Below are 56,984 nucleotides of genomic sequence, written 5' to 3'. Positions count from 1 at the left end.
CTGACCCGGAGCACGTCGCCCGGGTCGCACCCGACCAGGCCGGCGATCTCCGCGGCGTACTTCTCCGGGTTGGCGCTCGGCAGGTCGATCTTGTTGAGCACCGGGATGATGTGGAGGTCGGCGCCCATCGCGAGGTAGAGGTTCGCGAGCGTCTGCGCCTCGATGCCCTGGGCGGCGTCGACCAGGAGCACGGCGGCCTCACACGCCTCGAGCGAGCGCGAGACCTCGTAGGTGAAGTCGACGTGGCCCGGTGTGTCGATCATGTTGAGGACGTAGGTGCCGGCGTCGGCGCCCTGCTCGTTGTCCGCCGGGACCGTCCAGGGCATCCGGACGGCCTGGCTCTTGATCGTGATGCCGCGCTCGCGCTCGATGTCCATCCGGTCGAGGTACTGAGCCCGGGCGCTGCGCTCGTCGACGACACCGGTCAGCTGCAGCATCCGGTCCGCCAGCGTCGACTTGCCGTGGTCGATGTGGGCGATGATGCAGAAGTTCCGGATGATCTCCGGAGGAGTCTGGCCGGGCAGGGGTGCGGTCATGGTCCGCCCATTGTTCCATCGCGGGCCGCGAAACCCTCACTCGCGGCTCTCGACGAACTCCTTCGTCTTGGCGATCGTGATGCCCCGGCCCTGCTCGAGAGTGGGCTTCGGCGGCACCGCGATCTCGTCGAGGTTGGTCAGCACGTCGAGCAGCACCGGTCCGTCGTGGGCGAACGCCTCCAGGACGGCGCCCTCGACGGTGTGCGGATCGGTGGCCCGGATCCCCGTCATCCCGACGGCCTCGGCGACCTTCGCGAGGTCGGGGTTGGCCAGGTCGGTGCCGTACGCCGGGAGCCCCGCCTGCTCCATCTCCCGAGGACGTAGAACCGCAGCACGTCCCCTGCCGTCACCACTCGAGGGCGTCCGCAAGGATGTGCCGGTGACTTCGCCGCGCGTGCCGACCACGATCCCGCACGGCCGGACCGCGCGTCGCCTCGAGTGGACGCACCTGCCGCCGCACGTGCGCGCGCTGGTCGAGGAGCGGTGCGGGTCGGCCGTGGTGTCCGCACGGTCGCAGGGCGCCGGCTTCACGCCCGGCTTCGCGTCCGTGCTGACCTGCGAGGACGGGTCCCGGCACTTCGTGAAGGCCGCGTCGCAGAAAGCGCAGCGGATGTTCGCCGAGGCCTACCGCGAGGAGGCCCGCAAGCTCGGCGCCCTGCCGGACGGCGCTCCGGCCCCGCGGCTGCTCTGGACCCACGACGCGGACGACTGGATGGTGCTCGGCATCGAGTACGTCGAGTCCCGGCAGCCCGGTCGGCCGTGGCGGCCCGAGGACCTGGCCCGCTGCGTGGCGATGACCGAGCAGCTGGCGGCCGCGCTGACCCCACCGCCCGACGGCCTCGTGGCCGACGACTTCGCGACCGAGTTCGACGCCTGGCCGGCGTACTGGGACGCCCTGCTGGCCGCTCCCCCGGACCTGCCGGGCTTCGCCGGACACGCCCCCGAGGCCGCCTCGCTGGCCGCGCGGTTCGGCGAGGTGACCGCCGGGTCGACGCTCGTGCACACCGACATCCGGGACGACAACCTGCTGCTCGCCGCCGACGGCCGGGTGCTGCTGTGCGACTGGAACTGGCCGGTGGTCGGCGCGGCGTGGCTGGACACCGTCCTCCTCCTGATCGGGCCGCGGGGCGACGGGCTGGACGTCGACGCCGTGCTCGCCGCCTCGCCGCTGCTGGCGGAGGTGCCCGCCGAAGCCGTCGACATCGTGATCGCGCTGGTCACGGCGTACTTCCTGGTCTCGGCCCGGCAGCCGGTGCCGCCCACCTCCCCGCAAATGCGCGACGCGCAGCGGTGGCACGGCGAGGTCTGCTGGGACTGGCTGCGCGAGCGGCGCCAGTGGGCCTGAGGCTCAATTTGGGCGGGCGCGCGCCGCGCTGCTAACCTCTTACGTCGCGTGTCCGGCTGTATGCACGCCGCACGCACCACCAGACCTCTCCCGGCACCACCTACCTACGACGAAGGCGCATGTAGTGGCGAACATCAAGTCCCAGATCAAGCGGAACAAGCAGAACGAGAAGCGGCACGAGCGCAACAAGGCCGTCAAGACCGCGCTGAAGTCCGCCGTGCGCAAGTTCCGCGAGGCCGCCGACTCCGGCGACAAGGACACCGCGGTCGCGCTCGGTCGCGATGCCGCGCAGAAGCTCGACAAGGCCGCCTCCAAGGGCGTCATCCACAAGAACCAGGCCGCGAACCGCAAGTCCGCGATCGCCAAGAAGGCCGCCTCTCTCTGAGTCGCTCCTTCCCCGACCCGTCAGCCTCGTGCTGGCGGGTCGATCTGCATTTCGGGCCGGGTCGCTACCGGGGCTCGCGCAGGTCGGTGACGGTGAGGACCAGACGCTCGAGGGTGTACGACGGGTCGCTGGCGGCGCCCTTGATGTCGGCATCGGCCTTGGCGATGGCACGGATCGCCCGCGCGATCCCACCCTCGGACCAGCCACGGGTCTGGTCGCGGACGATGCGCAGCTTCCAGGGGGGCACGCCGACCTCGCGGGCCAGGTCGGCCTCGCGCATGCCCCGCGGAGCGGTCAGGTAGCGGGCCAGGCCCCGGGCGCCCGAGGCGAACGCCGCGGTCACCAGGACCGGGGCGGTGCCCCCGTCCAGCGCCCAGCGCAGCTCCTCCAGCGCCACCGTCCGCCGCCCGAACAGCGCGGCGTCGGCCACCGCGAACGACTTGGCCTCGGCACGGCCGCCGAAGTACTGCTTCACCCGCTCCTCGGTGATCGGTTGCCCGTCGAAGTCGCTGGCGAGCTGGTCCGCGGCGGCGGCCAGCGCCCGCAGGTCCTGCCCGACCGCCTGGACCAGCGCGTCGGCGGCCTCGCGGTCGATGGTGGTGCCGTGGCCGCGCACCTCGGCCGCCACGAACCCGGGGTACTCCGAGACCCGGAGCTCCCCGGACTTCACCTCGGTGACCGGCGCCAGCTTGCGCAGCTTGGTCAGCACGCCCGAGCCCTTCGGCCCGCCCCCGTGGACGAGCACGAGCGCGACCTCCTCGGCCGGGTCGGCGGCGTACCCGAGGAGGCCGTCGACCGACTCCTCGGGCAGGTTCTCCAGCCCCCGGACGACCACGCACCGGATGCTGGAGAACAGCGAGGGCGCCGAGAGCTCGCCGAGGGTCGCGAGGGTGAGGTCGGACGCCGCCGTCTCGGAGAGCTCGGACTCCGGGTCGTGGTGGCGCACCGCCTGCCGGACGGCGCCGACGGTGCGTTCGTTGAGGAACTCCTCCTTGCCGGTCACGAGCGTGACCCGGCCGAGGACGTCTGCCGCGCGCGGTGAGCCTGCCATCGTGCCGAAACCCTAGCGGGTGACCACCGACAGTCCCTCGCCGTCCTCCACCACCGCGACGTCACCGTCCCGGTCGGTCCGGTAGACGTCGATCCCGGCAGCCGCGAGCGGCTCCAGCGTCTCCGGGGCCGGGTGGCCGTAGTCGTTGTCGGCACCCACCGACGTCACCGCGACGCGGGCGCCGAGCGAGAGCAGCCAGTCCTCGTCCTGGTACCTGCTGCCGTGGTGCGGCACCTTGAGCACGTCGACGGCCAGCCCGGGGTAGGCGCGCGCCAGCGCGGCCTGGCCCTCCGGCTCGATGTCGCCGGTCAGCAGCAGCCGGACGCCCCGGACCTCGACGAGCAGCACCACGCTGGCCTCGTTCGCGGTGCTGCCGTCGCCCGGCCCGATGGCCGGCGAGTCCGGCGGCGGCCACAGCGCCTCGAGCGTGACCGCGCCGACCTGCTGGGTGGTGCCGTACGGCGCAGGCACCGGATCGGCGACCGCGTCGACCTCGGCGACGCCCTCGGGCGGGTCCTGCAACCGGGTCGTCTCCACGGTCCCGACCTGCCGGCCCTCGTAGACGCCGGTGACGCCGTCGACGTGGTCGGCGTGGAAGTGCGTGAGCACCAGCAGCGGCACGGACTCGATCGCGAGCCGGTCCAGGCAGGCGTCCATCGCGTCGGGATCAGGCCCGGCGTCGACGACGACCGCGGTGTGCGGCCCGGCGTTCACGACCAGGCCGTCACCCTGGCCGACGTCGCACGCGACCAGCACCCAGCCGTCCGGCGGCCACCCCGGGGACGGGACCCGGACCAGCACCGCGAGCACCAGCAGCCCGCAGCACCCCAGCCCGGTCGACGGCCGGCGCAGCAGCACCGGGGCGACCAGGACGACCGCCACCACGAGCACCGTGAGGAGTGCCAGCGCGACGGCGCCGGTCCCCCACCCGACCGCAGCGGTGGGCAGAGCCGCACCGCGGGTCGCCACCACGACGATCCAGGCGACGCACCAGCCGGCGCCGATCCCGAGCAGGCGTCCGACCGGGTCGCACACCAGCCCGGCGAGCCCGCCCGCGAGACCGAGGACCGTGGCGGGGCCGACCGCCGGTGCGGCGGCCAGGTTCGCCGCGACCGCCACGAGGCTGACCTGCCCGGACAACGCCGCCACGACCGGCGTGCAGGCGAGCTGGGCGGCCGCGGGGATCGCGATCGCCTCGGCGGCCCACCGCGGCAGCCAGCGGGCCAGCGCGTCCCGCCACGCGGGCGCGAGCAGCAGGATGCCGCCGGTGGCGAGCACCGAGAGCGCGAACCCGGCCGACGTCGCCAGCCCGGGCTGGACGAGCAGCAACGCCAGCACGGCCACGCCCAGCGCGCGCGTCCCGCGCCGCCGACCCTCCGCACCCATCGCGAACAGCGCGACCGTGCCCATCACCGCGGCACGGAGGACGCTCGGCTCGGTGCGCGCGAGCAGCACGAACCCGACGATCCCGGCTGCGCCGACGGCGTAGAGCCACCGGCCGCGGACCCCGCACCAGCGGGCGATCAGCAGCAGGAAGCCGACCACGAGCGTGAGGTTCGTGCCCGAGACCGCCAACAGGTGGGTCAGCCCGGTGGTCCGGAAGTCGTCGGCGAGGTCGGTGCTGACTCCGGTGTCGTCGCCGTCCACCAGGGCAGGCACCAGCGCCCGCTGCGCGTCCGGCCGGTGCGCGACGGCGTCGCGGATGGAGGCCCGGACCGCCGCGGCGGCGTCCCACCACGCGTCCGGGTCGCCGGTCACCACCGGCGGCCCGCGCGCGCCCAGCACGCCGGCCAGGTCGTCACCGTCCGACGGCGACAGCCGTCCGGACGCCTCGACGGTGCTGCCGAGAGGCACCTCGGCCCAGTCGTCGTCCCCGAGCACCAGGACCGGCACGGAGAGCGCGAACGTCGTGCCGCGACCGGTCACGCTGCGGACGTCGACTCGGGTGATCACCACGTCGCCGTACCGACCGGCGGTCCGGTGCGGGTCGCTGGTCACCGTGCCGGTCAGCCGGACCGCGGCGCCGTCCGCGGCGAGCCGGGCCACCGGGCTTCCACCGATGCGGTCGGTGCGGATGACCGCGACGCCGGCGACCGCGGCGAACACCAGCGCCACCGCGCCGGCCGTGCGCCACCGGTGCGCGAGGACCAGGCCGAGGACGGCGACGACCGCCCACCAGCCCATCCACCGGGCGGCCAACGCACCTGCCCACGCGGCGCCGCCGAGCAGCAGCATCCGCAGGTCGGTGCGCACCTCAGACCGTCACGTACGGCGCGAGCTGGCCGAGCGTCGCGTCCCCGATCCCGTCGACCTCGAGCAGCTCGTCCACGGCCGTGAACCCGCCGTGCTCGTCACGGAACGCCAGGATCGCCTGGGCGGTGACCGGCCCCACCTCCGGCAGCGCCTCCAGCTCGGCCTGGGACGCGGTGTTGAGGTTGACCAGCGGACCACCGCTCGCCCCCGGCGACGCCGCCGCCGAGGCAGCCACGCCCGCGGGCGGCGGCACGCCCACCACGACCTGCTCGCCGTCGACGAGCACCCGCGCCAGGTTGAGCCCCGACAGGTCCACCCCCGGGCGGGCTCCGCCGGCCTCCTCGAGCGCGTCGACGACCCGTGCGCCGGCGTCGAGCACCACGATCCCCGGATGTCGGACCTTGCCCGTCACGTCGACCGTCACCGAGGCCGCGGTCGCCGACGCCCGGGCAGCCACCGGTGAGGCGTCGACGAGCGGCGGCTGCGACGTCAGCGCGACCGGCGCGGGCGCCTCCACCCGGCTCGGCTGGCCGCGCAGCACCCACCAGCAGGTGACCGCCAGCCCGATCGCCACCAGCACCGCGACGACCGCCAGCTGCGCCGGCCCGAGCGCCACCCGACCGCGCAGCGTCTCCGGCAGGAGTCCCTCGGGGAGCACCGTCTCGGTCAGCGACGCCGCGCGGCGGGACGCGTGCCGGCCCGGGAGCGGCACCGCCGGTGGCTCCGGCACCGCCGGCGGCTCGGGACGCCCGGGTCGCTGGGGTCGCTCGGGTCGCTCGCCGGCGAGCTCGGCGCTGAGCAGCGCGAGCCGGCGGGAGACGGCGTCCTGGTGGTCGGTGGATCGGGCCATGTGCGGCACGCTAGGCAGCGCGACCGGCCCGGACGGGACCGATCGTCCCGGGCTGGGGACGACCCGGTCGGAAGCCCGTCCTGTGGACGGATACCGGCTACCGGCGCGGCGCCACGCAGACGGCGATCATGCCGGGCCCGACGTGGGCGCCGAGCACCGCGCCGAGCTCGCCGCACCACACCTCGCGGCCACCGAGGTTCGGCTCGAGCCGCGCGGCCAGCTTCTCGGCGAGCGCACCCGCACGCTCGGCGCTCGCGAGGTGCGCGACGCAGACGTCGACCTGCCCCTCGCCCGCGGCCTGCACGGCCAGCTCCTCCAGCCGGGCCAGCGCCCGCACGGACGTGCGGACCCGCTCGAGCGAGGCGACGGTGCCGTCCTTGATCTGGAGCAGCGGCTTCACCGCGAGCGCACCACCGAACAGGGCGGCCGCGGCCCCGATCCGACCCCCGCGGCGCAGGTACTCGAGCGTGTCGACGTAGAAGAGCGAGGACGTCACCTCCGCCCGCTCCCGGGCGGCGTCGGCGGCCTCGTCGGCGGTGCCGCCCGCGGCGAGCACGTCGGCCGCGGCCAGCACGGCGAAGCCCGTGGCCACTCCGACCTGCCGGGTGTCCACGGGTACGACGCGGACCGACGCGTCGCGCGCCGCGAGCTGGGCCGACTCGAAGGTGCCGCTCATCTCGCCGGACAGGTGCACCGACACGATCTCCGTCGCGCCGTCGCGGGCGGCCTTCTCGTAGACCTCCAGCAGGGCCGCGGGACTCGGCCGCGAGGTGCTGACCGGCTTCCACTCGCGCAGCGCCGCGGCGACCATCTCGGGCGTGGCACCCCCCGCGCCCTCGTCGTACACCGTCGCCCCGATCACCACCTGGAGCGGGACCACCACGATCCCCCGCTCGGCCGCCAGCTCCGGAGGGAGGCTGGCGGTCGAGTCGGTGACGACCACGACCGGCATGTCGCCGAGGTTAGAGCACAGCGCTAGACGACGACGTTGACCAGCTTCGGGGCGCGGACGATCACCTTGCGCACCTCGCGGCCGTCGATCGCCTTCACCACGCCCGGGTCGGCCAGCGCCAGCGCCTCCAGGTCGGACTCGGTGATGTCCGGCGCGACCTCCAGCCGCGCGCGGACCTTGCCCTGGATCTGGACGACGGCCGTGACGGACTCCTCGACCAGCAGTGCCTCGTCGACCTCGGGCCAGCCGGCGCGGGCGACGGTCGGCTCGTGGCCCAGCCGCTCCCACATCTCCTCGGCCGTGTACGGCGCGACCACCGACAGCAGGATCGCCACCGCCTCGGTCGCCTCACGCACCGCCGGGTCCGCGGGCCCGCAGCCCGAGTCGATGGCCTTGCGGGTGGCGTTCACCAGCTCCATCAGCCGCGCGACCATCACGTTGAACCGGTACGACTCGACCAGCTCGGCCGCCTCGTGCACGGTGCGCGCGGTGACGCGCCGCAGTGCCAGGTCACCGCCCTCCGGCGAGACGCCCGCCTCGGAGATGACGTCACCGGACAGCCGCCAGGCGCGCTGCAGGAACCGCAGCGACCCGGCCGGCGACATGTCGGCCCAGTCGATGTCGTCCTCCGGAGGGCCTGCGAAGACCAGGGTCACGCGTACGGCGTCCACTCCGAACTCCGCAAGTTGGTCCCCCAGACTGACGCCGTTGCCCAGCGACTTGCTCATCTTCTTGCCACGATTGATGACGAAGCCCTGGTTCAGCTGGGCTGCGAACGGCTCGCCGACCTCCAGCATCCCCATGTCGCGCAGGACCTTGGTGAAGAACCGTGCGTACAGCAGGTGCAGCACCGCGTGCTCGACGCCGCCGACGTAGATGTCCGCGGGCATCCAGGCGTTGGCCTTGGCGACGTCGAACGGGCCGTCGGTGTAGTGCGGCGAGCAGTAGCGCAGGAAGTACCAGGACGAGTCGACGAAGGTGTCCATCGTGTCGCTGTCCCGCTTGGCCGGGCCGCCGCAGGTGGGGCACTCCACGTCGACCCAGTCGGACGCCGCGGCCAGCGGCGAGACGCCCTTCGGCTTCAGGTCGGCACCGCGCAGCTCCGGCAGCTCCAGGGGCAGCTGCTCGTACGGTACGGCGACCTCACCGTCCTTCTCGCAGTGGATGATCGGGATCGGGACGCCCCAGTAGCGCTGGCGGCTCAGCAGCCAGTCGCGCAGCCGGAAGTTGACCGCACCCTTGCCGGTCCCCTGCTGCTCCAGGAACTCGATCGTCGCCCGCTTCGCGTCGGCGACACCCAGTCCGTTGATGTCCAGCGGCGCGTCGACGCCGGGGGCGGGCGAGTTGATCGCCGGGCCCTCGCCGTGGAACGACTCGCCCTCGAAGCCGGCCGGCGGTTGCGTGGTGCGGACGATCTCCAGCCCCATCTCGGTCGCGAACTCCCAGTCGCGCTGGTCGCCGCCGGGCACGCCCATGACCGCACCGGTGCCGTAGTCGGCCAGCACGTAGTCCGTCGCCCACACGGGGATCTGGGTGCCGGTGACCGGGTTGGTCGCCGTGACGCCCAGGTCGACGCCGGTCTTGGGTCGCTCGGCGGACAGCCGCTCGATCTCGGTCTCCTTGCGGATCTCCTCGCGGTAGGCCTCGAAGGCGGCCCGCTGCCCGTCGGTGACCAGCTCATCGGCCAGCGGGGAGTCGACGGCCACGACCATGAACGTGGTGCCGAAGATCGTGTCCGGGCGGGTCGTGTAGACGGTGATCGGCTCGTCGCGGCCCTCGACCCGGAAGTCCACGTGGGCGCCCTCGGAGCGGCCGATCCAGTTCCGCTGGGCCGTGACGACGCGGGTCGGCCAGGTCGGCTCCAGGCGGTCCAGGTCGTCCAGCAGCTCCTGGGCGTACTCGGTGATCCGGAAGTACCACTGGGTCAGCTCGCGCTTGGTTACCTCGTGCCCGCAACGCTCGCACCGGCCGTCGACGACCTGCTCGTTGGCCAGCACCGTCTGGTCGTGCGGGCACCAGTTCACCGGGCTGTTCTTCCGGTACGCCAGGCCCCGCTCCCGGAACTTCAGGAACAGCCACTGCGTCCACCGGTAGTACTCCGGGTCGGAGGTGTGCAGCCGGCGCGACCAGTCGAAGGAGACGGCGTACCGCTTGAAGGACTCGTACTGCGTCTCGATGTTCGCGTAGGTGTACGTCGCCGGGTGCTCGTCGTTGCGGATCGCGGCGTTCTCGGCGGGCAGGCCGAAGGAGTCCCAGCCCATCGGGTTCAGGACCTCGTAGCCGCGCTGCCACCAGTAGCGCGCGATCACGTCGTGCAGGGCGGTGACCTCGGCGTGGCCCATGTGCAGGTCGCCGGAGGGGTACGGGAACATCGTGAGCGCGTACTTCTTCTCCCGCGGGGAGTCGTCGTCGGCGCGGAACGGCTCCAGCCGCTCCCACACCGGCAGCCACTTCTCCTGAACGGCCTCGATGTCGTACTGCTCCTGCTCGCTCATCTCGTCTCTCTCTGCTCTGCTCGCTCTGGCTCCGGGCACAAAAAAACCCCTCGGGCACGAGGGGCAGCCGCGTCGATGGTGATGCGTGTCGACGCGGCTAGGTAAGGAGCAGGATCCTTCGCATGGCGCCATGGTACCGCGCTCGGCCGGTCGTGCCAGACTCGACGCGATGAAGGCACTCGCTGTAGCCGCTCTCGGGCTCACCCTCGTCCTGCTCCCCTCCGTCGCCGCCGCCGAGCACATCCGCGGCACCGCGGACAACGAGACGCTCGTCGGTACGCCGAAGCGCGACTGGATCGAGGCGCGGGACGGCGCCGACGAGGTCCGTGGTCGCGGTGGCAACGACCTCCTGACCGGCGGGCCCGGCGACGACTGGGTCCGCGGCGGCCGGGGCAACGACGAGATCGAGGACAACCGGGGGCGGGACCTCCTCATCGGCGGACCCGGCCGCGACTCGATCGACGGCCGTCGGGGCATCGACGAGCTGGTGGGCGGCCCGGGGAACGACTACCTCGCCGACTACCTCGGGGGCGACACGATGCGCGCGGGCGCCGGGGACGACCGCTCCACCGTCGCCTCGCGCGGCCGGACCCGGCCCTACCCGCCCACCCACCTCGACCTCGGCCCGGGCGACGACGAGGTGCTGCTCGACCCCGACGGCCGGCGCGACGTCATCGACTGCGGCCCGGGCAACGACCTGGTCGAGTTCCTCGAGACCCTGGACCCGCACGACGAGCTGATCTCCTGCGAGACGGTGCGGGAGTACCAGGGGAAGTGACCGCGCGGCGGCCCTGCGACGATGTCGCCATGAGCGAGTCGCGAACCGTCACCGATCTCTTCCGGCTCGACGGCAAGGTCGCCGTCGTCACCGGAGCCTCCAGCGGGCTGGGCGTCGCCTTCGCCCGTGGCCTGGCCGAGGCCGGCGCCGACCTCGCGCTCGGCGCCCGGCGTACCGACCGCCTCGCCGACACCGCGCAGCTGGTCGAGGCCGCGGGTCGCCGCGCGCTCACGGTCGCGACCGACGTGGCCGACCCCGACTCGTGCACGAACCTGGTCGCGCTCGCGATGGAGGAGTTCGGCCGGGTGGACGTGCTGGTCAACAACGCCGGCATCGGTACGGCGGTGCCGGCGACCCGGGAGCCCCCCGAGCAGTTCCGCCAGGTGATCGACGTGAACCTCAACGGCTGCTACTGGATGGCGCAGGCGTGCGGCCGGGTGATGCAGCCCGGGTCGAGCATCATCAACATCAGCTCGGTCCTCGGCCTCACGACCGCCGGCCTCCCCCAGGCGGCGTACGCGGCGTCCAAGGCCGGCCTGATCGGGCTCACCCGCGACCTCGCCCAGCAGTGGACCGGTCGCAAGGGCATCCGCGTCAACGCGATCGCCCCGGGCTTCTTCGAGTCGGAGATGACCGACCAGTACCCGCCGGGCTACCTCGACTCCCAGCAGGCCCGGATCCCCGCCGGTCGCAAGGGCGACCCCGTCGAGCTGGCGGCCACGGTGGTGTTCCTGGCCTCGGACGCCGCGGGGTACGTCACCGGTCAGACGCTGGCCGTCGACGGGGGCATGACGATCACCTGAGGGGGCGGGTTTCTCCGGCTGACCGGAGAAACCCGCGCGACACGCCGGTGCCGTACGGCGTGTCGAGCGGGTTTCGGCGGACAACCTCCGCCTCATCGCAACCGGAAGGTGTCCTTCGCGGTCCGGCGGCGGACCGCGGGGCCTGGTGACGGCGACCGGGTAGCTGCCCTTCCTGCCCGGGGTGACGGTGAACGCACGGCGCGGACAACGGGAATGCGTGCGGGCGTACTCCCGGTATGGTCCGTCCATGCGTGTCCGGGTGGTCGTCATCGGTGCCGGGTTCGGCGGCCTGGGGGTCGCCCGTGCCCTGCGCGAGGCCGGCGTCGGCGACGTCACGATCCTCGAGCGCGCGGCCGACGTCGGCGGCGTCTGGCGCGACAACACCTACCCGGGCGCGGCCTGCGACGTCCCCTCTCCCCTCTACTCCTGGTCGTGGGCGACGAACCCGGCCTGGGGCCGCCGCTACTCCGGCCAGCCCGAGATCCTCGACTACATCCGCCGCACGGCGTCGGACGCCGGGCTGCTCGACCTCGTCCGCACGGGCACCGAGGTCACCGCGCTCGAGTACGCCGACGGCGCGTGGCGGGTCACCACCAACACCGGTGTCCTGGAGGCGGACCTGGTCGTCTCGGCGACCGGCCAGCTCTCGAACCCGGTGATCCCCGCGATCCCCGGCGCCGGCAGCTTCGCCGGACCGGCGTTCCACTCGGCGCGCTGGCGCCACGACGTGGACCTGACCGGCAGGCGGGTGGCCGTGGTCGGCACCGGCGCCAGCGCGGTCCAGTTCGTGCCCGGCATCGTGGACCGGGTCGCCGCGATGACCGTCTTCCAGCGCTCCGCGCCGTACGTCGTCGCGAAGCCGGACCGCGAGTACACACCGGGCCACCACCGGCTGTTCGAGCGCTGGCCGGCGGTGCCCGCCGGCGAGCGGCGGCTGACCTACTGGATCACCGAGCGCTTCAACGGCGCCCTCGAGGGCACCTCGCCGATCACCCGGCCGCTGATGGGTGCGATCCGCACCGCCTGGAGGCTCCAGCTGCGCCGCCGGGTCCGCGACCCCGAGCTGCGGCGCAAGCTGGTCCCGACCTACGAGCTCGGCTGCAAGCGGCTGCTGTTCTCCAACGACTGGTACCCCGCGCTGGACCGCGACCACGTCGACGTCGTCACCGAGCAGGTCACCGCCGTGGAGCCGGACGGCGTGCGCACCGGCGACGGGCAGCTGCACGAGGCCGACGTGCTGATCTGGGGTACCGGCTTCGCGGCGACCGAGTTCCTCGGCGGGATCGACGTGTGCGGCGTGGACGGCCTACCCCTGAAGGAGCTGTGGGCCGACGGCGCCCGCGCCCACCTCGGCCTGACGATGCCGGGCTTCCCGAACCTGTTCGTGGTCTACGGGCCGAACACCAACCTGGGCGGCAGCTCGATCATCGGCATGCTCGAGGCGCAGGCCGGCTGGATCACGCAGGTCGCGCGGCGGATCCAGGACGGCCGCGCGCACCGGGTCGCGGTCCGCCGCGACGTCTGGGAGCGGTACGACGAGGAGATGCAGGACCGGCTGGGCAGGGGCATCTGGTCGGGCTGCGACAGCTGGTACCGCGACGGCCGCCGGATCACCACCAACTGGCCCGGTCTCGTCGCGGAGTACCAGCGGCGTACGGCGACCGTCGACTGGTCGGAGCTGGAGGAGACTAGCTCCCGCTGATGTTCACCAACCAGCCGATGCCGTACTTGTCGGTGAACATGCCGAAGGAGTCGCCCCACGGCGCCTTCTCCAGCGGCACGGTGACGCTGCCGCCCGCGCTCAGCGCCTCGAACCAACCGCGCAGCGTGGCCTCGTCGTCGCCGCTCAGCGAGATCGAGCCGTTCGAGATGTCGCCGCCGGTGTCCATGTGGCTCGGGACGTCCGAGCCCATCAGCTGCACGCCGTCGGACACGGTCAGGGCGGAGTGCATGACCAGCCCGGCCTCGCTCTCGGGGACGCCCATGCCGCCCTGGTCGGCGAACGTCGTCACGTCGAGCTGGCCGCCGAGGGCCGACTGGTAGAAGGTCATCGCCTCCCGGGCCTGGGCACGGAAGTTGAGGTAGGGGTTGAGGACGGTGGACATGTGCGCGCTCCTTTGCGCTCGGGGGTCTGTCCTACCGACCAGCGTCCCAGCCGGAACTCATCGCCGTCAGTGCCGTCGCTGTGAACAGCACCGCCGACGCGATCGCCAGCCCACGCAGGTCGGTGACAGCACCGTAGACCGCGACACCGACAGCACCGCCGGCCTGGCGCGCGGTGTTGTTGACGCCCGAGGCGAGTCCCGACCGATCGGGCTCGACCGCCGCCAGGGCGGCCGCCACGACGGCGGGCGTGAGCACGCCGATGCCGACGCCCCACACCAGGAGCCCGGTCGTCAGGTGACCGGAGGCGAGGACGGCGAAGCCCGCCGCGCCGACCAGCAGCCCGGCGACCATCGGCGGCCGCGGGCCGGTGCGCGCCGTCACCCGGCCGGTCAGCGGGGCGAGCAGCGTGAGCGGGAGGAACAGCGGCAGCAGCGCCACGCCGGCGGAGAACGGCGAGCGACCCTGGTCCTGCTGGAGGTACAGCGTCACCACGAACAGCATCCCGAGCGTCGCGAGGTTCATCACGCCCGCAGCGCCGTTGGCGAGGACGAACGCCGGCCGCCGGAACAGGTCGAGCGGCAGCATCGGGTCGGCCACCCGGTGCTCCACCACGACCAGCGCCACGAGCGAGAAGACCGCCACGAGACCGACCGCCGCACGCCCGACGACCAGGGCGTACACCAGGCTGCCGAGGGTGGCGGCGGCCAGCACCGAGCCGGCCACGTCGACGGCGCGGTCCGCGCGCTCGGAGGCGGGCACGCCGCGGGCCAGCACCGCGCCCACCAGCAGCACGATCGGCACGTTGAGCAGGAACACCGCGCGCCAGGACACCCACTCGACCAGCGCGCCGCCGAGCAGCGGCCCGGCCGGCAGCGCCGCGCTCCCGACCGCCGCCCAGATCCCGATCGCCCGGGCCTGGGCTCCGCGCTCCGGGTAGGCGTCGCCGACCAGGGCGAGGGTGCCCGGCAGCAGCAGGGCGGCCCCGGCGCCCTGGACCACCCGGGCCGCGACCAGCGCCGCGGTCGACGGAGCGATGCCGCAGCCGACGGACGCCAGGCCGAACGCCGCGAGCCCGGCCAGCACCACGCCGCGGTGGCCGAGCACGTCGCCGAGGGTCCCGCCGACCAGCAGCAGCGAGGCCAGCGCGACGGCGTACCCGTCGACCACCCACTGGAGCCCCGCAGTCCCGGTGCCGAGGTCGTCGGCCAGCGAGGGCAGCGCGACGTTCACGACGGTGACGTCGAGCAGCACCAGGAAGTAGCCGGCGCAGACCGCAACCAGGACGACGCGGCTGCGGGTCACTGCTCGGCGAGAACCTCGTCGAGGTGCTCGAGGAGCTCGCGCGGGTAGGCGTAGACCGAGGCCGCTCCGGCGTCGAGCAGCTCCTGGCGCCCGGACCCACCGGCGAGCAGCCCGATGGTCGGGTCCCCGCGCCGGGTCGCCGCCGCGACGTCCCACACGGAGTCCCCGATCATCACCGCCCGCCCGCCGCCGACCTTCTCGAGCGCCTCGTCCAGGAGCTCCGGGTCGGGCTTGGAGGCGTCAGCGTCCTGGCTCGTCGTCCAGGCGTCGGCCCGCTCCTCGGCGTCCAGCAGCTCGAGGGCGTGCTCGGCGTGCTTGGGGATGCTCGAGCTGGCCAGGACCACCTTGAGGCCCGCCTCGCGCAGCCCGGTGAGGAGGTCGATCGCCCCGTCGAAGAGCCGGGTGTCGCCGATGATCGCGTCGTACTCCTGCTCCCAGCGGTCGCGGAGCTCGTCGCCGTGCTGCTCCTCCACGTCGTCACCGGTCACGGCGGCGACGAGGCGGTCGCCGCCCATGCCGATCGCACGGTGGATCGCGGCGACGGCGACGTGCCGGTCCAGCACGGCGTCGAACGCGCGCGACCAGGCGACCGCGTGGTGGTAGTTGGAGTCCAACAGGGTGCCGTCGATGTCCAGCACGGCGATGTCGAAGGCGGGCATGGGCTCGCGGTGCCCGGAGCGCGGAGCCGCTACACCTGCGTCCGTGCCCACCGGTAGTCGGCCTTGCCCGACGGCGACCGCTCGACGACCGGGACCCGGACCACCGCCTTCGGGACCTTGTACCGCGCCACGTGCCGCGCGGCCTCGGCGAGCAGCTCCTCGTCGGAGGCGACACTGCCCTCCTCGAGCTGGACGACGGCGATCACCTCGCTCCCCCAGCGCTGCGAGGGACGGCCGACGACGATGACGTCGCGGACGTCGGGGTGCGCGGCCAGCGCGCGCTCGACCTCCTCGACGAAGATCTTCTCGCCGCCGGAGTTGATGGTGACGCCGTCCCGGCCGAGCAGCACGATCTGCCCGTCCTCCGCGAGCAGCGCCCGATCGCCAGGGATCGAGAACCGGACGCCGCCGATGACCGGGAACGTGCGTGCGGTCTTGTCCTCGTCGCCGAGGTACCCGAGGGGCACCCGGCCGCGCTGGGCGAGCCAGCCCTCGCCCTCGCCCGGCTCCAGCGTCCGCTGGAACAGGTCGTCGACGACCGTCGTGGCGGCGACCGGTGCGAACGTCGCCGTACCCGCCTCCATGCCCTTGAGCGACAGCGAGCTCATCTGCAGACCCGTCTCCGAGGCGCCCGCGGCGTCCATCACGATGATGTGCGGCAGCGCCTCGAGGATCCGCGCGCGCACGCCGGGGGTGAGCGGCGCGCCACCGTTGTTGAACGCCGCGAGGCCGGACAGGTCGTAGCTGCCCCGCTCCACCTCCTCGACCAGCGGCAGCGCGACGGCGTCGCCGACGACCGGGATGCTGACGACCCGTTCGCGGACCGCCGTGCCGATCGCGTCGGCGGGGTCCAGCGAGTGCACGTTGTCGGGGAACACGATCGTGCCGCCGCCCGTGATGGTGTGGAACGTCGACCACTGCGCCGCGCCGTGCATCAGCGGCGGGATCATCAGCAGCCGCATGCCGCCCCCGGCGTTCGCGGCGTGCTCCGCGATCACGTCGTACGACGTGAACGGGTCGTTGGTGCCGAACGGCGTGCCGCCCATCGAGGTGACGTAGATGTCGTCGTTGCGCCACAGCACGCCCTTGGGCATGCCGGTGGTGCCGCCGGTGTACAGCACGAACAGGTCGTCGCCGCTCGGCTCCGGCATCCCGTCCACCGGCTCCGAGGTGAGGACGACGTCCTCGTAGGCGACGGCGCCCGGCAGCAGGTCGTTCCCAGAGCCGTCGGCAACCTGGATGAGGACGTCGAGGCCGGGCAGCCGGTCGCGGATGGCGGCGACGCTCGGGGCGAACTCCGCGTGGTAGACGAGCGCGCGGGTCCGGGCGTCGGTGAGCAGGTAGAGCAGCTCCTCCTCGACGTAGCGGTAGTTCACGTTGAACGGCGCCACCCGGGCTCGGTAGCCCGCCACCATCGCCTCGAGGTACTCGTTGCCGTTGCGGAGGTAGAGCCCGACGTGGTCCTGGCCGGACTCGTGACCCCGGAGCCCGGCCCGCGGGACGTGGCTGCCGAGCCCGCGCTCGACGAGGTGGTGCGCGAGGCCGTCGATGCGCTCGTTCATCGCGGCGTACGTCAACCGCCGGTCGCGCCAGACCAGCACCTCCTGCTCCGGCACCGCGCGGGCGACGGTGTCGAAGACCGTCGAGAGGTTGAATCCGTCCGGGCCGAGCTGGGGCATGGCACCACCTGAATAGAACGTGTTCTCGTTCCGGCGATGCTACCGCTCAGTGCTATCGCGCCCCTGAACGACGGAAGCCCGGCGCTCCGCGCCGGGCTTCGTGATGTGGAGCTGAGGGGACTCGAACCCCTGACCCTCTGCATTGACGTGCAGAGAGTGGAGGGTTCGGTGCTTCTCGTCCGACCTCGGCCTCGTGCTGTCTGACCTGGGACGATGCGCTGGGTCGTGAGCACCGTCGGTCTCATCGTACGTCGCAACCTGGGGCAATCTGGGGTGCTCTCGAGTCGATTCGTGACAGCAAACTGCGATGAATCTGCGACCGACTCGATCAACGTCACGGCTGCCTCCAACCTCAGCCTGGAAGGTCGTCCCCCGCGATCCTTCCGGGGCAGGGGGTTGAAGTGGCCACTTGAACCTGAGCGGAATGATCAAGTCTGAATCACCCAGCCGCAGGCGCGAGGGAGGATTTGAACCTCATCCCTCTGGACGCCGTCCGGGGCATCGCGACGACTACGGAGTCGGGCCGGAAGCTACCGATTCACGCGGCGTGGTGAGGGATCCGCCCTCGCTTCCAGTCTCAGGGCTCGCATCGCCCCCGCTGTTCACCGAACCGCGCCCCGGACGGCGCGCAAGGAGGCAGCGCAACTCGGCACGGACCGGACGGCGGTCGTGGCTGCCCTCCGGCGGCGCTGAGCCTCCTAGCGCAGAACGAACTCCTCGACCCAGGAGCACAGTGGCCGCACCGGGGTCGGATCTTCTGCAGGACGCGGCTGAAGCGAACTCACGACTGGTGGCAGCGACGCCGGAAAGACGGGGTCAATCCTGACGTTCCGAGAGTCGGACGGCATCGCAAGACACCAGTCTCCAGAGACGCGAATCAAAGCGAGAAGCCTTCCTTCAGCCGAGGCGATGCCGGTTTCCAGCTGTAGCGAACCGGCAAGAGCGGCCAAGGTGAGTTCAAACTCTGACTGGGAAGCCTTCCCCGAGCGCAGGACTGTGGCGGCCGGGCGTGGCTGCCCATCACCTGCAGGTTCGAGGAGTCGACGAAGGTTCGTCCGGAGATTCATCGCCGCTAAGTCCGGCTCGGCCTCATGCTCCGCGAGCGCAAGGGCGATGGGGCGAAGAGCTGGGTCCGGCGAGAGAAGCGGCAAGATTGTTTGGAGTTGCTTCTTACGTTCGCTCATCAGAACACGTCGCAGTCCCCGTGGGCCGGTGCCCACCGCGGTCAGGTCGGGGAGGGCGCCCAGAAGACCACGCGCCTCGTCGACCGGGTCCATCCTCTTCTCACGGGCATCGTCGGGCAGGTCAGCGGTCAGATTCTGATAGCTGAAGTCGCCGTCCCGCGTGTAGAGGAAGACATCCGCTGCGATCTCGTTGGCGGCGCGGGACGGTGGCACTGGAAGGTCCATGCGACCTTGAGCTGGCCGAGTTGTGGCGATGGCCCGCCGCGTCCCCGAGTTGCTCATTGCCGTGACGCGTGACGATCTCGATCTGCTTTCCAGCGAGAGTTCCAGGTTCACCAGTGGCGCGAGTTGGAGGTCAGCCCGACCCAGCATCTCGCTGAACCCCTCGTCAGAGATGTCGACGCTGCGCGGGCGTGCAGTGATTGGATCTGGCGAGGTAAACCCTGCCCTTCGCGCGCGAGCCCAGAGGTCCGCCATACGTGACTTGCGGTTCTCCGGCTCCAAGAGTCGTTCGAGCAACCACAACAACCGACCTGAGCCACGCTCCGGATGGGGCGACAGGTTCCACCACGCGAGTCGCCGTGCGAGCTCGCCGGCAACCGCTGGCGCCCACGTTGCCTGATCGACGTAGCCCAACGCCGCTACCCATGCGAGATATCGCGGCATGTCCTCGATGGCGCGCTTGAATTCGGCGAGCGAGATCCCTGGTGGTGGCTTGCTGTGCAAACGCCTCGGCTCGCGCAGAGCCAGGTGCGCGGCAGCCATGCAAACCCGCGACCCAAACGAGTCGCCCATTCGGGATGTGATGCGGGGCGTCCAGCCGAAGAGGATTTCGGCGACCACATCCTCGTAGACCTTCGGATTGACCGGCCACTCCCGAAGTGCGAGGACCTCGGTTGCGAGAATCTGGAGAACGAGCTCCTCCGCCTCATCGGCATTCGAGGGAACGGGCGCCTCGGCCAAGGCAGTCAGTAGGCCGCCCGCGGACTCGACGTCGATCATCAATCGACATGTGAGCGCCCCGATCTCAGTGACCGCTAGGCCGTCCTCGGACTCCGTGACGAAGCCACGCAACACGAGGTAGTCGAGAGCGTCGTCCACGTCGCTCTCCTCGCCCGATTGCGCGTAGGCAAAGGTCTCTTGAAACCAGGATGAGGCCCCATCGCGGTCCGCTATGGAACCGAGCAGAATCTCCGCGAGCAACGCATCTCCGAGGTGATCGAGGACTTGGCTGCGGGCGGTGTAGCCCCTTGCGAGCCTTAGGCGCCATTCGGCTTCCGCTCCGCGCGGCACCAGCATGAACGCGAATCCCTCGGGTTCCTGGCCCGCACGCCCGGCGCGGCCGAACATCTGTTGCGCCTGACTGACCTCAAGTGGCGACATCCCCAACTCGAGGTCTCTGATGACGACGGCGCGGGCGGGCGTATTCATGCCTGTGGAGAGACCCGATGTTGCAACCAACGTTTGGATCTTTCGCTCCTTGAAGGAGTCGAGCGCCCGGTGGGCACGCGGAGCGTCTCGGAAGTGCATGCCGACGCCGGCCGCGAACGTCGTCTCCGCGAGGTCTTCGTCCTCCACGTTTCGGAAGGGGACGCGAGCTGCCATCGCGGCTGTTCGCCGGACCCCGTTCTTACTCCCGCAGAACACCAGGACGCTGCCCATGCCGTTGGTGACGCTCCCGTCAAGGACCTTCGATGCGTCGGGAGTGGGTGCCCTGAGTTCACGGAGGAGCGGGTCGAGCACTGCGTCCTTTGCGGCCTCGTACTCCTCACGTTTGGAGCCGGGCGGCGGCGCGTCGTACGGAACAAGCTGAGTCGTCAGAATCGTCGGCCGCCAGGCAGACCTCACCAATTGCGCGTTGAACCAGTCCGCCAACTCTTCAGCGTTTGAGACTGTGGCCGAAAGAGCCACAATGCGTGTCCTGCCTTCAACTGCGCGTAGACGCGCGATCAGAGTTTCGAGAGTGGCACCTCGGGTGGGGTCGCCAACGAGATGGACCTCGTCGATGATCAGGCAGCCCACCGTTGCGATGAACTCGCGAAGCGACGAGCGGCGGTACAGGGCCTCGAACTTCTCGGTAGTCGCGACCCAGAGTTGGGCGTTGCGGACCGTGTCGCTCGACATGTTCGTCTCGCCGGTTAGTTCGACGGAGCGGATGCCGTGCCCGTTCCAACGTCTTGCCGTTTCGCTGACCTCGGCGGCGAGGGCTCCGGCTGGCAGTGGCCACACTGCCGGTTTCCGCTCAGTTACGATCGAGCGCAGCGCGGCGATCTCACCGATCAGGGTTTTTCCCGCACTGGTGGGTGCGACAACCATGACGTGCCCCGGCGTGGACAGCACCGCAGGTACGGCTTTCGACTGAAGCGGGTTCAACCGATCAAAACGGGTCAGGTACTTCTGCAGGTCCCGCGGGATGAGCTTCGCGCTCGGTGTCCACTCTTCATCGCCCACATTGGCCGCGGCGCGGTTCTCGATCAGCGCGAGAAATCCCGCCTCTGTCGCGCCCACGATGTCCGGTGCATCGAACACGAGGCCCGAGTTCTGGTTGCGCTCGATCTCCCTGTCGGTGAAGTTCATGGAATGGGTCACCGCGACATCGTCCGCAAGCACCTCCATCTCGTGGATGTAGCGCACCCCAACGATCGTGACGCCCGACTGGCGAAGTTGCCGGAGAACCGCGTCGTTAGACGACTCCGGTCGGCACAGCACGCGAACATCCAGCCCGCGCCGCTGCGCCACGATCGCAGCCTCCGCCAATTGTCGGCCCTTGGGCGATGCATCCCACCACGCGACCTTGATCCAGAGCCTGCGCGTCGAGGTCGCCATCACCTTGAGCAGCGTCTCGAAGAGGTCGTCGCCCACCCCGTAGTTCGACACCTTGACTGCGTCCACGGCGACACCTCCTCTGCAACTGCCCAAGACGGACGATCTCAGGGTATTGGCGGCTGGGAACGCTTTTCGCGGCATCGGCGATGTTGCCAGGGCACGGACCGCCGGCTCGTTCGCCCGCCTGGCCGTTTAGCAGACGCGAAGGCAGCGACGCCGACATTCCCGAGACGGGATTAGCCGATAGCCACCCAACGTGTCGGCGGTTCATGCCAGCCTGAGCGGCATGTTCGATGACTTCGGGGATCCTCTCGACCCGCTCGACCCCATGTATCCGGTCTTCTGGGCTGAGTGGGTCTGCCCTGATTGCGCAGAAGACGGTTCCCGAGGCGACCTCGCGGACGGCCGTTGCCCGAACTGCGGCGCGAAGGTTGAGCGGATGCCGTGAAATCCGGAGTTCGATACTGGCGGCTCGAGCGCGCCTGCGTGAGATGTCCATGAGTCACCGCATCCGTGAGTGGGAATGCCCAGAATGTGGTGGCGGCGGCCGGATCCCGATTGGCGAGCGTGTCGACACGATCGAGTGCCACGATTGCGGGCTCGGCGCAGTGTTCATTGTCGAGGAGAACTGGCTCGTTGAGGGTTACTCCGTGCGTACCAAGCCTGATGGACCTCTGGACGCCCCTGTGCTCCCCTAATCGGCAGCCCCGTGGCTCAGCGAGCATGCTCCTTTGGACTCGTGCAACTGAATCCGAGTGACGATAGGGGGCTCGTGCGGAGTTGCCTCCCGTGATGTCGGAATCCGCTGAACGTAGGGTCCCGCTGCCCCCGATTTCCCGCAATCTCGCGGACACGACGGCGAGACAGAATTACGCTCGTGACCGATGGTGAACGAGGACCGCATCGTCCGGGTGCTGAAGGAGCAGCCTGGCCTGACTGCCCGGGAGATCGCGCGGCAGCTCGGTGGCGTGCGCAAGCGGGACCTCAATCCGGTGCTGTACCGGATGAAGACCCGCTTCAAGAGTGATGGTGGCTACGTCCCACGCTGGTTCCTGGTCGATCAGCAGACCGAGCGCCGTCCCGACCGGACGGCCACGACTAAGAAGGTGCAGGCGGAGCTCGCCGACATTGAGGCGCGCCTGCAAGCGATGCTCGGCCAGGGCGCAATCGCTGAGCAGACCCCGAGCCGACCTGTCGAGAGTCTGGACTGGGGCGGCGAGTGGTGCATCTCGCTCCTACGTCCGTGGCAGCGACGCGCCCTCGCAGCATGGTTCAAGTCTGGCGGCCACGGAATCATCGAGGCGGTTACCGGCACGGGCAAGACGCTCCTCGGGATCGAGGCCGCGAGCCGGATGGCTCGGATCGGCGGACGAACCACCATTCTGGTTCCGACCATTGAGCTGCAACGTCAATGGCTGGAGAAGCTCGCCGAGTTCGCGCCACACATGAGTTGGGCCACGGTCGGCGGAAACATTCAGGGAGAGCCTGCCAGGGCTGACGTCGTCGTGGCCGTTGCGGCATCGGCAAGCAAGCGCGATCTTGTGCTGGACGAGAGGCCTCACCTCGTCGTTGGAGACGAGGTCCACCGGTACGGCTCGGAGCAGTGGTCCGCCGCGCTGCAGGAGGAATATGTCGGCAGGCTGGGACTGACCGCGACGCTCGAGCGCGGCGGAGACGACGGCGTCGACCAGCATCTACTGCCGTTCTTCCGCTCCAAGGTATTCACCTACACGTACGAGCAGGCTGTTCCAGATGGAGTCGTCGCGCCCTTCGCGCTGGTCTTTCTGGGTGTTGACCTCAACATGGATGAACAGGTCGCCTACGAGCGATTCAGCCGCCGAATCACCAGGGCCCGCGCGATCCTCGTCCCGCTCGGCGTCTTTCGTGGCACTCCCGGTCAGATTCAGTCCAACCTCGCCGAATGCCGTCGCAAAGGCGGCGAACTCCGCAGAGCCGTCGACGATTTCGACAAGGCGACGCGAGGCAGACGAAACCTGCTGGCCGAGGTTCAGTCCAAGCCGGAGGCACTCGCCGAGCTCGCGCCACTGGTGTCTGCGTCGCATGGCACCGTCGTCTTCAGCCAGAAGATCGCCGCAGCCGAGCGCGCGGCTGAAGTGCTGTCCAAACACGGCGTGATCGCCTCAGCCATCCACTCCGCCATGCCTCCCAAAGAACGCCAATTTCATCTGGACGCCTTGAAGTCCGAATCGATCGCAGCGCTATGCGCGCCGAAAATCCTCGACGAGGGAGTCGACGTACCCAACATCGACCTAGGCATTGTGCTCTCGGCAAGCAGCGGTCGCCGTCAGATGATCCAGCGACTCGGTCGAGTCATCCGCCTCAAGGAGGACAGCGGCCACGCACGATTCGTCGTCGTCTTCGCAGAAGGGACTGTCGAAGATCCCAACGAGGGCGCACAGGAGGGCTTTATCGACATGGTGCGGGATGTCGCATCACGCGAATCAGTCCTCGAGGCTGGGTGGTCGCTCGACGACGTCACGGACGCACTGGCACTCGATAGACGTCGCCCAGCACCGCACGCACGGCCAGCGTGAGTGAGATCAGTTTGTGGACCAAGCGACCCTCACTGATTTGAGGGTCCGTCACTCCCCTCACTCGATGCACCGAACCCTTCCAGAGCGTGCGCCAGCGCCGCCCAGCCTTCATAACGCTTGGAGCGCTCCCCGACCCTCTGCGCAAGACCACGGATTTCGCGTGCGATTTCCCCGTCCTCCTTGGTGGGCAGCAGGCCCACGAAGCGTTCGTCGAGCAGCCAGGTCGTGTCCTGACACGCGTGCATCGCGACACCATCGAGGAATACCTCGAGCTCGCGGGCCGACCCCGGAAGGATGCCGTCGCCCATCCGCAGCCATCTGACCTTGCCCTCCCACAGAGCCGCACGCGCCTCGTCCCCCGACACATCGAGGAGCGTGGCGAAGGGTTCACTGGATCCATCGCGGCCGCTAGTGCGGTAGTCGTCGACCTCGAGGAGCAGCCGTACGACGTTGTCGTCCTTGAGTGAAAGTCCCACCATCAGCATGTGCCTTGTGAGCGCAACAGCCTGCAACACGGACGCCGCTGGCTTGACCCGGGCGTCGTACCGGACAAAGTCGCTGCGCGTGAGAACAATAGAGGTCGGGTCATCCAGAGAGCCGTGCATCTTCAGCAGCCAGTGCTCGGATGGATCACCCACGGTCGCAGGCAGGGTGCGCAGCTCCAGGTTCGGGTCCGCAGCGCAAACGGCGCGTTCGAAGAGTGAGTCGTAGTTGGTCGTCAATGTCTCTCGCGTCCGAAGGCCGGCCAGAAGTGCGTGGGCCAGCGAAGGCCGCACCGTCCGACGCATGGCGGCCACTACCGCCGGTCCCAGCTGACCGCTTAGCAGCCGGGACAGCAGCTCGGCTTGATCCAGTGGAGACTCAGCGAGCTTTCTGACCTGCGAGAGGAGGCTGCGATCCTGGTTTGCCCCGAGCTGATCGATCAACTCCTCCCACGACGGCAGCCCAGCCGGGATGCTGGCGCCGGCGCCGATCATCAGAGCCAACTGCCCGCGAGCGGCGAGATCGCCCAGCCGGCGTTGCCCCCGCTCCGACGCCTCATCTGGTCGCAGGGACTTCCGCTTGTGCTGCACCGCGGCGTAGACCGATCGGTCTGGCGTGACCACCACGACGTCGATTTCATGCTCCTGCACGGCGTGTTCAAGGGTCTCGAGGAGGGCGACGACCACCTCGCCCTGCCGCCCCGCGAGACCACCGAGCCCGATGCCCAGGACCGGGACGGCCACCAGCGGCAGGAGCCGTCCCTTCATCGGCTCGAGACCGCTCTCGGCGATCTCCCGCATGACAGTCGCAAGCCTGGCGGCGAGACCACGCGGTCCAACGTCCTGCAAGGGAGAGTCGCCGACGTCGATGAACCACACCGGTATTCCATCCGCTGCCCGGCCATAGCCACCGGGTGACCACTCCGAGGGCTGCAGCCGCCGGGGATCGAGGCCTAGCAGTTCATCCCAGTGAGGCTCCACAACGAAGTACTCATCAGTCGGGATCACCGCTGCGTCGTGCACGAGGTCCTCGATACGGCCGTTGACGACGAAGACATGACCACTGCTCATGAGCTCATCTTGGGCCTCGCCGGATCGTGCCGGAAAGTGGTGGCCACTCAACACGCTCCCCGCGAGCAGGCCCGCGCCCGGTCGAGGGGACTGGTGGAGCTCACGCGTTCGAGTATTGGATGGTCACTCGACCTCCAGGCCGTTTTCCTGTCCCTGGCCGGGCACATGTGTCGGCCGTCCTCTCTACCGTGGACGTATGGACCACGAGCCAATGACCTTGGAGGACGCGCGAGCTCTCGCCCAGACCGCCCACCGCGGGCAGGAAGACAAGCTCGGAGTCGAGTACATCCAGCACGTCGAGGCGGTCGCGGCCGGGCTTCTCGACTTCGACCTCGACATCCAGATCGCTGGCATGCTCCATGACGTTCTCGAGGACTCCCACTTCACTTTGGACGACCTCCGAGCACGGGGTGTCCCCGAGCGGTCATTGGCGGCGATCGAGATGGTCTCCCGCAACCTCCACCCGGACCTGAGCTACGACGAAGCGATTCTCCAGATCAGCACCTCGCTGGACGCCACGCTGGTGAAGATCTCGGACAACGCACACAACTCCCGACCCGACCGAGTCGCCGCACTGGAACTGGTCGCTGGGAAGCCGACGAACCCGAGGTACGCGCGGGCACGCGAAGTTCTCTACGCGTCCGCGCCAGCCGACCAGGTCGCGAAGATTCTGAGCAGAGTCTCGCCACCGCTTCTTCGCGAGCTGCCGGCAGGCGATGTGGTGGTGGACAGCCTCCAAGAGTTGTTCGCGATCTTCGACGTCGCAGACCTCGACGGACTCGTGGAGTCCATCGGTGACAACCTCGACCCGGACGTGTACCCGGGCGATGACCCCGAGTCCGCTCCTGAGCTGATCGTCGGTCGCTACGGGTTCTCGCTCGAGTTCCCGACGACGCTGGCCGCCTTCTGGGACGACGTCGACCAGGCCGAGCAGTGGGAACGCGATCAAGTGGAGGCGACGGAGCCGTGACCGAGCCAGACGCGTTTGTCCGTTTCATGCGATCGGATCCGGGTGCAACTGACGGGCATCGCGTCGTCGGCTTTCGCTGGCACGGCGTGCGACTTGCCTCTGTCAGAGGCCGTTACGGATCGCAGCGGTGGCGCGAACGTCGTCCTCGTTGTAGGCGAGGATGCGCTTCTGTCCTGTAAGGCGGGCAACCTCATCGTTTGCGGCGCGCGCTTCCATCAACCAGAGTTGAGACTGAAGCCCGCCTGGGTCCTCGTCTCGCCAGTTGAAGCCGAACTCCGGTGCGACTTTCTTGATCCCGAGCCCGTAGAGGCCGAAGTAATGCTCTCGGATGATCGGAAGCAGATCGACAAAGTGCGCAAGCAGGTCCGCGACCGCAGGCTCGCCGAGGAGCCGCTTCAGGTAGGCCGGCTCGGGGTGGGCGTAGTGGTAGACCAATAGCGACTGTCCAGCTGCAGCGGCGGCGGCGATCTGTCCTCGCAGCCAGGTCGCGAAGCTCTCGGCAAGTGCGATCGCTCCGGCGTCATCGAGTTCCCTCCACGCGACGACCGGGTGGTAGACGGGGTCCTCACCTGCACGGTTGACCAGCGCGCCCCAAAGGTAAACGTGGTCGTCGGGGTCCCACTCGATGTCGAAGTCGATCTCGACGTCGGCTCGTGGGACGGAGATTGGTCCCGTCGTTTCACGTTGGAGATTCCGCCCGTCGCGGATCATGCGAGCGCGCCGAATTGCGGTCGTGAGTCGGCCGAGTGGGTCCTTGAGATGGGTGACTTCTGGGAGGTATGACGCCTGCAGGGCGGGGTCGCTCGGGTCGAGGCCCGCGAGATCCTCGATGCTCACGACCCCGGCGTCGGCCAACGCGGCCCATTCCCGAACGGAGAGTCGACCGGACTTGATCTGCCTGCTCGCCACAGATTCGCCAGCCACGTCCCCGCAGTACTCGAGCCACGGGCACGACTCGCACTCGTCGGTGAAGATCGGCCGGACTAGAGCCGGTTCGCCGGAGGCCGCCGCTCGGGCGACCCTGATCCGGAACCCCTGCTCGTGGTCGTAGCGTTCCAGAGCCGACCGCTTGGCGGTACCGCGGGAGCGGGAGTAGGTCTCGAACAGGGCAGTGTCGAGGTCGACCCAGGTCAGTAGCCGACCGCTGGTGGTCAGGTCGGGGACGATGTCGCTGCCGATGATGAAGCCCCTTGGAGGCCCTTGTGGCGCGCGTCCGATCGCCTCGAGCATTCGCCAGTAGTGGGCCAGTTGAAGGTAGTCGTCGAATCGTGAGGCTGTCTCAGCGCCGAAGCCGTTGGCCGTGAGGATGTCACTCGGGTCTTCGATGGTGGAGTAGCTCAACGTTCCCTTCGCTCGACGCGCGACAATCCGGTGACCTTTGACGTCTCCGGGCAGGTAGCCGCCCGACGTGCCGAGCAGAATGTCAGGGCGGCCGGTGCGCCCACCCTCGGTGTCGTCGGGAAGCCAACCGCCGAGGATCACGTCGACGTCGTCCTCCATCGCCTGGACCGTGGCGCCGATGGCGTTCGCCTTGCCGCGCACGTCGGACAGGTCGACGTACCGCGCATCAGCCAGGCTCGCCTCAAGTTCGTTGAAGATGGTGACCTCGAATGCGATGCCGGCGTCGAATCGCATCTGGAGGCTGGCCGGGACCTCCCACTCGACCTTCTCGATCGACGGGTCCCATTCGTTGTGAATCCTCCGAGCACAGCGCTTGGCGTCGTACCCGGTCAGAAGAATGGGCTGTTGCGACATGAGTACCTCGGTCGTTCAGCAGTTGACGTAGCGGATCGGGTTGGCGTCGCCCTTCTTGTAGAGATGGGCGACGCTGGTGTTGAGGTATGCCGCCATCTCGGCAGCAACCTGCCCACTGAAGCTCCAGCGGAGGCCATCCTTGTCCGCCTCTTCAGGTGTCCAAGGACGCCAGGCATCGATCTTGTACACCTGGCGGATCACGCCGTGGTTTATCGAGAACGCGTACTTGGCGAGGTGTCGCCGCTCGCCGATATTCCACCAGAAGCGGGTCGCGCGGTACAGCTCGTCGGCCGTCATGGTCGGAGTCCACAGACCCGGGATCTTGATGAGGAGCGACGGCTCGGTGATTTCGGGGGCCCGTGGGGCGTCGTAGAGGCTCGTCACGACGTCCGCGCTCGCGAGCCCGCGTGGCGAGTGGTGGTGGCCGAGCACAGCGTTGGCGAGCGAGAAATACTGGTTCTCATGTCCCGTGTCGACAAGCCGGTACGCATCGATGACGGCGGCTTCAACCTCGTACGCGAGCTTCTCAGAGGACAGGCCGTGGCGGAGGATAAATGCTTCGACGTCGTGACCTCCGGCATGGATGCTGCGAATCAAGTCGAGCTTCGCGCCGAGTTCCCCGTCGGTCGCGACGATCGCATCTTGGGCGTGCTGGAAGACGCGGTTGCCTTTGCCCTTCCCGATGTAGAAGACCCCGGCCGTCCAGCGGATTGCGCAGGGCGTAGACGTACCACCCGATCTTCTCTGCCACGTACGGGCTGAACATGGATTACCCCTTGTCTTTTGCCCACCACAGGAATGCAGCGGCGTGCTGTTGGTGCTTGAAACCGTCGCCTAGCAGCGCAAGCAGGAGGTCGTTGCTCCACAGGATCAGGCGGCCGATGGTCCAGTTGACCTTCTCTGGGTCCGGGAGTTCGAGCCCCCAGATCGAGCGGGCGATCTCGCGTTTGCCGGCCTCGCCGGTGTACTTGAGGATCGTGAGGTACCGGTCGGGGTAGGCAATGCAGAGCACCTTGGTCAGCAGCGACTCCTTGAAGCCCTTCATACCGAAGGACTTGGTGTCCTGGATCAGGGCGGTGAGGCGGTCCTCTAGGGCGACCGGTGACGTCCCCCGCAGGAGATAATCGATGACCTTGCCGACCCGATCGGCGCCTGCGTCAGCGCCCATCTCGTTCCAAGCGTCGTTGAACACGGACATGTTGCCGGGGTTGGCACCAATGTTGCTGTTGGCGAAGTCCTTCAAGTCCTGAGGATCCGCGGAAGGCAGGCCCTCGGCGCTGAAGACGTGCTGATACTTGGCCCAGTACGGTGCGACATTCGGCTCCGGCTCCGGCTCTCGCTTCAGGAACTCAGCCTTTAGCTCCCCGGCCCGAGCCAGTCTGTTCGGGTCGACGTCGTCTGGCTTGGGGAACCGCTTCTTGATGTCGTCGAGCGTCGGCAAGGCGACCTTCTGCCGCGCCGGCTCACCGCGCAGCCACTCATACCCGCACTCCGCGCAGCGCAGCCTCCGCTGGGTTCCCGTGAGCGTCTCGACAAGCACGACGTGGTCGTCGGTCTTGCAGGTGGGGCAGTCGAGATCAAGCGCCATGGGTGGTTCCTTCCGAGGTCACAAGGCCATTCAAGCCTGAAGGCCGGACACTTCGAGGCGTTTGAGGGCAGCCAGGGACCCGGCGTTCGGCCGAGCCGCAGGCAGTGCGGAACAGACCGCCTCACACGCCTCGGCCGCGTCGACACCGCGCAGCATGGCGTACGCGATCGCGACGGCCGGCGTACGACTCTGGGCAGCGACGCAGTGCAGGAGTACAACGTGACCCTGTTCGCGCAGCGTCGCGACCGTTCGAGCGGCATCCGCCAGAATGAAGTCGAGATTGGGATTGACGGCTGGGTCGGCGTGGTCGATGAGCCTGTAGACGACGTGCTCGAGGTCGGCCCGGATCTGCTCATGGCCGACGAGACAGAGGCTGACGACGGCCGTGACTTCCTCCGGCACATTGTCGAGCGCGGAGGCGTCGGCGAGCACCACGCCGTCGTCGTACGGGTGCGGCACCAAGGTCTTTGCGGATCCGTACATCGAGTAGTCGATGTGGCCGGAGAAAGGCCAGTCGTAGACGCCAGGCCCCTTGTTGGCCGTCAGGTGGGCGAGCTCGACCAGTCGTTCGCCGCGGATGCCGGGATACCCGTGCGAGAGGCGGCGCCACTCTGCCGGTATGGCCGACGCCCCGTAACGCGCCCCGAGCAGCGCGCCGGCGATCGCCGCGACGGTGTCAGTGTCGTCACCGATCCGGACGGCGGTGACGAGGCTGTCCACGAGGTGTCGACACGCCTGGCCTTCCGTTGGTTCGGGCGTGTGCGCGATCGCGGACCATGCCGCTTGGAGCGCCGCGACTGCCCAGCCATTGGGCCGAAAACGTCCGGGTTCGGAGCCCTCGGCTCCGTCGATGCGGTTGGTCCAGTAGGCCGCCGCCTCGTCGGTGAGGTAGGCGAGACCGGCACGGACCTCGAGTTCGGCGTGCAGGATCGCGTGGCGGATCGCCAGCGACCACAGCACGCAGGCCTCTTGCGCGTGGGGGTCGTAATGGGTCAGCGCACCGACCTTGCATGCCGCCTCTACGAGGGCGACCGGGTCGTCCAGATACGGCAGCGCGACTGGCGCCGTGCGCATGAGCGAGCCGTTGCCAGCGGTGTGACCGGTCTGGGCGTGCAGGTCGTGCGACGTAGCGGTCATCGTCGCGGCCGACGGATCGGCACCGACGGCGCCCAGGATGGTTCGCGTCTGGTTGCCGATGTCGGGCGGGCGGGAGTCGTACCACGCGCGGAAGTTAGCGGCAATCTGCGTGAGCGCTTCCTCGCTGCGTAGGTCGGCGCCCGTAGCGGCTACATCGAGGATGGCCCAGGACATCGTGGTGTCATCGGTCCATTCGCCGGGGGCGAAACCGCCGAGGCCCCCGCCGATCATGCGGGGACCGTCGGGTCCGACCTTGGCCAGGCCGAACTCGTACGGCGCCCCGAGGGCGTCGCCCATAGCTGTGCCGAGCACGGCCCCGCAAGCGCGGTCGAGTTGTGCGGGAGACAGCTTCATTCAGGCCACCTTCGCGCCGGTGCGGTAGGCCAGGTCGTCGCGGGTGGACGTCATGGCCTCGAGGAAGAGGTCGAGCATCGCGTCCAGGTGGCTGGGCACGAACGGGAAGCCAGGAAGGACGAGGGTCTGCCAGACCGCTCGGTCGCGCAGGGTCCACCGGACCCAGAGGTTGTCCCGGTTGAGCAGGCCAATCTCAACCGCGGTAGCCCGGCGTGAGTGCACGTCGTGCGCCACGCGGGCCATGATCTCGACGGCAGGCTGGTCCCCCCGGACCCGGACCCATACCGGCTGGCCCAGGTGGTGCAGCACGTAGTCGCCGTCGTCATCGATGGGGGGTTCACCCTCGTACTTCTCGCGGAGCAAGCTCTCCACGATGTGGAGCAGGTCGTCCCGGTCGACCGGCTTCAGAGCCAGACGGTTCAGCACCGATTCACGCCCCCGGATCGTCCCCGCCGTCGCGGGAGCAGTCGGTTCGTCAACTTGAACCTCTGCGGTCGCGCACAACCCGAGAAGGCCGGCGCTGTCCGCCGCGGGCCCCCACGCCTGATAGGTCAGCAACTGCGGGTGAACGACGCCGAAGTGGTAGCGAATTGCCCATACGACGTGGTTGGCGATCTCGTCAGCGCTCGTGACCGGCCGCTCGATGTACCAGTTCTGCTCGGTCGCGTCGTTGCCCGACCATCCCATCAGCGCGAAGAGGTCGGAACCATCCTCATCGAGCTGATACTGGGGCAGCAGATATGCGTTGCCCGAGACCTCCGCCCGGATCATCCGACCGTCGCCGAAGCCCGCGAACTGAGCGTACGGCGGACAGCCGGCGTCGCCCTCGGGATCCGGGTCGGTCAGCTCGATCAGCAGGTGGTCGCCCTCGTCCGGGTCGACCATCGTGGAGAGGTAGGCCGTCAGGTCCTCCTCCAGCTTCTCCCACAGCGCGTCGAGTTCCTCGATCGCGTCGCTGCCCTCTCGGGGCGTGCCGGCGGGCGTTCCGCCGTGATTCGTGTTCGTCATCTCGAACCCTCTTTAGCATCCCAGTGGCGCTAAATATTAGCACGCCATCCGCGCTAATGTGTCTCCTATGTCGAAGCCCACCGATCTGGATAGGTTCCCCCGACCCGGAGTCACGGTCGACCTCGCGATCCTCACCGTAACGGGAGCCACCGACACAAACCCCGAGCTCCATCTCCTGGTCCAGGACCGCACCGACCCTGTCGGCCGAGCCCTCCCGGGTGGCTTCATCCGTGAGCGCTGGACGGTTGCCCGTACCGTCGAGGACGTCTTGCGCCGCAAGGTGGGCGTCGAGCCCGCCGCAGCCGTCCACCTCCGGTTGCTGCGCGTCTTCGACGACCCCAACCGGGACGACCGCACCTGGGCAATATCGGTCGCCCACTCAGTCTCGATGCGCGAATCCGACCTTGCCAACGCGCAGGGCGACCTCGCGCGCGTCAAGCTCGACGGGCGCCTTGAGGACGAAGGGCCCCTGCTGTTCGACCACGACCAAATCGTCGCCGCCGCCGTGGAGGCCCTACGGGAGCGCTACGAGTTCCGCTACCGGTACGTCGACATCTACCCCGATCCCGACGCCTTCCTCCCCGAGCCGTTTACGCTGCACCAACTCCGCAGGGTCCATGAGGCCGTAGTCGGCGCCGAGCTGCACAAGGACAACTTCAACCGCCGGATGAAGCCATTCCTTGAGCCCCTCGTACGAGACGGCAAGGCAGTCCTCTCATCGAACTTGCGCGGCCGGCCGGCTGCGCTATATCGCTCCCTGGCTCGGGTATGAGCAGCGATACTCCACACGTGCCCACGTACCGCCACACACACGTCGACGGCATCGACGTCATCCACAAGCGCGACCCCAGAAAGAGCATCAGCAGCCACCTCGGGCTCACCCAGCACGGCGGGAAGCTTGCCGCGGTCATCGAGTCACCGAAAGCCAAGGAGCAGATCTCAGCACTCCTGGATCTGCTCGACCTCCACCTCAACGGCCGCGACTCCCCCGACGGAATCGCCCTGCTCCTCGACGCACCCGCCCCCGAAGCCGTAGCGGCTCTCGAAGCGCTCTGCGGAGCAATCGCCGACAAGATCCCGGTCGAATTGCTCCAGCCCAAGAACAACTCGTGGGTCCCGATCCTGCCCTCAGGCTTTGACGCCACCGACGCACAGGCTCACTACAAGCACTGGACCGGATACCTGCAGGCCGACTTCACAGTCCCCGCGCTGGTCTACGACCTCATCGCCGCGGTCGGTCTCCGCGAACTCCGCGCCTACCCCCAACTGACCGCCAAGGGCGAATGGTCGATCCGGCTGGAGGGCCTCGAAGTCGCACGCATCAAGGGGCTCGCCGGGAGGCTCGGCGTCGGGAAGCCCGGCAAACTTGGCGACGTCGGCCCGGAGCGTCAGGCTTGGCTCGACACTGTCCACACAACCACCGCCGTTCCGATCAGTGCCGGCAGTCTCGACCGCGCGGCCGATCTGATCCGCACCTTCGCCAGCCGCTGGGCTGCCATTGCCGGAGGGCGGCAGAACGAGCATGTCCTCGAGTCCCGGATCTTGCGCGGGAGCGTACCCGTCAAGGTTGCCGTCGGCACCCTGGAGTTGATCAAGCCCGACGTAGCAGTCAACTGGGGAAGCCAGTTCCCAACCATCTGGGGACCGAAGGGCCGAGCCCGCTACCTGGACGCACTCCTACGCGACCCAATCGATTCGCGCATCCCGTGGGCGATCGAGATGAAGGTCAACCGAAGCGAGGGCCAGTACTACCGGCACGCCGTCGTTCAAGCCGTGCTCTACCGCCACTTCATCCGGCGAGCGACACCGCTGCACTTCTGGTTCGACCAGTTCGGCCTGGACCCGACGCTGTGCCGGGCCGCGGTGGTTGTCCCAACGGTCCGCACACAGATGTGGCAGGACCGGCTGTCTGCGCTGTGCGCGCTCTTCGGCGTCGACCTGGTCGTCGTCGACGAAGCAGCCGCTACGCGCTGAAAGCGCATCGCTCGCAAATAGTGTCGGTGGGCCACGCAAGAATGCCTGCGTGAATGAATCGACAGCACAGCGAACGACGCTGTCTGGGGACGAGCCCCGGAAGACCAACCCGTACGCCAGCGTGCACACCAAGCTCGCGATGGCCTGGAAGCAGCGCACGACGACATTGCCAGATGACGCGCGGGCGCCCGGCGTCTATGAAAGGCACCGCCGCGCCTACCCGTTCTGCCTCCCAGTCGAGTTCGCGTCGCACAACCTCCTCCCCGACGTCCGCGACGGTGCGATCGACCTATTCAAGGAGCTCGACATCCCCTGGCACGACTCGGTGGCTGGCGGCCCCAGCAGCCATCTGCGGGACTCGCAGGTGCAGTGCGTGAACGCACTGTTCGCGATGGTCGCCGATGCCGAGCGAATCAAGCTTGCCTTCGGCGAGGCGGTCGACATCGCCGAGGTGCTGCCGATCGAAGAAGGACGGTTCCTGACCTTCGAATACATCGGGCCCACGGACTACTTCGGCGAGGGCGTTCGCGGTGGCAAGGACGTCGGACGGCGGCGGGGCGCCAACTGCACCAGCGTCGACGCCGCCTTCCTCTACAAGACGTCAGCTGGTGTCACCGAGCTGGCGCTGGTCGAGTGGAAGTTCACCGAGTCCTACCTCGACGCAAAGGATCGGAAGTCGACCTCCGACGCCGTCCGGATCGGTCGGTATGCGGCTGACCTCGCCGCGAGCGACAGCCCGATCGCCCTCGATGTGCTGCCGACCGAGTTGCTTCTCGACGAGCCCTTCTACCAACTCATGCGCCAGCAGCTACTGGCCAAGCGCCTGGAACACGACCGCGTCCTCGACACCGAGGTCGTGAGGGTGCTACACGTTCTCGCACCCGAGAACACGGGGTACCAGGACTCACTCGCCCGAGCCGAGCACCGCGCCCTCGGCAGCACTGTCGATGAAGTCTGGACGAAGCTCCTGCGGACTCCCGACAGGTTCCTCCACGTCGACCCCAAGGTATTCCTCGACCCGACCGTCACCAGCGACGAATACGTTGATCGCTACTCCCCCACTGAAGCCGTCGATGGCTCGAGGTGACCCCGTTGCTCGGCGACTTGCGTAGAGCCATGCAGCGCGCAGGGTGCGGTCGTTGCGTCGAGTGATGACGACGTCCCCGACCGACGCACGAGTCCCCGTCCGCCAAGTCGACCTCCTGTCGATCGCCGGCGCCATCGACAAGTATTCGCTCGGCCCGGGCGCGCTCGTTGAGAGCACCTACGGCGTGCGCTGACTCGGTTACAAGGATGCTGGCCAACCCAGCGGACGTGTCATTGCGCCAGGCGGCGTACGCGGCGTCGAGCATGTCGTCGGTGACGCCCTCTCGGATTCGGTCGTGTCGGACGTAGGTGGAGATGACCTCCACGTCGCCGCGCCGCATTGCAAGCGACGAGATCTCCCTGACCCTCCGTGAAGCCGCCGACCTGCCTGTGCCTTGGAGCGGATCCGATTTCGAATGGCGGATCGCTCTGGCCGACGTGCCCGATCGCCCAGAGGATTCGTTCCCGCCGTACCCGCTTCTGGTGAGCGTCGGCCAAGCCGCCGACGGGTCGTTCCTGTTCCTCAACCTGGAGGAGCTTCGCACCGTCACGGTCACAGGCGATGCTGACCGGAAGGCCGCCTTCGCACGCCACCTCGCCGCCGAACTGGCCGTCAACCCGTGGTCGATCGTCGCGACGGTCGATCTCCCCGGTCTCGGTTCCGACCTTGCATCGTTCAACCTCGGCCGTGTCCGCACGCACCCCGCAGGGGACACAGACTTCATCGCAGAACTCGCGCGCAACCTGGCCTCCATCACCGAGGCGTTTGACCCAGACGACTTCCGCGCCGCGATCATCGCGACCGCGAATCGTCCGACGGCCGACCTCGACCAACTCGCAGAGGTGATCGCAGGGATCCCGGGTCGTTCGTCGGCGGCGCTCATCGACCTCGCGGGCGAGCCTCGATCCTCCGCCACAGACCTGCAGCTGACCGCTGACGGTCGTCTCCAGGCAACGAGCCTCGGAGTCGACGTGGCCGCGGCAGGGCTGAGCGACGAGGAGGCAAGAGCATGTGCGCTGCTCCTCGACCTCACACTCGACGAGACCGTCGTTCCCGTCCCGCAACCGGATGACGGAACAGCGGTCTCTGACCTCGGCGGCGCGCTGGTGGAGCGGCTGACCGAACCACGGCCCGAGGGTCCAGCCGGAGCAGAGTCTCTGCTGCCACTCGATGCGCTCGTCTACGCCGACGCCGCCGCGACGCCGGTGGAGGACGTCGAGGTGCTCGCGCCTCGGGCCGCGCCGGAGGCCCGCGCAGCCGTCGAGGCCGCGGACCCGAAGCTCGACGAGGACCTCGCCCGCTGGGAGTCGCCGACCCTGTCGTCGGTCAAGCTGACTCTCCTCGGGCCGGTCGGTGCCCGGACCACCGGCGACACGAAGGCAACAGCACACCGTCGCCCGTTCTACGTCGAGCTTCCGGCGAATATCGCGCTCCACGCCAACGGGGTCTCCGGACCTGATGTCGCCGACGCCTTCGGGATTCGCCCGGAGCGTGTCCGGGTCGACATGAGCCAGCTGCGACGGTGGCTCGGCACCAACCCGCGGACCGGCGAGCCCTACCTTCCGAAGGCAGAGCCTGGCGGCGACCCCGACTCGCCCGCCCGCTACAAACTCGAGGGCGTCCTGTGCGACCTCGACCTGTTCCGTCGCCTCCGTGCTCGCGGACAAGGCCGCGGCGCCGACGGCATCGACGATCTGATCGCGGCACTCCGAGTGGTCAGCGGTGAGCCGTTCACGGACCTTCGCAAGGACCACTGGAACTGGCTTCTCGACGGTGACCGGTGGGACCACATCATGACTAGCGCCATCGTCGATGTCGGACACATCGTCACGACCCACGCGCTCGCCGCTGGCGACCGCGGCCTCGCTCTGTGGGCAGCTCAGGTCGCCTACACCGCGTCGCCCTACGACGAGATCGCCCAGCTCGACATGATCCAGGCGGAGAAAGCGACCGGCGATGACAGGAAGGCTGACCAGGACCTCAACGACAAGGTCTTCAACCGGCGCGACGACGACTTGCCGCCGACCGACCTCCCCGAGCGCACCGCCCAGGTCGTCGACGACAAGAACTGGGGAACTCACCGGCCGTGTCCTCGCCGGACTGGATGAGGCCAGGCCCGCCCTGAGGGCCGACGGAAGCGCAAAGCAATCTGGTCACGACCGGACTTGTGTTGACCTAGCATTCCGGGCGTGAACCTGTGGGAGTACCTGTCGACGGAGTCCGAGCGCGCGGAGCGCCAGCGAGAGCGGATGGCCGGCTCTCTAACGCGTCACTGGCTCACGCTTGCGGCGCTGGTCTTCGGGATCGTCGGTGCGGTTTTCTTTGGGCTGTCGTTCAAGACAAAGCGCACCGAGACGGAGACCTCGGGCCACCTGTGGTGGAAGGACGAGACCACGACCACAGCGGAGGTTCCGCTGGCGACGCGGCTCCTGCTCCTGTTCATAGGGCTCGCCTTGATCGCGATCGCGGCGGTGTGCGTCTACGTACGGATTAGGCAAGCAGCCCGGCGGGCCGCCCAGAAGAAGTACCTTGCGATCCTGACCGGCATCGAGGTGATGAAGGTTCACCAGATCGCGGCCATCACCAACTCGAGCCCGCCCCGGGTGTACCGGGACATCCAACGCATGATCGATGCTGGTGCGATCGACGATTTCTACATCGACTACACGGCCGAGCAAGTGGTCAGCAAGAAGTATGTCCCCAAGAACTCACACAAGACGGTCGTGACGTGTCGTGCCTGCGGAGCCAACAACGAGTTGATCGTGGGCATCACGCGACCGTGCGCCGCCTGTGGCGAGCCCCTAGTGCTGAATACGCCCTGATCCGTCGGACCTCTCGCCTAGGCTGCAAGCCAGGCGACGTCGCCCAGACCTGGGCTCACTACACATTCGAAGGCGGGACGCGATGGGACTGGTCAGCGCAGCAGTTGGGGCGGTCGGTGGAACCCTTGCAGACCAATGGCGCGACTTCTTCACCGCTCCCACCTTCGACGAGCAGACCATCGTCGCCCCCGGGGTTTTTCAGGAAGGCAACCGAGGTAGAGGCTCCAACAGGTCCGCTTCCGCCAATGTAATCTCCGATGGCTCCCGCGTTGTCGTGCCCGAGAACACCGCTGTGATCATCACTGATGGCGGCGAGATCGCAAGCGTGGCGACCGAGCCGGGCTACTTCGAGTTCTACAACGATGGCCAGCCGTCGATCTTCAGCGGATCCGGGCTGCGCGAGTCACTCATCCGGCAGTCCTGGCAGCGATTCAAGTTCGGAGGGCAGCCGAGCCAGCAGCAGCTCATCTACTACGTGAACCTGCGGGAGATCCGAAACCTCCGCTTCGGCACACCCGGGCTACTTCCATACAAGGACTTCTCGCTCGTTCCAGAAGGCTCCGGCCAGGCGCCAGTTCTGCGTCTCAGGGCACGAGGTCAGTACTCCGTACGGGTCGTTGACCCGATTCGGTTCTACCGCAACTTCCTCCCGGGGAACACCCAGTTCTATTCGCTGGCGGACGAGGCCGCGAGCGGACAACTTCGTCAGGAGTTCCTCACCGCGTTCCAAGCAGCACTGCAGGCCTTGTCTCGCACAATTGACATCGCATCGCTTGCCTCGCACGGACCTGATTTGGCCGCCGCCCTTACCAACGAGGGCGGCCCGGGCGGTTCCTGGCTCGAGCGGTTTGGCCTCGAAGTGGTCGCGACTGCGATCAGCGCTGTCGAGTACGACGAGGCTTCACGAGACCTCATGGACAAGTACAACAAGGGTCTGATGCTGGGGGGTGGCATCGGCAACGCCTACACGCAGACCACGATCGCCGACTCGGCCCTGGCAATGGCCGAGAGCGGGGAGGGCGGCACTGGGATGATGGGGCTTGCGATGGGTCTTGGTGCCGTCGGCGGGACTGTCTCCGGATTGAATCAGCCGACTCCTACCGCGCCGGCCCAATCGGACCCAGTCGCCGTGTTGGGACAGCTGAAGGCGATGCTCGACCAGGGCTTGATCACGCCTGAGCAATACGCGGAGAAGCAGCAAGAGGTGCTGGGTCGCATGTGACGCGGCGCGGCGAAGGCTCGCACCCGCCCAAGCCCGGCGTATGGGGTAGTCCCAATTGACGCTGCGACACCGTGCCCCGGCTCTCTCATGCGGGTAGAGCAGCGTGGACTGCATGAGGCTGTGAGCAGAGAACGCCCGACACACTGCCCGGTAGTCGACGAAGGTCGTCCTCGATCAGTTGCGCCATCCCGGCCAGCAATTGCGAGCGCCTCGTTGGGCGAGCAGGGCGCCACGACGCAGGACGTCTTCCACATCCTCACGCCGATGCGCGCAGCGCTCGATGTAGTACTCGGGCGAGCGACGCTCAATGAGGCGCCAAGTTGTCTTCCAGATCGCGTCTTCGTACATGTGGCCGGCAGCCGCGAGTCGGCCCATTCCACCGTGTCCGGGAATCTCGTGCCCGCCCAGATACTGAACCTCGACGTCACGGAGGGCATCGCGTGCTGGCCCGTCTTCGAACCACCTCCGCTCCAAGACGGCCATAAACAGGACGAGCCCGTGTTTCCCAAGGACGAGCCCGCCGAGCTTCTGCATCACCAGCTGGTGGTTGAACCCACGGTCGCCCGCCCTGAGTGACTCGTTTGCGTCGACAATCTCGTCTACGAACCGCCAGACCAGCCCGATCAGCGGGTATCGACCAATGACCTCTCCGGCGTGGAGCTTCCAACCGTGGTGCAGATGGTTGAGCGAGGGATTTGCAGAGACCACACGCTCTCTCATCTGAGCGTCCGAGACTTCGCCGTTTCGCACGAGGGCCCCAAACGGGTCGAACTTGAACTCGGGTGGTAGCCGATTCAGAACCCCGGGATCGAACGGATCGCCCCACGGGTTCAGGTCCCGCCGCAGCTTGAGCTCCAGGGCGCCGACGAGCAGGAACGCCTCCATCAGATCGGTGGCGGAGTTCCATCCTGCGGGGAACTCCGGGTAGATGTTGCCGGTCAGATCGACATCGGCTGTCGTCGTCGGCTCACCCATGCGGCTGACACTAGGGATGGCAACTCCGCCGCGGAGCGAAACAGTGAGAATCTGGGGGTCCTTCGATCGCCCTCGGTACGACGCGAGGGAATGTGTCCCGGCCCGGTCGCAGGCGAATCGTCACCAGTGCCCGGGCTGGAGCCATCCGGACAGCTCCTCGCTGTACCAAGACCTACCCTGAACGTTTCTAGGGAACGCCGCTGACCTGCGCAAATGCAACGTTCCTCCTCCCTGTTCCCCCTCGTTGTTACCGGAATCCGGTCACGCTGCCGGGCCAGTCTCGGGGCCATGTTCAACCCGGCAAACCCAATCCCTCGCTGGACCGCATCGACGATGCAGCGTGTCGCGACCGAGCCGAGCCTGGCCGGCGCCGCGATCCACTTCGCGAACCTCGGGATCCCGGTCTGCCCGTGCCTCCCCGGCGGCAAGCAGCCGCTCACGCCGAACCGCTTCCACGACGCGACATCGTCGGCCCGCACCGTGCATCACTGGTGGCGCGCACACCCGACGCGAACATCGGCCTGCCCACGGGTGCGCGCACCGGCATCCTCGTCGTCGACACCGTCGCCTGATGACGGCGGCGGCGAACTCCGGGATCGGGATCTGTCGGACCGAAGCGTCGGTCTTCGGGTGCGGGTGCCGGAACGTGCCCTGGCCCTGGCGGTAGACGACAGTGCCTTGGACGTGTGCCACCATCCCCTTGCTGCCGTCATAGATGTCAACCGGTCGCAGCGCGAGGGCCTCCCAGGCCGCATGCTGGTGCCGAGCAGGACTTCGATGGCGTCACGCACATTGCCATCTGGTTTGGGGCCTTTGATGCCGGGGCCGGTTCGCCAACTCGCCGCGGCAACCCGGATCGCTGCGATCTGCTCCAACGTGAGCGCCTGAGGCGTGCCTTTGGGCTTTCGCAGCGGCGAGGTGCCCTCGACCGGGTTGCGGCCGATGGCGTCGTGGCGCAGTGCGAACCCGAACAGCTGGTTGAGCAGCGTGCGTGAGTGCTTGGCCCGCGAGTATGAGATGGCGGCCTCTCTCTTCAGGAACACCTCGACCCGCCCCGTCGCGATCTCACCGAGGGTGTAGTTCTCGAAGAACGGCCGAACGTGGACTCGGAGGTCGTCGCGGTAGTTGTCCTTGGTGCCCTCCGAGATGTCGCGTCCCTCGAGGTCGGCAAGCCAGAGCTCGGCGAGATCGGTGAAGGGGCTACGCAGGGTCAGGACCCCGCCTTGCCCATATCCAGGGCGCTTGAGGAGACGCTCCTTGAGGTCAGCGATGGCCTTGCTCCTCGTCGGGGCCGTCGCCTTCACCTCTCGCAGCAGGCCGTCGGCATCGCGGAAGCGCGTGTGGGCCATGTAGCGGCGCACGCCCTTCCGGCGGACGTTGATCGAGCCGAACGTGCCGATCGCGGTGCGGGGGCGGCCGCTCATCGCCGGTCGCGCCCCGGATGGCGGTCGACGTCTTCTTCTTCAAGCCGGTGCAGCCAAGCCTGGATCTCCGACTGTCGGAAGCGCAGGTGCCGGCCGACGCGAAAGCCGGTCGGGCCACGGCCTTGACTACGCAGGTCATACAGCGTCTGCACGCTGACGTGGAGCTGCTCGGTCAGCTCCTTGAGCGAGAGCGCCGGCTCGATGACGCGGTCGGTCACGGCGCCGGACCCGCCGTGAGATGTGGTCTCGTACGTGGCAGGAAGTTCCATAAGAACCAGGTGCGCGAGGCGCGCCGAGCGCCCGCGAGACCGTCCGAGACGGCTTCGCCTCGAGCCGAATCCGTGCGAATATCTGTGACATTTCTGCGACCAGGCCATGGTCGTCCTCTCTGTGAGGACCCAGTGCATGTACCCGGTCAAACGACGAATCCGCAGGTCAGAAGCGATTTGCTTCCGTCCTGCGGACCCATTCGGTGGAGCTGAGGGGACTCGAACCCCTGACCCTCTGCATGCCATGCAGATGCGCTACCAGCTGCGCCACAGCCCCATCGTTCTCTTCCCCTGCGGGATGACAACTCGCGGAATACTAGCCAACCGCCCCGCCCGATGCGAATCGGGGGCGGGTCACAGTTCCCCATGGGATCCCGGGGAACCCGCACTTCCCACGGTGAGCAACGCCATGGGAAGTGCGGGCCCAGGTGCAGACCATGGTGAGCCTGAGGTCAGCGGCCGGGCACCACGCGGTTGTACGCCACCAGCCGCATCGGGGCACCGGGCTCGGCGCGGTCCAGCTCGACCCAGCCGCAGTTCGCGAGGCCGTGCAGGGCGGTGCGCCCGGTGGCCGGCAGGCCGAGCAGGACTGGGACGGCGTCGCGGATCGCGGCGCCGTGCGAGACCGCCACCGCCAGCTCACCCGGGGCGATCGAGCCGAGGAGCTCAGCGAGGGCCGACACCATCCGGACGGCGACCTCGACGGCGGTCTCGCCACCCGGCACCACGTCGAAGTCACCGGAGCGGAAGGCGGCGAACTCCTCGGGTGCCACCGACGCGTACTCCTCGTGGGTCAACCCCTGGCGCGAGGCCAGGAAGTACTCGCGCAGCCGGGCGTCGTACACGGGCTCGAGGCCGGTCTCCTTGGCGAGGTACGCCGCGGTCTGGCGCGCGCGGGCGCTGTCGGAGGACCAGAGGGCGGCGGGGCGCAGTGCGGCGACGACCGGCGCCACCGCGGCCGCTTGGGCGTGGCCGGTGTCGTCGAGCTCGACCTCCAGCTGCCCCTGGATCCGGCGGCCGGCATTGAACGCGGTCCGGCCGTGCCGGAGCAGGACGAGCCGGGCAGGAGCCGGGTCAGCGCTCATGCGAGACGACGTCGGCCGGCAGCTCGATCGTCGGGCAGTCCCGCCAGAGCCGCTCGAGGGCGTAGAACTGCCGCTCCTCCTCGTGCTGCACGTGCACGACGATCTCGCCGTAGTCGATGAGGACCCAGCGACCGTCCCGCTCACCCTCCCGCCGGATCGGCTTGGCGCCGATCTCGCGCAGCTTGTCCTCGACCTCGTCGACGATCGCCTTGACCTGGCGGTCGTTGGTCGCGGAGGCGAGGACGAACGCGTCGGTGATGGCGAGCTGCTCGCTCACGTCGAAGGCGACGATCTGCTGGGCGAGCTTGTCTGAGGCCGCCAGCGCGGCCGCGCGGACGAGCTCGAGAGCGTGGTCGGTGGCAGTCATGCGGGGTCCCCTCGGAATCGCGGGCTGGAGGAGCGGAGCGGGGGAAGCCCGCGACGTCGTGGGGTGCTCACTGCTGGTCCTTGGGATAGAGGTCGTGCTTGGCGATGTACTGGACGACACCGTCCGGCACGAGGTACCAGACCGGCTCGCCGCGGCGGGTGCGGTCCCGGCAGTCGGTGGACGAGATCGCCAGCGCGGGGATCTCGACCATCGTCACCCGGTGCGCCGGGATCGTGGCGAGCGTCGCCTCGTCCATGGTGTAGCCGGGCCGGGTGCAGCCCACGAACTGGGCGAGCGCGAACAGCTCTTCGGCGTCGCGCCAGGTGAAGATCTCGGCCAGCGCGTCGGCTCCGGTGATGAAGTAGAGCTCCGCCTCCGGCAGCTGGGCCTTCAGGTCGCGGAGCGTGTCGATCGTGTACGTCGGGCCGGCGCGGTCCAGGTCGACGCGGGAGACGGTGAACCGCGGGTTGGACGCCGTCGCGATGACGGTCATCAGGTAGCGGTGCTCGGCCGGCGAGACGATCCGGTCGGACTTCTGCCAGGGGTCGCCGGTCGGGACGAAGACGACCTCGTCGAGGTCGAACCACGCCTGCACCTCCGACGCGGCCACGAGGTGGCCGTGGTGGACGGGGTCGAAGGTGCCACCCATGACCCCGATCCGCCGCGCGCCGGGCATGTGCTCGCTCCCGGCGGTCAGCTGTGCTCGCGTCCCGCGCCGAAGATCAGCAGGGCGAGGATGAGCGCGAGCAGGATCGCCAGCACCACTCCTCCCACCAGCCAGTGGTTCGGCACGTTGTCGTTGACGGCCTCCTCGGTGGCGAGGACGGCGACGTACGGGTTCAGCATGGACGACAGCCTACCGGCAGCGGTCAGGACGGGCGGACGTGCCCGTCGCCGGTCACGACGTACTTGGTCGAGGTCATCTCCGGCAGCCCCATCGGGCCGCGGGCGTGCAGCTTCTGGGTGCTGATCCCGATCTCGGCGCCGAAGCCGAACTCCGCCCCGTCGGTGACCCGCGTCGACGCGTTGACCAGCACGGCCGCCGAGTCGACCGCGGCGGTGAAGTGCCGCGCCGCCGCGAGGTCCTCGGTCACGATCGCCTCGGTGTGCTGGCTGGAGTACCTGCGGATGTGCCGGATCGCCGCCTCGAGGTCCGGTAGGACGGCCGCGGAGATGTCGAGGGAGAGGTACTCCTCCCCGAAGTCGCCGTCGGTGGCCGGCACGACGCCGTCGTACGCCTGGAACGCCGGGTCGCCGTGGATCGTGACGCCCGCGTCCTGCAGCGCCGCGACGACCCGCGGGAGGAACGCGTCCGCGACCCCGGCGTGCACGAGCAGCGACTCGGCCGCGTTGCAGACGCTGGTGCGCTGGGTCTTGGCGTTCAGCACGATCGCCAGCGCCTTGTCGAGGTCGGCGGCACGGTCGACGTACACGTGGCAGTTGCCGACGCCCGTCTCGATGACCGGAACCGTCGACTCCTCGACCACCGAGCGGATCAGGCCCGCTCCCCCGCGCGGGATCAGCACGTCGACCAGGCCCCGGGCGCGCATCAGCTCCTTGACGGTGTCCCGGCTCTCGGCCGGCACCAGCTGCACCACGTCCGCGTCGAGTCCGGCGGCCGCCACCGCGCCGCGCAGCTCCTCGACGATCGCGGCGTTGCTCGCGCCGGCGCTGGAGCTGCCGCGCAGGAGCACGGCGTTGCCCGACTTCAGGCAGATGCCGGCGGCGTCGGCGGTCACGTTGGGCCGGGCCTCGTAGATGATGCCGACCACGCCGAACGGCACCCGCACCTGGCGCAGCTCGAGGCCGTTCGCCAGCGTGCTGCCGCGCACCACCTCGCCCACCGGGTCGGGCAGCCCCGCGACGTCGCGCAGGCCCTGGGCCATGCCGGCGACCCTCTCGGGCGTGAGCCGGAGCCGGTCGACGACGTTGGGCGGCGTACCACCCTCTTCGGCGCGCACGACGTCCTCCGCGTTCGCAGCCAGGACGCGGTCCTCGCCGGCGAGCAGCGCGTCGGCCATCGCGTGCAGCGCCGTGTCCTTGGTCCGGCGGGTCGCCAGGGCGAGGGCGTGGCTGGCCTCCCGGGCCCGTTCGGCCATCGCGACGACTGGACTGGTCATGCTCCGAGGGTAGGGCGTGGCAACCGATGGGCCCGCCGCCGCGTCCTACCGTGGTCAGGCCCACCTCCGGAAAGGTTCCTCCGTTGCGCCGATCCCTGCTCGCCGCCGCCAGCCTCGCGCTGGCCGCCCCCCTGCTCGCCTCCGTCGGACCGGCCGCCACCGCGGAGTCCCCGAAGGCCGCCGAGGTCGCCCCGATCACCCTCTGGGCGCCCTCGCACGTCACCGCATACGCGTACCGCAAGCGCACCTGGACCGACCTGGGGCTGCGGCTGATCGCGAACGGCGCACCCTTCGAGCTCTGGTCCGACCGGCCGTCGTACGACGACCCGATCCAGACCGTGTGGCGCACCTCCGGCGGTGACGTGCCGCTGCCCGCCGGCTCGATGAGCGACTTCTCCGGCCTGGACCGGTTCATGTCGATCACGGTCGACCCGAAGAAGCGCGGCGAGGACACCCTCAGGATGACGAAGAAGGGCTGCCTCAACGGCTACTCCGAGCGCGTCCGCGTGGACGCGCCGGCGCGCTCGCCGTACCCGGTCGGCTGCTGGTACAACGCCTACAGCCTCGGCTCGGTGCAGGGCATCCAGACCGGCTGGGCGACACCCGTGCTCAACCAGTCCCGGCCGCTGCGGATCGGCCCGGGCGAGTACAGCGTCACCGCGACCATCAAGCGCGCGTACGCCACGGTCTTCGGGCTCACGGCCGAGCAGGCGACGCGGACCTTCGACCTCACCGTCACCGACGAGAGCGGGATCGACCGCGCTGGTGCGGCCGGTCGCCCCTCGAAGCCGGTGGCCCCCGCGGCGCACCGCCCGACCGGTCCGACCGGTCGTGCCGACGAGGGCGGGCCGGAGCCCGACCTCCAGGCCCTGCCCGCGTGGGGCATCTCGCTGAACCGCAAGGGCACCTACCTGCGGTTCTCCGCCACCGTGTGGAACGCCGGTGACAGCCCGCTCGTGGTCGACGGCTTCCGCCGCGACGGCGAGGACGAGATGGACGCGTACCAGTACTTCTTCGACGCCGACGGCAACCAGACCGGCTACCAGCCGGTGGGCGCGATGGAGTGGGACCCGCGGCCCTCGCACTCGCACTGGCACTTCGAGGACTTCGCGCGCTACTCGCTCCTCGACGCCGGCAGGACGGAGGTCTCGCGCTCGAAGAAGGAGGCGTTCTGCCTCGCCAACACCGACTCGGTGGACCTCACCGTCCCCGCGGCCGACTGGCGTCCGGAGAACACCGACCTGTCCACGTCGTGCGGCGACTACTCGTCGCTGTCGATCCGCGAGGTGCTGGTCTCGGGCTGGGGCGACACCTACACGCAGTACCGCGCCGGCCAGTCCTTCCCCATCAAGGACCTGCCCAACGGCACGTACTACGTCGCGGTCAACGCCAACCCGGAGCACAACCTGGTGGAGTCCTCGACGGACAACAACATGTCGCTGCGCCGGATCAAGCTCAGCGGACCCCCGGCGCACCGCAAGGTGACCGTCCCGCAGGTCGGCATCATCGCCGAGGAGGGGTACGGCGGTCAGGGCTGAGCCCGGACACCAGCGCACCCACCCCCGCCCCGACGGCCAGCGGCAGCACCGCACCGAACGGGAAGAAGAACAGCAGGATCAGCACCGTCGCCAGCGGGCGCCGGAGGACGGCCGTCGCGGCCGCCCCGGCGCCCGCTGCCACGACCGCCCCGACCGGCGCGGAGTCCCACACCGCGGTGACGGCGAGCGCGGTCGCCATGCCGATGAACACCGACGGGAAGATCTGGCCGCCGAACCAGCCGGTGCCGAGGCAGGCCAGGGTCGCCACCACCTTCAGCAGGGCGATGAGAAGGAACGCCGTCGCGGCCTTCTCCCCCGCCGAGTCGATCAGCTCCTGGCCCTCGTGCTCGCCCGAGAACAGGCTGAGCCCCTCGACCGCTCCGCACACGCCGAGCATCAGGCCGCCCGCTGCTGCCCGCAGCACGGTCGAGGGCACGAGCCGCTCGGCGGTCCGGCGGACCGGCTCGGTGCCCAGCAACAGCAGCAGCCCGGCGCAGGCGGCTGGTACGGCGCCGGCGGCCGCCCACCCGATCGACTCGACCAGGTCGCGACCCGACCCGGGGTCGGCGTACGGCAGCACGTAGCGGCCGCCGGCCCGCTCGGGCAGCACCAGCAGCATCGTCACGAGTCCCGCGAGGCCAGCAACCAGGCCCGCACCGATCAGCCGGGTGGAGGTGGCCGCCGCGCGGCCGCGCTCCAACGGCAGCGCCACCGCCGCGAGCGGTCCGCCGAACAGCCCCGAGATCGCGCCGGAGGAGGTGATCAGCGCCGCCTCGGCGCGGCTGACCCGCAGGATCCGCGCGATCCGGTCGCCGAAGCCGGTCGCGATCGCGATCAGCGGCGCCTCCGGCCCGAGCGACGCACCGAACGCCAGCGACACCACGCCCAGGACCGTCGCCCGGATCAGCCAGGACGCCTTGGGCGGCGGCTTCCGGTCCTCGCCCAGCGCGTCGTCGAGCTCGAGCAGGGCGTCCTCGAGGTCGTTCGGGGTGTCCCGGTCGTGGCGCAGCCGCAGGACGCCGACCAGCAGTCCACCCGCCGCGCACACCAGGACGACCTGCCACGCGCCGTCGCCGGGGAGCCGCGGATCGGTGCCGTCCCAGATCAGCTGCTCGGTGAGGTGCACCGCCTCCAGGTAGACGCCCGCGAGGACGCCGACGGCGCCCCCGAGCAGCAGTGCGAGCCACAGTGTGCGGGCCACGCTCGACAGCGTAGGGGGGTCAGAGCCGCCGGCGCGCCCTTCCGAGGCCGCTCGCGTGCCGGCGCATCCCCGCCCAGGGGTCGTCCTTCGCCAGCCGCCTGGCCAGGTTCGCGATCGTGACGTCGCCCGGCGCGACCCGGGAGAGCTCGTCCCACGCGAGCGGCGCGGACACGGGGGCGCCCGGCCGCGCGCGGACGGCGTACGGCGGCACCGCTGTCTGTCCGTAGCCGTTGCGCATGATGTCGACGAGCACCCGGTCGCCGCGGCCGGCCTTGCGGGCCTCGAGCGTGAGGAGGTCGGGCTCGCGTTCGACCAGGCGCTCCGCCACCGCACGCGCGAACGCGCGGACCTCGTCGAACCCCGCCTCGGGCCGCAACGGCACGACGACGTGGTAGCCGCGGGAGCCGGTGGTCTTGAGGTACGTCGTCAGCCCCAGGTCCTCGAGCGCGTCGCCGGCGAGCCGGGTCGCCCGGCGTACCTTCGCGAGGTCGTCGTCGGACGGGTCGAGGTCCAGGACCAGCTCGTCCGGGCGGTCGAGGTCCGCAGCCCGGCTCAGCCAGGTGTGCGGGGTGATGCAGGCCTGCTGGGCGAGGTAGACCAGCGAGCGCCGGTCGTCCACCACGACCTGGCGCTGGGCGCCGTCGGCGGTCTGCACCTCGACCGTGCGCACCCAGTCCGGGAAGTGGGCCGGCACCTTCTTCTCGTAGAAGGAGAAGCTGCCGATCCCGTCGGGGAACCGCTGCATGTTGATCGGCCGGTCCTTCAGGAACGGCAGCATCCGGTCGGCGACGCCGGCGTAGTACTCCGCGACGTCGGCCTTGGTGATCCCGTCGTCGGGGAACAGCACCTTGTCCGGCTTGGTGATCTCCACGCCGGCAACCGTCCTGGGCTCCGGGGTGGTCATTCGCGCACCACGTCCTTCGCGGACTTGTCGGTGCGCAGGCCGAGGTACCGCGGGTGGCGCAGCTGGCCGGCCGTCGTCCATTCGGTGAACGCGACCTCGGCCACCAGCTCGGGCTCGGCCCAGTGCACGGCCGTGCGCGGCAGCGCGCCCTTCGTGCAGGGCGAGGTGTCGCGCTCGATCGCGGTCAGTCGCGCGTGCAGGTCGCGCAGCACCTGCTGGCTGAAGCCGGTGCCGACCTTGCCGGCGTACACGAGGTCGTCGCCGCGGTGGTAGCCCAGCAGCAGCGCGCCGAGCGCGACCCGCGAACCCTCCGGATCGGTCCAGCCGACCACCACCAGCTCCTGCCCGGCCTCGCACTGTGAACTTCAGCCAGTCCTTGGTCCGCCCGGTGGAGTACGCCGAGTCCACGCGCTTGACGATCAGGCCCTCCCAGCCCTTCGCGCAGACCTCGCCGAACCAGTCCTCGTCACCGCTGACCCGGTGCGGCGTGGAGCGCACCGGGTCCCCCCAGGTCAGCAGCTTGCGCAGCCGGCGCTTGCGGTCGAGCAGCGGCTCGCGGCGCACGTCCTCGCCGTCCACGCGCAGCACGTCGAACACGTAGAAGTACACCGCCACCCCGCTGCGGCGCGCCTTCGCGGCGCTGCTCAGGTGGATCCGGGGCTGCAGCCGCGCGAAGCTCGTGCGCGCGCCCTCGAACGCGACCACCTCGCCGTCCACGACGAAGTCCGACGACGCCTGCAGCTCGAGCGCCTCGGCGATCTCCGGGAACGCCACCGTCACGTCGCGCCCGCTGCGCGAGTACAGCCGGGCGCCGGACGAGGTCCGGACCGCCAGGCACCGCTGCCCGTCCAGCTTGCGCTCGTAGATCCAGCCGTCCGTCCAGAACCGCTCGTGGCTCAGCGTCGCCAGGGCCGGCTCGGGCACATCGGTCACGCTCCCCCGTTACCCGCTCGCGCTGCCGATCATCCGCACCACGGGACCGGGCGACCTAGGGTGGAGCGTGGCCGCGCCGATCTTCGTCGTCCAGCTCCACCGGGCGAGCACGCTCCACTACGACCTGCGGCTCGAGGTCGACGGGGTGCTGGCCTCGTGGGCGGTCCCGAAGGGGCCGTCGACCGACCCGGCCGACAAGCGGCTCGCCGTCCAGGTGGGCGACCACGCGATGGCACACGCGGCGTACGAGAGCGCGAACGTCCGGATCTGGGACTCCGGCTGGTACGAGCCGGTCACCCCCGGTCCGACGGCCGACGCGATCGCCGCGGGGCATCTGCGCTTCGTCCTGCACGGCACCCGCCTCACCGGCGGCTACGCCCTCACCCGCGCGGCGCTGGGTGGCGACGACCGCAACTGGCTGCTGGTGAAGACCGCCGGCGACTGAGGCTCGTCCACAGCCCGCGCCGACCCGGATTCCGCCTCCGCGGACCCGGGCAGGGGTTCGGTCATGGACGAGGACGCGATCCGCCGCCTGCTGCGCGGGCAGGCCGGCGTGCTGTCGAGGGCGCAGGTGCTGGAGTGCGGCGCCACGGACGCCGAGATCGAGGGTCTGCTGCGGCGTCGCGCCTGGACGACCGTGCACCGGGGCGTGTACGTCGACCACAGCGGCCCGCTCACCTGGGACCAGCGGGCCTGGGCGGCGGTGCTCCTGCACGCACCGGCGGTCCTCTCGGGACGCTCCGCGATGCGAGCTCACCGGATGCGGGTGCAGCCCGCCATCGCCTCCGGCCGGGAGCCGATCGAGATCATGGTCGAGGCAGGTCGCAGGGTCGGACCGACGAAGGGCATCAGCATCCGACGAGGCCAGCTCGAGGCCGTCAGCCAGCCGGCCGCGCAACCACCGCGACTCCATCTCGAGGATGCCGTGCTGGTCGCGGCTTCCGAGGAGGAACGCGAAGACGCGGCGGTCGCGGTGCTGGTCGATGCGTGCGCGGAGCGGCGCACGACCGCCACGCGCCTGGCCGCGGCACTCCCCCGGCATCCGCGTCTTGGTCGTCGCCGGTTGCTGGCGAGCGTGCTCGGCGACGCGGGCACCGGCGTCCCGTCCGCGGTCGAACGGCGCTACGTCGCGCAGGTCGAACGCGCGCACGGCCTGCCTCGGGGCATCCGGGAGGACCGTGCCGAGGGGGGAGGACAGCGCGACGTCCGCTACTCGACCGAGCGCGTCGTCGTCGAGCTGGACGGACGACTTGCGCACGGCCGCGCCGAGCAGCACTGGGCGGACCTCGATCGCCAGCCCGCCGTGGGAGCGACCGGCGACGTCACCGTGCGCCTCGCCTGGGGACAGGTCCTCGACCCGTGCCGGGTGGCGGCGGCCGTTGCCCGGTTGCTGGCCAGCCGTGGCTGGGCCGGACGCCCCGTCCCGTGCGGGTCACGCTGCCCGCTGACGAGCAGCGGAGGATCGCCGGCACCGGGTGCCGGCGATCCTCCGCTGTCTCCGCGCTAGGTCAGCCCTTGCGCTTGTTGATCTCCTCGGTGGCGGCCGGGAGGACCGTGTGCAGGTCGCCCACGACACCGAAGTCGACGAGCTCGAAGATCGGGGCCTCCTCGTCCTTGTTCACCGCCACGATGGTCTTCGAGGTCTGCATGCCGGCGCGGTGCTGGATGGCGCCGGAGATGCCCGTGGCGACGTACAGCTGCGGCGACACCGTCTTGCCGGTCTGGCCGATCTGGAAGGTGTGCTGGATCCAGCCGGAGTCGACGGCGGCACGCGACGCGCCCACCGCACCGCCGAGGGCGTCGGCGAGGCCCTCCACGGGCTCGAAGTTGCCGCCGGTGCCACGACCACCGGAGACCACGATCGCGGCCTCGGTGAGCTCGGGGCGGCCGGTCGCCTGCCGCGGCTGCGAGGCCACGATCTGCGCGGTCTTCGCGGCGTCGGAGACGGTCGCCGCGAACTCCTCGACCGTGCCGGCACCCTCGGCCTCCTCCGGGGTGGCGGAGTTCGGCTTGACCGTGATGATCGGCGTGCCCTTGGTGACCTTCGCGGTCACGGTGTAGTTGCCCGCGAACACGCTCTGCGTGGTCACCGGGCCCTTGCTGTCGTCGGCCTGCACGTCGACGGCGTCGGTGATGAGGCCGGACTCGAGCTTGATCGCCAGCCGGCCGGCGACCTCCTTGCCCTCCGCGCTGGAGGGGATCAGGATCGCGGCGAGGCCCCCCTCCGACTGGGCCTTCTCGGCCAGCTGCTGCAGCGCCTCGGCCTTGGGGGCCACCAGATAGCCCTTGATCTGGGCGTCGTCGACGACGTACACCTTCTCGGCGCCGTACTTCTTGACCTTCTCCGCGACCTCGGCGGCCTGGTCGGCCGCGCCGATGAAGACCGCGGACGGCTCGCCGAGCCGCTTCGCGATCGTCAGGAGCTCGTACGTCGGCTTGCGGACGGCACCGTCGACGTGGTCGACGAGAACGAGAACTTCAGACATCGGTGCGTGCTCCTCAGATGAACTTCTTGGAGGCGAGGAAGTCGGCCAGCGCCTTGGCGCCCGAGCCCTCCTCGTCCTTGACGATCTCGCCGGCGGTGCGCGGCGGGCGGGCCGTGGTGTCCTCGACCTCGGTCCACGCCACCGACAGGCCGACCTGATCCGCCCCGACACCCAGGTCGCCGAGCGACCAGGTCTCCAGCGGCTTCTTCTTGGCGGCCATGATGCCCTTGAACGACGGGTAGCGGGCCTCGCCCGACTGGTCGGTGACGGACAGGACCAGCGGCATGGTGGCGCCGATGACCTCGGTCGCGGTGTCACCGTCGCGCTTGACGCGCACCTGGTCGCCCTGGGTCTCGATGACCGAGGCGAGCGTCACCTGCGGCAGGCCGAGGCGCTCGGCGAGCATCGCGGGGACCACACTCATCGCGGCGTCGGTCGAGGACATGCCGCACACCACGAGGTCGACCTTGCGCTCGGCCCCGGCCTTCTCCACTGCCTTGGCCAGCACCAGCGAGGTCGCGACGGCGTCCGAGCCGGCGATCGCGTCGTCGACCACGTGGACACCCTCGTCGGCACCCATCTGGAGCGCCTTGCGCACCGCGTCGACGGCCTTCTCGGGACCGACGCACAGCGCCGTCACCGTAGTGTCGTCGCCGGCCTTCTCCTTCAGCTGCAGGGCCTGCTCCACGGCGTACTCGTCGAGCTCCGACAGGAGCCCGTCGACGCCCACGCGGTCCACGGTGTTGTCCGACTCGAACTGCCGGTCGGCAGTGGCATCGGGGACATACTTCACACAGACGACAATGTTCATGGTGGTGTGGCCGGTTCCGGCCCCTCCTGTGCACTCGGGTGGTCGTCAGGCTACCGTCGCGCCACCGGCCTCGAAACTCGCACCGACGTTGGTTGCGTCACAGCGACACTGTCACGGTCGGAGCCGGCTCACGGGCGGATCACACGCTCCAGCACGCGGCCCACCACGAGGTAGGCGACGGCGGCGAGACCCCAGTTGGCGAGCGCGTTCTTCGTCGCCGCGTCCCCGCCGTTGAACGCGAAGATGCCGTTGCCGCGAGAGAACACCTGGAGGTCGAGGACGTCCGCGACGTCGAGCACGAACTTCACCAGGACGTTGTCCTGGTTGGCGTCCAGCGCGATGAGCAGGGCGCCGACGGCGAGGAACAGGGCGCACACCACGGCGACCAGCCAGACCAGCTGGGCGATCCGCGTCCGGACGTTCGCGGTGCGGCTCATCGGCCCTGGAACTCGGCCTTGCCGGGGCCGTTCTCCACGAAGGACCGCATGCCGGTCGTGCGGTCCTCGGTCGCGAAGAGGGCCGCGAACTGCTGCCGCTCGATCTCGAGACCGGTCTCGAGGTCGACCTCGATGCCCCGGTCGATGCTCTCCTTCGCCGCCCGGACGGCGAACGACGCGGCCCCGGCGAACTGCCGCGCCCAGGCGACCGCCTCGGCGTAGACCTGGTCGGCCGGGAACACGCGGTCCACGAGCCCGATCGCGAGCGCCTCGTCGGCCTTGACGAAGCGGCCGGTGAAGACGAGGTCCTTGGCCTTGCTCGGCCCGACCAGCCTGGTCAGCCGCTGGGTGCCGCCGGCGCCCGGGATGATCCCGAGCAGGATCTCCGGCTGACCGAGGACCGCGTCCTCGGCCGCGAACCGGACGTCGGCGCACAGCGCGAGCTCGCAGCCGCCGCCGAGGGCGTAGCCGGTGACCGCGGCGACGACCGGCTTGGGGATCCGGGCGACGGCGGCGAACGACGACTGGAGTGCCCCGGAGCGCTTCACCATGTCGGTGTAGCCCATGTCGGCCATCTCCTTGATGTCCGCACCGGCGGCGAAGACCCGCTCGCCGCCGTACAGGACGACGGCCCTGACGTCGTCGCGCCCGGTGGCCTCGGTGGCAGCGGCCCGGATCTCCTCCTGGACCTGCACGTTGAGCGCGTTCATCTTCGGCCGGTCCAGCCGGATCGTGCCGACGCCGTCGGCCACCTCCAGTCGTACGAACTCGCCCATGTTCCCTGCCTCCCGATGATGGTCTGGTCGCTGCACCCGTCCCGGGCATTGTGCCGGTGATCGTGAACAATGGGGCGGGTGACCCCCGGACTCTGGCGTACCCGCGGCGAGCGGGCCCCGGTGTGGCCCGGGCAGAACTGGCCGCTCGGCGCGACCTGGTCCGCCGAGGCGACGAACTTCGCGGTGCACGCGCCGCGCGCGACCGCGGCCTGGGTGTGCCTCTTCGACGACGACGGCGTCGAGGAGCGGCACCGGCTGACCGAGCAGACGCTGGGCATCTGGCACGGCGCGATCCCCGGCGTACGGCCCGGCACGGCGTACGGCTTCCGCGCGGCGGGGCCGTGGGACCCCGAGCAGGGCCTCCGGTTCAACATGAACAAGCTGCTGCTGGACCCGTTCGCCAAGGCGGTCTCCGGCGGCCTCACGGTCGATCCCGCGATCTTCGGGTACGTCACGGGCGAGCCGGAGCGGATGAGCAGGGCGGACTCCGCGCCGTACGTCCCGCGCAGCATCGTCGTGGACGACCAGTTCGACTGGGGCGAGGACCAGCCGCTGCGGTATCGCTGGCGCGACAGCGTCATCTACGAGCTGCACGTCAAGGGCATGACCGCGCTGCACGACCGGGTGCCCGAGGAGCTGCGGGGGACGTACGCCGGGCTCGCGACCCCGGCCGTGACCGACTACCTGCGCGACCTCGGGATCACGGCCGTCGAGCTGTTGCCCGTGCACCAGTTCGTGTCCGAGCCGGCGCTGGTCGAGCTCGGGCTGACCAACTACTGGGGCTACAACTCGATCGGCTACTTCGCCCCGCACAACGCCTACGCGGCCTCCGGCGACCGTGGCGAGCAGGTCACGGAGTTCAAGCAGATGGTGAAGGCGTTCCACGAGGCCGGGCTCGAGGTGATCCTCGACGTCGTCTACAACCACACCGCCGAGGCGGGCGCCCTCGGCCCGACGCTGTCGTTCCGCGGCCTCGACGACCGCGGCTTCTACTGCCGGGCGGAAGACGCCGGACCCGGGGCGCCGGCGCAGGACACGTACTGGGACGTGACGGGCTGTGGCAACACCGTCGACGCGTCGAACCCCTTCGCGCTGCGGCTGATCCTGGACTCGCTGCGGTACTGGGTGACCGAGATGCACGTCGACGGGTTCCGCTTCGACCTGATGTCGGCGCTGACCCGGGTGCACCACCGCGTCGACATGGACAACCACCTGCTGATGGGGATCGGCCAGGACCCGGTGCTGCGACACGTGAAGCTGATCGCGGAGCCGTGGGACGCCTCGATGGACGGCTACCGGGTCGGCGAGTTCCCGCCGCCGTGGGTGGAGTGGAACGACCAGTACCGCGACGAGATCCGGGACTTCTGGCGCAACCACTCCTCGGGCATCCGCACCGTCGCAACCCGGCTGGCGGGCTCCTCCGACCTGTACCTCGACGACGGGCGCTCGCCGTACGCCTCGATCAACTTCGTGACCGCGCACGACGGGTTCACGATGCGCGATCTGGTGTCCTACGAGCAGAAGCGCAACGAGGCGAACGGCGAGGACAACCGCGACGGCACCGACAACAACCGGTCGTGGAACCACGGGGCCGAGGGCGAGGCCGACGACCCCGCGCTCCTCGCCGTACGCCGTCGTCAGGCCGCGAACATGATGGCGACGCTCTGCCTGTCCAACGGCGTGCCGATGATCACCGCCGGCGACGAGCGCGGACGGACCCAGCGCGGCAACAACAACGCCTATGCGCAGGACAACGAGGTGTCCTGGATCGACTGGCGTCCTGACGACGCGTGGCTGGACGTGTACGAGATCACCAAGACCGCGCTCCGGCTGCGGCGCGAGCACCCCGCGCTGCGGCAACGGCACTGGTTCGAGGGGCGGCCGACGATCCGGGGCGGCGCCAAGGACCTCGCCTGGCTGCACCCCTCCGGACGCGAGATGACCGGCGACGACTGGCACGACCCGAACCTGCGCGCGATCGGCATGTTCGTCTCCGGCGACCCGCTGCGCGCTCCCGGACCACGCGGTGAGCAGGAGGTGGACCGGTCGTTCATGCTCTGGTTCAACTCCGACTGGCATCCGCAGAAGATCGCGATGCCCGAGAACGACTGGGTCCAGGCCGGCGAGGTCGTGCTCTCCACCGACGTCGAGCTCCCCGTCGGCACTCACATCAAGGCCGGCGATGGGCTCACCATCGGCCGCCGTACCGTCGTCGTCCTCCGCGAGGCCTGACTAGCGGCTGCCGAGCCACTCGAAGCAGTGCTCCGGGCGGCCGGTCGTGCCGTAGCGCAGGGTCAGCCGGACCCGCCCGTCGCGGGCGAGGTCGGAGAGGTAGCGCTGGGCGGTCGCGCGGGAGACGCCGGTCGCCTCGGCCACGTCGGCGGCCGTGACCGCGTCCGCCGACCGGCGCAGCACGTCGACGATCGCCT

52 protein-coding genes, 1 tRNA gene and 2 pseudogenes (2 of these 55 cut by a window edge) are annotated in these 56,984 nt (G+C 69.5%); 19 read left to right on the top strand and 36 right to left on the bottom strand.

Going from position 1 to position 56,984, the window contains the following annotated elements; translation table 11 throughout:
* Both lepA and ACVW2K_RS12155 read right to left on the bottom strand, forming a co-directional pair.
* Positions 1-536, bottom strand: the 5' portion of a protein-coding gene (lepA, locus tag ACVW2K_RS12160; RefSeq protein WP_028637634.1) for a translation elongation factor 4. It extends 1,327 nt beyond the left edge of the window; 536 of the gene's 1,863 nt are visible here — the first part of the coding sequence; the start codon lies at positions 534-536; its stop codon lies off the left edge, out of view.
* A gap of 36 nt (positions 537-572) precedes the next feature.
* Positions 573-845: a thiamine pyrophosphate-dependent enzyme gene (locus ACVW2K_RS12155; RefSeq protein ID WP_457202687.1), complete on the bottom strand. Its 273-nt coding sequence runs from the start codon at positions 843-845 to the stop codon at positions 573-575.
* Between the two features lie 70 nt (positions 846-915).
* Here ACVW2K_RS12155 and ACVW2K_RS12150 point away from each other — a divergent pair, with 70 nt between their 5' ends.
* Positions 916-1,881, top strand: coding sequence for a phosphotransferase family protein (locus ACVW2K_RS12150; RefSeq protein ID WP_457202686.1), 966 nt, complete (start codon positions 916-918; stop codon positions 1,879-1,881).
* Between the two features lie 124 nt (positions 1,882-2,005).
* Positions 2,006-2,266: a 30S ribosomal protein S20 gene (rpsT, locus tag ACVW2K_RS12145; RefSeq protein WP_028637631.1), complete on the top strand. Its 261-nt coding sequence runs from the start codon at positions 2,006-2,008 to the stop codon at positions 2,264-2,266.
* Between the two features lie 64 nt (positions 2,267-2,330).
* Here rpsT and holA read toward each other — a convergent pair whose 3' ends face one another.
* From holA to leuS, 5 genes are all read right to left on the bottom strand, one after another.
* The gene (gene holA / locus ACVW2K_RS12140) at positions 2,331-3,317 is read right to left on the bottom strand and encodes a DNA polymerase III subunit delta (protein WP_457202685.1); all 987 of its coding nucleotides are present in this window, start codon (positions 3,315-3,317) and stop codon (positions 2,331-2,333) included.
* A gap of 12 nt (positions 3,318-3,329) precedes the next feature.
* On the bottom strand, positions 3,330-5,570 hold the full coding sequence (locus ACVW2K_RS12135) for a ComEC/Rec2 family competence protein (RefSeq protein ID WP_457202684.1): 2,241 nt from the start codon (positions 5,568-5,570) through the stop codon (positions 3,330-3,332).
* A 1-nt stretch (position 5,571) separates the two neighbouring features.
* Positions 5,572-6,420, bottom strand: a complete 849-nt coding sequence (locus tag ACVW2K_RS12130; RefSeq protein ID WP_457202683.1) for a helix-hairpin-helix domain-containing protein — start codon at positions 6,418-6,420, stop codon at positions 5,572-5,574.
* A gap of 97 nt (positions 6,421-6,517) precedes the next feature.
* Complete coding sequence (locus ACVW2K_RS12125; protein WP_457202682.1) at positions 6,518-7,372, bottom strand: DegV family protein; 855 nt, start codon at positions 7,370-7,372, stop codon at positions 6,518-6,520.
* A gap of 23 nt (positions 7,373-7,395) precedes the next feature.
* A complete protein-coding gene (leuS, locus tag ACVW2K_RS12120) occupies positions 7,396-9,867 on the bottom strand; it encodes a leucine--tRNA ligase (RefSeq protein WP_457202681.1) in 2,472 nt (823 codons plus the stop codon).
* A gap of 169 nt (positions 9,868-10,036) precedes the next feature.
* On the opposite strand from leuS, the gene ACVW2K_RS12115 reads away from it, so the two are divergent.
* The 3 genes from ACVW2K_RS12115 to ACVW2K_RS12105 all read left to right on the top strand — a co-directional run bounded on the left by ACVW2K_RS12115 (position 10,037) and on the right by ACVW2K_RS12105 (position 13,150).
* Positions 10,037-10,645, top strand: coding sequence for a calcium-binding protein (locus ACVW2K_RS12115; protein ID WP_457202680.1), 609 nt, complete (start codon positions 10,037-10,039; stop codon positions 10,643-10,645).
* A gap of 29 nt (positions 10,646-10,674) precedes the next feature.
* Positions 10,675-11,448 (top strand): SDR family NAD(P)-dependent oxidoreductase, encoded by a 774-nt coding sequence (locus ACVW2K_RS12110; RefSeq protein ID WP_028637626.1) that lies wholly within the window; start codon positions 10,675-10,677, stop codon positions 11,446-11,448.
* Between the two features lie 247 nt (positions 11,449-11,695).
* A complete protein-coding gene (locus ACVW2K_RS12105) occupies positions 11,696-13,150 on the top strand; it encodes a flavin-containing monooxygenase (RefSeq protein WP_457202679.1) in 1,455 nt (484 codons plus the stop codon).
* On the opposite strand, the gene ACVW2K_RS12100 is transcribed toward ACVW2K_RS12105, so the two are convergent.
* From ACVW2K_RS12100 to ACVW2K_RS12080, 5 genes are all read right to left on the bottom strand, one after another.
* Positions 13,137-13,553, bottom strand: coding sequence for a VOC family protein (locus ACVW2K_RS12100; protein WP_457202678.1), 417 nt, complete (start codon positions 13,551-13,553; stop codon positions 13,137-13,139). The genes ACVW2K_RS12105 and ACVW2K_RS12100 overlap by 14 nt on opposite strands.
* Before the next feature lie 31 nt (positions 13,554-13,584).
* On the bottom strand, positions 13,585-14,856 hold the full coding sequence (locus ACVW2K_RS12095; RefSeq protein WP_457202677.1) for an MFS transporter: 1,272 nt from the start codon (positions 14,854-14,856) through the stop codon (positions 13,585-13,587).
* Positions 14,853-15,515, bottom strand: coding sequence for an HAD family hydrolase (locus tag ACVW2K_RS12090; protein ID WP_028637623.1), 663 nt, complete (start codon positions 15,513-15,515; stop codon positions 14,853-14,855). The genes ACVW2K_RS12095 and ACVW2K_RS12090 overlap by 4 nt, the downstream gene beginning before the upstream one ends.
* A 29-nt stretch (positions 15,516-15,544) precedes the next feature.
* On the bottom strand, positions 15,545-17,194 hold the full coding sequence (locus ACVW2K_RS12085) for an acyl-CoA synthetase (RefSeq protein WP_457202676.1): 1,650 nt from the start codon (positions 17,192-17,194) through the stop codon (positions 15,545-15,547).
* A 698-nt stretch (positions 17,195-17,892) separates the two neighbouring features.
* The gene (locus tag ACVW2K_RS12080; protein WP_457202675.1) at positions 17,893-21,270 is read right to left on the bottom strand and encodes a DEAD/DEAH box helicase; all 3,378 of its coding nucleotides are present in this window, start codon (positions 21,268-21,270) and stop codon (positions 17,893-17,895) included.
* Between the two features lie 818 nt (positions 21,271-22,088).
* On the opposite strand from ACVW2K_RS12080, the gene ACVW2K_RS12075 reads away from it, so the two are divergent.
* Positions 22,089-23,759 carry a DEAD/DEAH box helicase family protein gene (locus tag ACVW2K_RS12075; RefSeq protein WP_457202674.1) on the top strand — a complete coding sequence of 557 codons (1,671 nt, stop codon included), beginning with the start codon at positions 22,089-22,091 and terminating at the stop codon, positions 23,757-23,759.
* Between the two features lie 29 nt (positions 23,760-23,788).
* On the opposite strand, the gene ACVW2K_RS12070 is transcribed toward ACVW2K_RS12075, so the two are convergent.
* Complete coding sequence (locus ACVW2K_RS12070; protein ID WP_457202673.1) at positions 23,789-25,312, bottom strand: SIR2 family protein; 1,524 nt, start codon at positions 25,310-25,312, stop codon at positions 23,789-23,791.
* 196 nt (positions 25,313-25,508) lie between these two features.
* Here ACVW2K_RS12070 and ACVW2K_RS12065 point away from each other — a divergent pair, with 196 nt between their 5' ends.
* Entirely contained in the window at positions 25,509-26,282 is a 774-nt protein-coding gene (locus ACVW2K_RS12065) for a hypothetical protein (RefSeq protein WP_457202672.1), read from the top strand.
* A gap of 102 nt (positions 26,283-26,384) precedes the next feature.
* Here the strand turns inward: ACVW2K_RS12065 and ACVW2K_RS12060 are convergent, their stop codons facing one another.
* The 5 genes from ACVW2K_RS12060 to ACVW2K_RS12040 are packed head-to-tail and all read right to left on the bottom strand — an operon-like array spanning position 26,385 to position 32,124.
* A complete protein-coding gene (locus ACVW2K_RS12060; RefSeq protein ID WP_457202671.1) occupies positions 26,385-28,037 on the bottom strand; it encodes a TM0106 family RecB-like putative nuclease in 1,653 nt (550 codons plus the stop codon).
* Positions 28,038-28,052: 15 nt separating this feature from the next.
* Positions 28,053-28,748 (bottom strand): LEM-3-like GIY-YIG domain-containing protein, encoded by a 696-nt coding sequence (locus ACVW2K_RS12055; protein ID WP_457204064.1) that lies wholly within the window; start codon positions 28,746-28,748, stop codon positions 28,053-28,055.
* Positions 28,749-28,806: 58 nt separating this feature from the next.
* Positions 28,807-29,625, bottom strand: coding sequence for a hypothetical protein (locus ACVW2K_RS12050; RefSeq protein WP_457202670.1), 819 nt, complete (start codon positions 29,623-29,625; stop codon positions 28,807-28,809).
* Positions 29,626-29,655: 30 nt separating this feature from the next.
* The gene (locus ACVW2K_RS12045; protein ID WP_457202669.1) at positions 29,656-31,116 is read right to left on the bottom strand and encodes an ADP-ribosylglycohydrolase family protein; all 1,461 of its coding nucleotides are present in this window, start codon (positions 31,114-31,116) and stop codon (positions 29,656-29,658) included.
* On the bottom strand, positions 31,117-32,124 hold the full coding sequence (locus tag ACVW2K_RS12040) for a T3SS (YopN, CesT) and YbjN peptide-binding chaperone 1 (protein ID WP_457202668.1): 1,008 nt from the start codon (positions 32,122-32,124) through the stop codon (positions 31,117-31,119).
* Positions 32,125-32,191: 67 nt separating this feature from the next.
* On the opposite strand from ACVW2K_RS12040, the gene ACVW2K_RS12035 reads away from it, so the two are divergent.
* The 7 genes from ACVW2K_RS12035 (at position 32,192) to ACVW2K_RS12005 (ending at position 39,229) form a co-directional block, all read left to right on the top strand.
* Entirely contained in the window at positions 32,192-32,896 is a 705-nt protein-coding gene (locus tag ACVW2K_RS12035; RefSeq protein WP_457202667.1) for an NUDIX hydrolase, read from the top strand.
* A gap of 17 nt (positions 32,897-32,913) precedes the next feature.
* Positions 32,914-34,098 carry a hypothetical protein gene (locus ACVW2K_RS12030; protein WP_457202666.1) on the top strand — a complete coding sequence of 395 codons (1,185 nt, stop codon included), beginning with the start codon at positions 32,914-32,916 and terminating at the stop codon, positions 34,096-34,098.
* A gap of 49 nt (positions 34,099-34,147) precedes the next feature.
* Positions 34,148-35,185 carry a PGN_0703 family putative restriction endonuclease gene (locus ACVW2K_RS12025; protein ID WP_457202665.1) on the top strand — a complete coding sequence of 346 codons (1,038 nt, stop codon included), beginning with the start codon at positions 34,148-34,150 and terminating at the stop codon, positions 35,183-35,185.
* Between the two features lie 64 nt (positions 35,186-35,249).
* Complete coding sequence (locus ACVW2K_RS12020) at positions 35,250-35,378, top strand: hypothetical protein (protein WP_457202664.1); 129 nt, start codon at positions 35,250-35,252, stop codon at positions 35,376-35,378.
* Positions 35,379-35,499: 121 nt separating this feature from the next.
* Positions 35,500-37,293, top strand: a complete 1,794-nt coding sequence (locus ACVW2K_RS12015; protein ID WP_457202663.1) for a hypothetical protein — start codon at positions 35,500-35,502, stop codon at positions 37,291-37,293.
* 81 nt (positions 37,294-37,374) lie between these two features.
* Positions 37,375-38,007 carry a hypothetical protein gene (locus ACVW2K_RS12010; RefSeq protein ID WP_457202662.1) on the top strand — a complete coding sequence of 211 codons (633 nt, stop codon included), beginning with the start codon at positions 37,375-37,377 and terminating at the stop codon, positions 38,005-38,007.
* Positions 38,008-38,089: 82 nt separating this feature from the next.
* Positions 38,090-39,229: an SPFH domain-containing protein gene (locus ACVW2K_RS12005; RefSeq protein ID WP_457202661.1), complete on the top strand. Its 1,140-nt coding sequence runs from the start codon at positions 38,090-38,092 to the stop codon at positions 39,227-39,229.
* 174 nt (positions 39,230-39,403) lie between these two features.
* Here ACVW2K_RS12005 and ACVW2K_RS12000 read toward each other — a convergent pair whose 3' ends face one another.
* Positions 39,404-40,204, bottom strand: coding sequence for a hypothetical protein (locus ACVW2K_RS12000; protein WP_457202660.1), 801 nt, complete (start codon positions 40,202-40,204; stop codon positions 39,404-39,406).
* Positions 40,205-40,417: 213 nt separating this feature from the next.
* Between ACVW2K_RS12000 and ACVW2K_RS11995 the strand changes: the two genes are divergently transcribed.
* Positions 40,418-41,092: a bifunctional DNA primase/polymerase gene (locus tag ACVW2K_RS11995; RefSeq protein ID WP_457204063.1), complete on the top strand. Its 675-nt coding sequence runs from the start codon at positions 40,418-40,420 to the stop codon at positions 41,090-41,092.
* A gap of 173 nt (positions 41,093-41,265) precedes the next feature.
* Here the strand turns inward: ACVW2K_RS11995 and ACVW2K_RS11990 are convergent.
* The 8 genes and pseudogenes from ACVW2K_RS11990 to ACVW2K_RS11955 form a co-directional block, all read right to left on the bottom strand.
* Positions 41,266-41,553 (bottom strand): annotated as a pseudogene (locus ACVW2K_RS11990) (tyrosine-type recombinase/integrase); the annotation flags it as partial.
* A 71-nt stretch (positions 41,554-41,624) separates the two neighbouring features.
* Positions 41,625-41,846, bottom strand: a complete 222-nt coding sequence (locus tag ACVW2K_RS11985; protein ID WP_457202659.1) for a helix-turn-helix transcriptional regulator — start codon at positions 41,844-41,846, stop codon at positions 41,625-41,627.
* 255 nt (positions 41,847-42,101) lie between these two features.
* A tRNA-Ala gene (locus tag ACVW2K_RS11980) sits at positions 42,102-42,174 on the bottom strand.
* Positions 42,175-42,349: 175 nt separating this feature from the next.
* The gene (locus ACVW2K_RS11975; protein WP_457202658.1) at positions 42,350-42,982 is read right to left on the bottom strand and encodes a histidine phosphatase family protein; all 633 of its coding nucleotides are present in this window, start codon (positions 42,980-42,982) and stop codon (positions 42,350-42,352) included.
* Complete coding sequence (gene rsfS / locus ACVW2K_RS11970) at positions 42,972-43,349, bottom strand: ribosome silencing factor (protein WP_028637620.1); 378 nt, start codon at positions 43,347-43,349, stop codon at positions 42,972-42,974. Before rsfS ends, ACVW2K_RS11975 begins: the two co-directional genes overlap by 11 nt.
* Before the next feature lie 67 nt (positions 43,350-43,416).
* Positions 43,417-44,025 carry a nicotinate-nucleotide adenylyltransferase gene (gene nadD, locus ACVW2K_RS11965; protein ID WP_028637619.1) on the bottom strand — a complete coding sequence of 203 codons (609 nt, stop codon included), beginning with the start codon at positions 44,023-44,025 and terminating at the stop codon, positions 43,417-43,419.
* A 17-nt stretch (positions 44,026-44,042) separates the two neighbouring features.
* Positions 44,043-44,195 (bottom strand): hypothetical protein, encoded by a 153-nt coding sequence (locus tag ACVW2K_RS11960; protein WP_197025332.1) that lies wholly within the window; start codon positions 44,193-44,195, stop codon positions 44,043-44,045.
* A gap of 23 nt (positions 44,196-44,218) precedes the next feature.
* Positions 44,219-45,469 (bottom strand): glutamate-5-semialdehyde dehydrogenase, encoded by a 1,251-nt coding sequence (locus ACVW2K_RS11955; protein WP_457202657.1) that lies wholly within the window; start codon positions 45,467-45,469, stop codon positions 44,219-44,221.
* Positions 45,470-45,552: 83 nt separating this feature from the next.
* Here ACVW2K_RS11955 and ACVW2K_RS11950 point away from each other — a divergent pair, with 83 nt between their 5' ends.
* A complete protein-coding gene (locus ACVW2K_RS11950) occupies positions 45,553-47,007 on the top strand; it encodes a lysyl oxidase family protein (protein WP_457202656.1) in 1,455 nt (484 codons plus the stop codon).
* On the opposite strand, the gene ACVW2K_RS11945 is transcribed toward ACVW2K_RS11950, so the two are convergent.
* From ACVW2K_RS11945 to ACVW2K_RS11930, 4 genes and pseudogenes are all read right to left on the bottom strand, one after another.
* Positions 46,973-48,208 carry a chloride channel protein gene (locus ACVW2K_RS11945; protein WP_457202655.1) on the bottom strand — a complete coding sequence of 412 codons (1,236 nt, stop codon included), beginning with the start codon at positions 48,206-48,208 and terminating at the stop codon, positions 46,973-46,975. The two genes, ACVW2K_RS11950 and ACVW2K_RS11945, sit on opposite strands and share 35 nt — an antisense overlap.
* Positions 48,209-48,227: 19 nt before the next feature.
* Complete coding sequence (gene ligD, locus ACVW2K_RS11940; protein ID WP_457204062.1) at positions 48,228-49,079, bottom strand: non-homologous end-joining DNA ligase; 852 nt, start codon at positions 49,077-49,079, stop codon at positions 48,228-48,230.
* A gap of 29 nt (positions 49,080-49,108) precedes the next feature.
* Complete coding sequence (locus ACVW2K_RS11935; protein WP_457204061.1) at positions 49,109-49,444, bottom strand: ATP dependent DNA ligase; 336 nt, start codon at positions 49,442-49,444, stop codon at positions 49,109-49,111.
* A 40-nt stretch (positions 49,445-49,484) separates the two neighbouring features.
* Positions 49,485-50,036, bottom strand: a pseudogene (locus ACVW2K_RS11930) (ATP-dependent DNA ligase); the annotation flags it as partial.
* Positions 50,037-50,112: 76 nt separating this feature from the next.
* Here ACVW2K_RS11930 and ACVW2K_RS11925 point away from each other — a divergent pair.
* Positions 50,113-50,490: a DNA polymerase ligase N-terminal domain-containing protein gene (locus ACVW2K_RS11925; protein ID WP_457202654.1), complete on the top strand. Its 378-nt coding sequence runs from the start codon at positions 50,113-50,115 to the stop codon at positions 50,488-50,490.
* A gap of 63 nt (positions 50,491-50,553) precedes the next feature.
* Positions 50,554-51,552, top strand: coding sequence for a hypothetical protein (locus tag ACVW2K_RS11920; protein ID WP_457202653.1), 999 nt, complete (start codon positions 50,554-50,556; stop codon positions 51,550-51,552).
* Between the two features lies 1 nt (position 51,553).
* Here ACVW2K_RS11920 and ACVW2K_RS11915 read toward each other — a convergent pair whose 3' ends face one another.
* The 4 genes from ACVW2K_RS11915 to ACVW2K_RS11900 form a co-directional block, all read right to left on the bottom strand.
* Positions 51,554-52,531, bottom strand: coding sequence for an electron transfer flavoprotein subunit alpha/FixB family protein (locus tag ACVW2K_RS11915; RefSeq protein WP_457202652.1), 978 nt, complete (start codon positions 52,529-52,531; stop codon positions 51,554-51,556).
* Between the two features lie 13 nt (positions 52,532-52,544).
* Complete coding sequence (locus tag ACVW2K_RS11910; RefSeq protein WP_231496208.1) at positions 52,545-53,324, bottom strand: electron transfer flavoprotein subunit beta/FixA family protein; 780 nt, start codon at positions 53,322-53,324, stop codon at positions 52,545-52,547.
* A 146-nt stretch (positions 53,325-53,470) separates the two neighbouring features.
* Positions 53,471-53,779, bottom strand: a complete 309-nt coding sequence (locus tag ACVW2K_RS11905) for a hypothetical protein (RefSeq protein ID WP_457202651.1) — start codon at positions 53,777-53,779, stop codon at positions 53,471-53,473.
* Complete coding sequence (locus ACVW2K_RS11900) at positions 53,776-54,555, bottom strand: enoyl-CoA hydratase/isomerase family protein (protein ID WP_457202650.1); 780 nt, start codon at positions 54,553-54,555, stop codon at positions 53,776-53,778. Before ACVW2K_RS11900 ends, ACVW2K_RS11905 begins: the two co-directional genes overlap by 4 nt.
* Before the next feature lie 78 nt (positions 54,556-54,633).
* On the opposite strand from ACVW2K_RS11900, the gene glgX reads away from it, so the two are divergent.
* Positions 54,634-56,787, top strand: a complete 2,154-nt coding sequence (gene glgX, locus ACVW2K_RS11895) for a glycogen debranching protein GlgX (protein WP_457202649.1) — start codon at positions 54,634-54,636, stop codon at positions 56,785-56,787.
* On the opposite strand, the gene ACVW2K_RS11890 is transcribed toward glgX, so the two are convergent.
* Positions 56,788-56,984, bottom strand: partial view of a response regulator gene (locus ACVW2K_RS11890; RefSeq protein ID WP_457202648.1) — the end only. The gene runs 454 nt beyond the window's last position; 197 of the gene's 651 nt are visible here — the last part of the coding sequence; its start codon lies off the right edge, out of view — the gene reads right to left on this strand; it ends in the stop codon at positions 56,788-56,790. It lies immediately after the preceding gene.

The sequence above is a fragment of the Nocardioides sp. HB32 genome (assembly GCF_054058995.1).
The sequence above is the reverse complement of the archived record's forward strand: the minus strand, read 5'-3'. Positions and strand labels throughout refer to the sequence as shown.

Bases quoted from the DNA above. Each gene is read 5' to 3' on its own strand.
- ACVW2K_RS12155 (WP_457202687.1), bottom strand. From the start codon at position 845: ATGGAGCAGGCGGGGCTCCCGGCGTACGGCACCGACCTGGCCAACCCC.
- holA (WP_457202685.1), bottom strand. From the start codon at position 3,317: ATGGCAGGCTCACCGCGCGCGGCAGACGTCCTCGGCCGGGTCACGCTC.
- ACVW2K_RS12130 (WP_457202683.1), bottom strand. From the start codon at position 6,420: ATGGCCCGATCCACCGACCACCAGGACGCCGTCTCCCGCCGGCTCGCG.
- ACVW2K_RS12125 (WP_457202682.1), bottom strand. From the start codon at position 7,372: ATGCCGGTCGTGGTCGTCACCGACTCGACCGCCAGCCTCCCTCCGGAG.
- leuS (WP_457202681.1), bottom strand. From the start codon at position 9,867: ATGAGCGAGCAGGAGCAGTACGACATCGAGGCCGTTCAGGAGAAGTGG.
- ACVW2K_RS12115 (WP_457202680.1), top strand. From the start codon at position 10,037: ATGAAGGCACTCGCTGTAGCCGCTCTCGGGCTCACCCTCGTCCTGCTC.
- ACVW2K_RS12110 (WP_028637626.1), top strand. From the start codon at position 10,675: ATGAGCGAGTCGCGAACCGTCACCGATCTCTTCCGGCTCGACGGCAAG.
- ACVW2K_RS12105 (WP_457202679.1), top strand. From the start codon at position 11,696: ATGCGTGTCCGGGTGGTCGTCATCGGTGCCGGGTTCGGCGGCCTGGGG.
- ACVW2K_RS12100 (WP_457202678.1), bottom strand. From the start codon at position 13,553: ATGTCCACCGTCCTCAACCCCTACCTCAACTTCCGTGCCCAGGCCCGG.
- ACVW2K_RS12090 (WP_028637623.1), bottom strand. From the start codon at position 15,515: ATGCCCGCCTTCGACATCGCCGTGCTGGACATCGACGGCACCCTGTTG.
- ACVW2K_RS12085 (WP_457202676.1), bottom strand. From the start codon at position 17,194: ATGCCCCAGCTCGGCCCGGACGGATTCAACCTCTCGACGGTCTTCGAC.
- ACVW2K_RS12075 (WP_457202674.1), top strand. From the start codon at position 22,089: ATGGTGAACGAGGACCGCATCGTCCGGGTGCTGAAGGAGCAGCCTGGC.
- ACVW2K_RS12070 (WP_457202673.1), bottom strand. From the start codon at position 25,312: ATGAGCAGTGGTCATGTCTTCGTCGTCAACGGCCGTATCGAGGACCTC.
- ACVW2K_RS12065 (WP_457202672.1), top strand. From the start codon at position 25,509: ATGGACCACGAGCCAATGACCTTGGAGGACGCGCGAGCTCTCGCCCAG.
- ACVW2K_RS12060 (WP_457202671.1), bottom strand. From the start codon at position 28,037: ATGTCGCAACAGCCCATTCTTCTGACCGGGTACGACGCCAAGCGCTGT.
- ACVW2K_RS12050 (WP_457202670.1), bottom strand. From the start codon at position 29,625: ATGGCGCTTGATCTCGACTGCCCCACCTGCAAGACCGACGACCACGTC.
- ACVW2K_RS12045 (WP_457202669.1), bottom strand. From the start codon at position 31,116: ATGAAGCTGTCTCCCGCACAACTCGACCGCGCTTGCGGGGCCGTGCTC.
- ACVW2K_RS12040 (WP_457202668.1), bottom strand. From the start codon at position 32,124: ATGACGAACACGAATCACGGCGGAACGCCCGCCGGCACGCCCCGAGAG.
- ACVW2K_RS12035 (WP_457202667.1), top strand. From the start codon at position 32,192: ATGTCGAAGCCCACCGATCTGGATAGGTTCCCCCGACCCGGAGTCACG.
- ACVW2K_RS12020 (WP_457202664.1), top strand. From the start codon at position 35,250: ATGACGACGTCCCCGACCGACGCACGAGTCCCCGTCCGCCAAGTCGAC.
- ACVW2K_RS12015 (WP_457202663.1), top strand. From the start codon at position 35,500: ATGACCTCCACGTCGCCGCGCCGCATTGCAAGCGACGAGATCTCCCTG.
- ACVW2K_RS12005 (WP_457202661.1), top strand. From the start codon at position 38,090: ATGGGACTGGTCAGCGCAGCAGTTGGGGCGGTCGGTGGAACCCTTGCA.
- ACVW2K_RS12000 (WP_457202660.1), bottom strand. From the start codon at position 40,204: ATGGGTGAGCCGACGACGACAGCCGATGTCGATCTGACCGGCAACATC.
- ACVW2K_RS11995 (WP_457204063.1), top strand. From the start codon at position 40,418: ATGCAACGTTCCTCCTCCCTGTTCCCCCTCGTTGTTACCGGAATCCGG.
- ACVW2K_RS11975 (WP_457202658.1), bottom strand. From the start codon at position 42,982: ATGAGCGCTGACCCGGCTCCTGCCCGGCTCGTCCTGCTCCGGCACGGC.
- rsfS (WP_028637620.1), bottom strand. From the start codon at position 43,349: ATGACTGCCACCGACCACGCTCTCGAGCTCGTCCGCGCGGCCGCGCTG.
- nadD (WP_028637619.1), bottom strand. From the start codon at position 44,025: ATGCCCGGCGCGCGGCGGATCGGGGTCATGGGTGGCACCTTCGACCCC.
- ACVW2K_RS11960 (WP_197025332.1), bottom strand. From the start codon at position 44,195: ATGCTGAACCCGTACGTCGCCGTCCTCGCCACCGAGGAGGCCGTCAAC.
- ACVW2K_RS11955 (WP_457202657.1), bottom strand. From the start codon at position 45,469: ATGACCAGTCCAGTCGTCGCGATGGCCGAACGGGCCCGGGAGGCCAGC.
- ACVW2K_RS11920 (WP_457202653.1), top strand. From the start codon at position 50,554: ATGGACGAGGACGCGATCCGCCGCCTGCTGCGCGGGCAGGCCGGCGTG.
- ACVW2K_RS11915 (WP_457202652.1), bottom strand. From the start codon at position 52,531: ATGTCTGAAGTTCTCGTTCTCGTCGACCACGTCGACGGTGCCGTCCGC.
- ACVW2K_RS11905 (WP_457202651.1), bottom strand. From the start codon at position 53,779: ATGAGCCGCACCGCGAACGTCCGGACGCGGATCGCCCAGCTGGTCTGG.
- ACVW2K_RS11900 (WP_457202650.1), bottom strand. From the start codon at position 54,555: ATGGGCGAGTTCGTACGACTGGAGGTGGCCGACGGCGTCGGCACGATC.